At 45.4% G+C, this 57,399-nt stretch carries 60 protein-coding genes, 4 tRNA genes and 1 pseudogene (1 of these 65 cut by a window edge); 37 read left to right on the forward strand and 28 right to left on the reverse strand.

The features are described from left to right. The 4 genes from cpxA to yejK form a co-directional block, all read right to left on the reverse strand. Positions 1-599 carry the beginning of an envelope stress sensor histidine kinase CpxA gene (cpxA, locus tag DK423_RS06680; RefSeq protein WP_005559431.1) on the reverse strand. It extends 790 nt beyond the left edge of the window, so 599 of the gene's 1,389 nt are visible here — the first part of the coding sequence; it begins with the start codon at positions 597-599; its stop codon lies beyond the left edge, outside the window. 44 nt (positions 600-643) lie between these two features. Further along, positions 644-1,339 carry a response regulator gene (locus DK423_RS06685; protein WP_005559429.1) on the reverse strand — a complete coding sequence of 232 codons (696 nt, stop codon included), beginning with the start codon at positions 1,337-1,339 and terminating at the stop codon, positions 644-646. Between the two features lie 39 nt (positions 1,340-1,378). Then, the gene (gene bamE, locus DK423_RS06690) at positions 1,379-1,792 is read right to left on the reverse strand and encodes an outer membrane protein assembly factor BamE (protein WP_005559427.1); all 414 of its coding nucleotides are present in this window, start codon (positions 1,790-1,792) and stop codon (positions 1,379-1,381) included. Positions 1,793-1,857: 65 nt separating this feature from the next. Further along, complete coding sequence (yejK, locus tag DK423_RS06695; protein WP_005559425.1) at positions 1,858-2,883, reverse strand: nucleoid-associated protein YejK; 1,026 nt, start codon at positions 2,881-2,883, stop codon at positions 1,858-1,860. Positions 2,884-3,009: 126 nt separating this feature from the next. On the opposite strand from yejK, the gene DK423_RS06700 reads away from it, so the two are divergent. From DK423_RS06700 to DK423_RS06710, 3 genes are all read left to right on the forward strand, one after another. Beyond that, on the forward strand, positions 3,010-3,234 hold the full coding sequence (locus tag DK423_RS06700; RefSeq protein WP_005559423.1) for a YejL family protein: 225 nt from the start codon (positions 3,010-3,012) through the stop codon (positions 3,232-3,234). A gap of 4 nt (positions 3,235-3,238) precedes the next feature. Continuing rightward, positions 3,239-4,978, forward strand: a complete 1,740-nt coding sequence (locus tag DK423_RS06705) for a DUF3413 domain-containing protein (RefSeq protein WP_061886566.1) — start codon at positions 3,239-3,241, stop codon at positions 4,976-4,978. A 258-nt stretch (positions 4,979-5,236) separates the two neighbouring features. Beyond that, a complete protein-coding gene (locus tag DK423_RS06710; protein WP_005559420.1) occupies positions 5,237-6,226 on the forward strand; it encodes an amidohydrolase family protein in 990 nt (329 codons plus the stop codon). Positions 6,227-6,322: 96 nt separating this feature from the next. On the opposite strand, the gene mazG is transcribed toward DK423_RS06710, so the two are convergent. Beyond that, the gene (gene mazG, locus DK423_RS06715) at positions 6,323-7,117 is read right to left on the reverse strand and encodes a nucleoside triphosphate pyrophosphohydrolase (RefSeq protein WP_005559417.1); all 795 of its coding nucleotides are present in this window, start codon (positions 7,115-7,117) and stop codon (positions 6,323-6,325) included. A 181-nt stretch (positions 7,118-7,298) separates the two neighbouring features. On the opposite strand from mazG, the gene uspA reads away from it, so the two are divergent. The 9 genes from uspA to ruvX all read left to right on the forward strand — a co-directional run bounded on the left by uspA (position 7,299) and on the right by ruvX (position 15,485). Further along, the gene (gene uspA, locus DK423_RS06720; RefSeq protein WP_005559416.1) at positions 7,299-7,724 is read left to right on the forward strand and encodes a universal stress protein UspA; all 426 of its coding nucleotides are present in this window, start codon (positions 7,299-7,301) and stop codon (positions 7,722-7,724) included. 199 nt (positions 7,725-7,923) lie between these two features. Beyond that, entirely contained in the window at positions 7,924-10,548 is a 2,625-nt protein-coding gene (gene alaS, locus DK423_RS06725; protein ID WP_005559415.1) for an alanine--tRNA ligase, read from the forward strand. A gap of 122 nt (positions 10,549-10,670) precedes the next feature. Continuing rightward, the gene (gene csrA, locus DK423_RS06730; protein ID WP_005559414.1) at positions 10,671-10,853 is read left to right on the forward strand and encodes a carbon storage regulator CsrA; all 183 of its coding nucleotides are present in this window, start codon (positions 10,671-10,673) and stop codon (positions 10,851-10,853) included. Positions 10,854-10,884: 31 nt separating this feature from the next. After that, on the forward strand, positions 10,885-12,249 hold the full coding sequence (locus tag DK423_RS06735) for a phosphohexomutase domain-containing protein (protein ID WP_061886952.1): 1,365 nt from the start codon (positions 10,885-10,887) through the stop codon (positions 12,247-12,249). A 75-nt stretch (positions 12,250-12,324) separates the two neighbouring features. Then, positions 12,325-13,212 carry a UTP--glucose-1-phosphate uridylyltransferase GalU gene (galU, locus tag DK423_RS06740; RefSeq protein ID WP_005559412.1) on the forward strand — a complete coding sequence of 296 codons (888 nt, stop codon included), beginning with the start codon at positions 12,325-12,327 and terminating at the stop codon, positions 13,210-13,212. A 153-nt stretch (positions 13,213-13,365) separates the two neighbouring features. Further along, entirely contained in the window at positions 13,366-13,683 is a 318-nt protein-coding gene (gene metJ / locus DK423_RS06745) for a met regulon transcriptional regulator MetJ (protein ID WP_005559411.1), read from the forward strand. A gap of 73 nt (positions 13,684-13,756) precedes the next feature. Then, the gene (gene rsmE / locus DK423_RS06750) at positions 13,757-14,491 is read left to right on the forward strand and encodes a 16S rRNA (uracil(1498)-N(3))-methyltransferase (protein ID WP_005559410.1); all 735 of its coding nucleotides are present in this window, start codon (positions 13,757-13,759) and stop codon (positions 14,489-14,491) included. 17 nt (positions 14,492-14,508) lie between these two features. Next, positions 14,509-15,066, forward strand: coding sequence for a YqgE/AlgH family protein (locus DK423_RS06755; RefSeq protein WP_005578090.1), 558 nt, complete (start codon positions 14,509-14,511; stop codon positions 15,064-15,066). After that, entirely contained in the window at positions 15,066-15,485 is a 420-nt protein-coding gene (ruvX, locus tag DK423_RS06760; RefSeq protein WP_005559408.1) for a Holliday junction resolvase RuvX, read from the forward strand. The genes DK423_RS06755 and ruvX overlap by 1 nt, the downstream gene beginning before the upstream one ends. Positions 15,486-15,580: 95 nt before the next feature. Here ruvX and eno read toward each other — a convergent pair whose 3' ends face one another. Continuing rightward, a complete protein-coding gene (gene eno, locus DK423_RS06765; RefSeq protein ID WP_005559407.1) occupies positions 15,581-16,891 on the reverse strand; it encodes a phosphopyruvate hydratase in 1,311 nt (436 codons plus the stop codon). A 106-nt stretch (positions 16,892-16,997) separates the two neighbouring features. Between eno and DK423_RS11510 the strand changes: the two genes are divergently transcribed. After that, entirely contained in the window at positions 16,998-17,132 is a 135-nt protein-coding gene (locus DK423_RS11510) for a hypothetical protein (protein WP_262361230.1), read from the forward strand. 248 nt (positions 17,133-17,380) lie between these two features. Next, positions 17,381-17,560: a hypothetical protein gene (locus tag DK423_RS11660; RefSeq protein WP_411674863.1), complete on the forward strand. Its 180-nt coding sequence runs from the start codon at positions 17,381-17,383 to the stop codon at positions 17,558-17,560. Here DK423_RS11660 and mnmA read toward each other — a convergent pair. From mnmA to DK423_RS06820, 10 genes are all read right to left on the reverse strand, one after another. Further along, positions 17,538-18,689, reverse strand: a complete 1,152-nt coding sequence (gene mnmA, locus DK423_RS06775) for a tRNA 2-thiouridine(34) synthase MnmA (RefSeq protein WP_005559403.1) — start codon at positions 18,687-18,689, stop codon at positions 17,538-17,540. The two genes, DK423_RS11660 and mnmA, sit on opposite strands and share 23 nt — an antisense overlap. Positions 18,690-18,949: 260 nt before the next feature. Next, positions 18,950-19,207 carry a (Na+)-NQR maturation NqrM gene (gene nqrM, locus DK423_RS06780; RefSeq protein ID WP_005542966.1) on the reverse strand — a complete coding sequence of 86 codons (258 nt, stop codon included), beginning with the start codon at positions 19,205-19,207 and terminating at the stop codon, positions 18,950-18,952. Between the two features lie 78 nt (positions 19,208-19,285). Then, positions 19,286-20,374 (reverse strand): FAD:protein FMN transferase, encoded by a 1,089-nt coding sequence (locus tag DK423_RS06785; RefSeq protein WP_005546180.1) that lies wholly within the window; start codon positions 20,372-20,374, stop codon positions 19,286-19,288. A 150-nt stretch (positions 20,375-20,524) separates the two neighbouring features. Further along, positions 20,525-21,760: an NADH:ubiquinone reductase (Na(+)-transporting) subunit F gene (nqrF, locus tag DK423_RS06790; RefSeq protein WP_061886950.1), complete on the reverse strand. Its 1,236-nt coding sequence runs from the start codon at positions 21,758-21,760 to the stop codon at positions 20,525-20,527. An 11-nt stretch (positions 21,761-21,771) separates the two neighbouring features. After that, positions 21,772-22,368, reverse strand: a complete 597-nt coding sequence (nqrE, locus tag DK423_RS06795) for an NADH:ubiquinone reductase (Na(+)-transporting) subunit E (protein ID WP_005542957.1) — start codon at positions 22,366-22,368, stop codon at positions 21,772-21,774. Positions 22,369-22,371: 3 nt separating this feature from the next. Beyond that, the gene (locus DK423_RS06800) at positions 22,372-23,001 is read right to left on the reverse strand and encodes an NADH:ubiquinone reductase (Na(+)-transporting) subunit D (protein WP_005542950.1); all 630 of its coding nucleotides are present in this window, start codon (positions 22,999-23,001) and stop codon (positions 22,372-22,374) included. After that, positions 23,001-23,786: a Na(+)-translocating NADH-quinone reductase subunit C gene (locus DK423_RS06805; protein ID WP_005559399.1), complete on the reverse strand. Its 786-nt coding sequence runs from the start codon at positions 23,784-23,786 to the stop codon at positions 23,001-23,003. The genes DK423_RS06800 and DK423_RS06805 overlap by 1 nt, the downstream gene beginning before the upstream one ends. Next, positions 23,779-25,014 carry an NADH:ubiquinone reductase (Na(+)-transporting) subunit B gene (locus DK423_RS06810; protein WP_005546185.1) on the reverse strand — a complete coding sequence of 412 codons (1,236 nt, stop codon included), beginning with the start codon at positions 25,012-25,014 and terminating at the stop codon, positions 23,779-23,781. The genes DK423_RS06805 and DK423_RS06810 overlap by 8 nt, the downstream gene beginning before the upstream one ends. A gap of 2 nt (positions 25,015-25,016) precedes the next feature. Further along, positions 25,017-26,357: a Na(+)-translocating NADH-quinone reductase subunit A gene (locus DK423_RS06815; protein WP_005546187.1), complete on the reverse strand. Its 1,341-nt coding sequence runs from the start codon at positions 26,355-26,357 to the stop codon at positions 25,017-25,019. 355 nt (positions 26,358-26,712) lie between these two features. Continuing rightward, a complete protein-coding gene (locus DK423_RS06820) occupies positions 26,713-27,024 on the reverse strand; it encodes a BolA family protein (RefSeq protein ID WP_005546193.1) in 312 nt (103 codons plus the stop codon). Between the two features lie 103 nt (positions 27,025-27,127). Between DK423_RS06820 and DK423_RS06825 the strand changes: the two genes are divergently transcribed. Continuing rightward, the gene (locus DK423_RS06825) at positions 27,128-27,721 is read left to right on the forward strand and encodes a YajG family lipoprotein (protein WP_005559397.1); all 594 of its coding nucleotides are present in this window, start codon (positions 27,128-27,130) and stop codon (positions 27,719-27,721) included. Between the two features lie 139 nt (positions 27,722-27,860). On the opposite strand, the gene DK423_RS06830 is transcribed toward DK423_RS06825, so the two are convergent. The 5 genes from DK423_RS06830 to mutY form a co-directional block, all read right to left on the reverse strand. Continuing rightward, positions 27,861-27,936: transfer RNA gene (locus DK423_RS06830), tRNA-Asn, on the reverse strand. Positions 27,937-27,940: 4 nt separating this feature from the next. Then, positions 27,941-28,016: transfer RNA gene (locus DK423_RS06835), tRNA-Phe, on the reverse strand. A 205-nt stretch (positions 28,017-28,221) separates the two neighbouring features. Further along, positions 28,222-29,301 (reverse strand): membrane-bound lytic murein transglycosylase MltC, encoded by a 1,080-nt coding sequence (mltC, locus tag DK423_RS06840; RefSeq protein WP_005546197.1) that lies wholly within the window; start codon positions 29,299-29,301, stop codon positions 28,222-28,224. Positions 29,302-29,303: 2 nt separating this feature from the next. Beyond that, positions 29,304-29,582 (reverse strand): oxidative damage protection protein, encoded by a 279-nt coding sequence (locus tag DK423_RS06845; protein WP_005542927.1) that lies wholly within the window; start codon positions 29,580-29,582, stop codon positions 29,304-29,306. Continuing rightward, positions 29,560-30,699, reverse strand: a complete 1,140-nt coding sequence (gene mutY, locus DK423_RS06850; protein WP_061886948.1) for an A/G-specific adenine glycosylase — start codon at positions 30,697-30,699, stop codon at positions 29,560-29,562. The genes DK423_RS06845 and mutY overlap by 23 nt, the downstream gene beginning before the upstream one ends. Positions 30,700-30,914: 215 nt before the next feature. Here mutY and trmB point away from each other — a divergent pair, with 215 nt between their 5' ends. The 5 genes from trmB to DK423_RS06875 all read left to right on the forward strand — a co-directional run bounded on the left by trmB (position 30,915) and on the right by DK423_RS06875 (position 35,958). Beyond that, positions 30,915-31,682, forward strand: coding sequence for a tRNA (guanosine(46)-N7)-methyltransferase TrmB (gene trmB, locus DK423_RS06855; protein WP_005559390.1), 768 nt, complete (start codon positions 30,915-30,917; stop codon positions 31,680-31,682). 31 nt (positions 31,683-31,713) lie between these two features. Then, a complete protein-coding gene (locus tag DK423_RS06860) occupies positions 31,714-32,055 on the forward strand; it encodes a YggL family protein (RefSeq protein ID WP_005559388.1) in 342 nt (113 codons plus the stop codon). A gap of 219 nt (positions 32,056-32,274) precedes the next feature. Continuing rightward, on the forward strand, positions 32,275-33,273 hold the full coding sequence (locus DK423_RS06865) for an iron ABC transporter substrate-binding protein (protein ID WP_005559386.1): 999 nt from the start codon (positions 32,275-32,277) through the stop codon (positions 33,271-33,273). Positions 33,274-33,363: 90 nt separating this feature from the next. Continuing rightward, positions 33,364-34,884 carry an ABC transporter permease gene (locus DK423_RS06870; RefSeq protein WP_061886104.1) on the forward strand — a complete coding sequence of 507 codons (1,521 nt, stop codon included), beginning with the start codon at positions 33,364-33,366 and terminating at the stop codon, positions 34,882-34,884. Positions 34,885-34,899: 15 nt separating this feature from the next. Continuing rightward, positions 34,900-35,958, forward strand: a complete 1,059-nt coding sequence (locus tag DK423_RS06875) for an ABC transporter ATP-binding protein (protein WP_005559382.1) — start codon at positions 34,900-34,902, stop codon at positions 35,956-35,958. Here the strand turns inward: DK423_RS06875 and dusC are convergent. The 4 genes from dusC to rph all read right to left on the reverse strand — a co-directional run bounded on the left by dusC (position 35,944) and on the right by rph (position 39,279). Next, the gene (gene dusC, locus DK423_RS06880; protein ID WP_061886569.1) at positions 35,944-36,948 is read right to left on the reverse strand and encodes a tRNA dihydrouridine(16) synthase DusC; all 1,005 of its coding nucleotides are present in this window, start codon (positions 36,946-36,948) and stop codon (positions 35,944-35,946) included. The two genes, DK423_RS06875 and dusC, sit on opposite strands and share 15 nt — an antisense overlap. A gap of 3 nt (positions 36,949-36,951) precedes the next feature. Then, positions 36,952-37,827 carry a co-chaperone DjlA gene (gene djlA / locus DK423_RS06885; RefSeq protein WP_061886102.1) on the reverse strand — a complete coding sequence of 292 codons (876 nt, stop codon included), beginning with the start codon at positions 37,825-37,827 and terminating at the stop codon, positions 36,952-36,954. A gap of 81 nt (positions 37,828-37,908) precedes the next feature. Continuing rightward, positions 37,909-38,553: an orotate phosphoribosyltransferase gene (pyrE, locus tag DK423_RS06890; RefSeq protein WP_005559376.1), complete on the reverse strand. Its 645-nt coding sequence runs from the start codon at positions 38,551-38,553 to the stop codon at positions 37,909-37,911. Between the two features lie 9 nt (positions 38,554-38,562). Then, positions 38,563-39,279 carry a ribonuclease PH gene (gene rph / locus DK423_RS06895; RefSeq protein WP_005559374.1) on the reverse strand — a complete coding sequence of 239 codons (717 nt, stop codon included), beginning with the start codon at positions 39,277-39,279 and terminating at the stop codon, positions 38,563-38,565. 117 nt (positions 39,280-39,396) lie between these two features. Here rph and DK423_RS06900 point away from each other — a divergent pair, with 117 nt between their 5' ends. From DK423_RS06900 to DK423_RS11375, 12 genes and pseudogenes are all read left to right on the forward strand, one after another. Next, positions 39,397-40,260, forward strand: a complete 864-nt coding sequence (locus tag DK423_RS06900; RefSeq protein WP_005559369.1) for a YicC/YloC family endoribonuclease — start codon at positions 39,397-39,399, stop codon at positions 40,258-40,260. Positions 40,261-40,287: 27 nt separating this feature from the next. Beyond that, positions 40,288-41,172 (forward strand): CAF17-like 4Fe-4S cluster assembly/insertion protein YgfZ, encoded by an 885-nt coding sequence (ygfZ, locus tag DK423_RS06905; RefSeq protein ID WP_005559367.1) that lies wholly within the window; start codon positions 40,288-40,290, stop codon positions 41,170-41,172. Next, positions 41,169-41,318: pseudogene (locus DK423_RS11365) on the forward strand (RssA protein); the annotation flags it as partial. The gene ygfZ and the pseudogene DK423_RS11365, both read left to right, overlap by 4 nt. Positions 41,319-41,580: 262 nt before the next feature. Beyond that, a complete protein-coding gene (gene rpsB / locus DK423_RS06915) occupies positions 41,581-42,303 on the forward strand; it encodes a 30S ribosomal protein S2 (protein ID WP_005559363.1) in 723 nt (240 codons plus the stop codon). Between the two features lie 155 nt (positions 42,304-42,458). Next, entirely contained in the window at positions 42,459-43,307 is an 849-nt protein-coding gene (tsf, locus tag DK423_RS06920; protein ID WP_005559362.1) for a translation elongation factor Ts, read from the forward strand. Between the two features lie 616 nt (positions 43,308-43,923). Beyond that, a complete protein-coding gene (gene recO, locus DK423_RS06925) occupies positions 43,924-44,610 on the forward strand; it encodes a DNA repair protein RecO (RefSeq protein WP_005559360.1) in 687 nt (228 codons plus the stop codon). A 1-nt stretch (position 44,611) separates the two neighbouring features. Further along, positions 44,612-45,928 carry a 23S rRNA (uracil(1939)-C(5))-methyltransferase RlmD gene (gene rlmD, locus DK423_RS06930; protein WP_005559359.1) on the forward strand — a complete coding sequence of 439 codons (1,317 nt, stop codon included), beginning with the start codon at positions 44,612-44,614 and terminating at the stop codon, positions 45,926-45,928. A 9-nt stretch (positions 45,929-45,937) separates the two neighbouring features. Then, positions 45,938-48,169, forward strand: a complete 2,232-nt coding sequence (relA, locus tag DK423_RS06935; RefSeq protein WP_109043931.1) for a GTP diphosphokinase — start codon at positions 45,938-45,940, stop codon at positions 48,167-48,169. Between the two features lie 29 nt (positions 48,170-48,198). Continuing rightward, positions 48,199-48,555, forward strand: coding sequence for a diacylglycerol kinase (locus DK423_RS06940; protein WP_005559354.1), 357 nt, complete (start codon positions 48,199-48,201; stop codon positions 48,553-48,555). A gap of 52 nt (positions 48,556-48,607) precedes the next feature. After that, entirely contained in the window at positions 48,608-49,231 is a 624-nt protein-coding gene (locus tag DK423_RS06945; protein ID WP_005559352.1) for an HAD family hydrolase, read from the forward strand. A gap of 459 nt (positions 49,232-49,690) precedes the next feature. Next, positions 49,691-49,885, forward strand: a complete 195-nt coding sequence (locus DK423_RS11370) for a hypothetical protein (protein WP_155114489.1) — start codon at positions 49,691-49,693, stop codon at positions 49,883-49,885. Positions 49,886-49,905: 20 nt separating this feature from the next. Next, complete coding sequence (locus DK423_RS11375; RefSeq protein WP_081111568.1) at positions 49,906-50,163, forward strand: hypothetical protein; 258 nt, start codon at positions 49,906-49,908, stop codon at positions 50,161-50,163. Here DK423_RS11375 and DK423_RS06955 read toward each other — a convergent pair. Both DK423_RS06955 and aspA read right to left on the reverse strand, forming a co-directional pair. Next, positions 50,135-51,184, reverse strand: coding sequence for a glycosyltransferase family 9 protein (locus DK423_RS06955; protein ID WP_061886947.1), 1,050 nt, complete (start codon positions 51,182-51,184; stop codon positions 50,135-50,137). The two genes, DK423_RS11375 and DK423_RS06955, sit on opposite strands and share 29 nt — an antisense overlap. Positions 51,185-51,366: 182 nt before the next feature. Further along, positions 51,367-52,785 carry an aspartate ammonia-lyase gene (gene aspA, locus DK423_RS06960; protein ID WP_005559344.1) on the reverse strand — a complete coding sequence of 473 codons (1,419 nt, stop codon included), beginning with the start codon at positions 52,783-52,785 and terminating at the stop codon, positions 51,367-51,369. Positions 52,786-53,015: 230 nt separating this feature from the next. On the opposite strand from aspA, the gene DK423_RS06965 reads away from it, so the two are divergent. The 3 genes from DK423_RS06965 (at position 53,016) to groL (ending at position 55,638) form a co-directional block, all read left to right on the forward strand. Next, positions 53,016-53,498, forward strand: a complete 483-nt coding sequence (locus DK423_RS06965; RefSeq protein ID WP_005559342.1) for an FxsA family protein — start codon at positions 53,016-53,018, stop codon at positions 53,496-53,498. 85 nt (positions 53,499-53,583) lie between these two features. Next, positions 53,584-53,874 (forward strand): co-chaperone GroES, encoded by a 291-nt coding sequence (locus tag DK423_RS06970; protein WP_005559340.1) that lies wholly within the window; start codon positions 53,584-53,586, stop codon positions 53,872-53,874. A 120-nt stretch (positions 53,875-53,994) separates the two neighbouring features. After that, positions 53,995-55,638, forward strand: a complete 1,644-nt coding sequence (groL, locus tag DK423_RS06975) for a chaperonin GroEL (RefSeq protein ID WP_005559338.1) — start codon at positions 53,995-53,997, stop codon at positions 55,636-55,638. 89 nt (positions 55,639-55,727) lie between these two features. Here the strand turns inward: groL and folD are convergent, their stop codons facing one another. Next, entirely contained in the window at positions 55,728-56,585 is an 858-nt protein-coding gene (gene folD / locus DK423_RS06980) for a bifunctional methylenetetrahydrofolate dehydrogenase/methenyltetrahydrofolate cyclohydrolase FolD (protein ID WP_005559336.1), read from the reverse strand. A gap of 152 nt (positions 56,586-56,737) precedes the next feature. On the opposite strand from folD, the gene DK423_RS06985 reads away from it, so the two are divergent. Together DK423_RS06985 and DK423_RS06990 are read left to right on the forward strand one after the other, a co-directional pair. Next, a tRNA-Pro gene (locus DK423_RS06985) sits at positions 56,738-56,814 on the forward strand. Between the two features lie 33 nt (positions 56,815-56,847). Beyond that, positions 56,848-56,924 (forward strand) — tRNA-Arg (locus DK423_RS06990). The last annotated feature ends 475 nt before the right edge of the window (positions 56,925-57,399 follow it).

A 57,399-nucleotide genomic window follows, 5' to 3' on the forward strand; every position in this document is an offset into this window, starting at 1 on the left:
GCATTTGCTGCAAGTTGTAAGTTACGAATAGGCTGACCTATACTGCGTGATAGCCACCACAATAATGGTGTGGAAATTAAAATGACTAAGATGATCAGGAAAAACGGGCGATCAAAAATGTAGTTTAGAATCTCTTTCTGCGCATTGATCTGATTGACAAAATATAAGCTATAAGATTGATTATGCTCAGGATTTAAGTACAGAGAAAACGGGCCGACAATTTGAATATTGGAATAGATTTTTTTTAACGGTTGATCCAGTGAAGCGTTATTAAAAATAAATTGACGTACTGATTTTTCTTCCTCAGGGAGGGCACCGAGAATTTGCCCACTCGGCGAGATTAGTACAGGATGAGGGGTAAATCGATCATTAGGGAAACTTGGAATCCCTGCTAAAATACGGGAAATTTGATTGTTACGCATCGAAGTTGTAATTTCTTTTTGATACTTTACCATTTCATGCTCTTTTAAATCCGAGTAAATATGCGCATCAAAATAAGGTAATAAAAAAATAAAGATTAGTAAAATGGAAAATGTGAGCCAGAAGAAAGTGAAAATTCGTATGGTGAGTGAGTTAAAAATAAATTCTTTTCTGAACATGATAATTAGGTGTGAAAAAGGCTATATAAAAATAGCCTTTATTGTTATTTTTCCGCTATTAATAAATAACCGCGACCACGAAGTGTTTTAAACCATGGGAGATCATCGGAGCGAGCCGGTAATTTTTTTCGTAAATTCGACATATGCATATCAATGGCACGATCGAAAGGTGTAAGTGGCTTGCCCAAAACTTCAAGGCTTAACTCTTCACGAGTCAGAATTAACCCGGGATGAGTAATAAGTTTTAGTAATAAAGCAAATTCGGTGCCGGTGAGTTCAAGATCTTTTGAACCCAACATTGCCTGTTGGCGTCCCGGATAAAACACGATGCCGCCGAACTCGATTTTATCCACATCTGTCGGATCTTTTGCGCTATTTGCCTGTGCAGTACGTCTTAAAATCGCTTTAATTCGCGCAACCAATTCACGATCGTTAAACGGCTTCGGCAGGTAGTCGTCCGCCCCTAATTCAAGCCCTAAAATACGATCAATATCATCACCGCGGGCAGTCAGCATCATGACCGGCGTGGAATAGGTTTTTCTGATTTGTTTTAATGTTTCAATACCGTTTAAGACCGGCATCATAATGTCTAATAGGATGAGATCATAGCTATGGTCAAGTAATTCCAATGCTTCTTTACCATTGTTTGCGACATTCACCTGAAAGCCTTCTAAATCTAATAATTGTGCTAACAGTTCGGTGAGTTCCGCATCATCATCAACAAGTAAAATTTTAGCCATAGGTTAAGCCTTTTGGGTTACAAATAAAAATAATGAAGATTATTTCCAGAATTGCCACCAACGCTTAGCTTGCGCGTCAGGTGCCGTGATAATGGTATTATTCACTTCTACTTTACCGTCATTCGGTAACGGTTTGTCCAAGTCAAAGTTGCTTACGGTGTCATTTTGGTCAAAATGTACGACCAGCGTGTGTTGTTCCGGCGTTTCATAGGCTTTTTGTTGTAAGTAAACGTAATACCAAGTGTGGTTGCTGTAAGGATCGATGAGAACCGGCGTACCGAGTAAATACTGAACCTGTTGGGCTGTCATGCCGGTTTTTAATTGCGTAACTTTTGAGGCTTCCAAATAGTTGCCTTGCGGCACATCAATACGATAAACAACTTTATTGACGGTGGAGCAGGCGGTAACACTGAGCGCGAAAATAAGTGCGGTTACAACAGATCTGAATTGCATTTCTTTGCCTTTTTATTCTCTGGATAATGTGGACGATGATACCGAAAGTTTAATTAATTGCCAAACTAATTCTGTTCTTTTAACTGGCGCTGCAACTGATCGCGCAAATTTGGTGGGAGCCCTTTAATTGTAAGCGTATCGGCGGCTTCATCCCAAATGATACGTTGATTAATTAACTCGGCATCAAAACTAATGGTCACCCCCTCGCCGGAGCCGGAGAATTTCGTGAGCGACTTAAGTGCGGTGCGAACCGGCGGTATATTTTCTTCCAAGCCGTAATTTTGCGCTTGAGTAAACTCGGCAAAAGGTTGTTGGTTTAGAGTCGGCAGCTCACCGGAAAGTTCCGTAAGTTCAATGTCTTCGCCGCTATTTATCTGCCCTTTGCAGTATTCAAATACCTGTTTTTTTACCGCCTGGGTTTGTTCACGATTTAACTCACCTTGCGCGCAGTAATCACTCACAGCCTGTAACAAACATTGATTTTGTACTTGCGGATTAAGTCCTTCTTCCGCGCCGAGGAAGTCCATAAAGAAGTCCGCGATTTTGCGTCCTACGCGCCCTTTGATGAAGGTTAAGTAACGATTGGAATTGGCATTAAGTTGCAGGTCGGTCAAGTTAATGCGTGCCGCCACATCAAATTGGGTGATGTCTAAATATTCGGTGCGCTGAATTTCCAGTTTGTCATCCACCAACATACTGACACGACTATCCAATAACGCGATAAACAGGTAATCAGTGGCGAGAAAATTATATTGGCATAAAACCAAGGTGCCGTTATCGGCAAAATTATATTTACCCAGTTCGTTAATCAATAAATTCGTCGCTTCATAGCTGAACGGCAGAAATTCCAGTTCATTTTCCAGCAAGCGATTCAGACTTTGGGCAAACACCGAGGAGTCCAGAAAAACACCGTAACCTTTTGCTTTGTTTTGATAGCTTTGGTGTAATTGCAACATCATCTGTTCCACTTCCGGCGTGATCGTCAGCACTTGTTCACGTAATACGCTATGCAGTTGCGACGCGCTTTCCGCTTCGGTTTGATTGGACTTAATAATTTGGTGGAGAATAATTTGTTTAACTGTAATGCTCATGAAATTGTCCTTAAAAAACTCCGCCTATTATAACCGCACTTTTTACCAGAACTAACAAAATATGTTAGGATTAGCGCAATTATCGGTTAATATATGCGGCATTTTAAATCGGCAGACCAACCAAACATGGCAATTCAATCAAAATATCAAGATAAACAAATAGATGAAATTCTCAACGACATGATTGCAGTGCTTGAAAAACATCAAGCGCCGCTGGATTTATCCTTAATCGTGTTGGGCAATATGACTACCAATTTACTGCTCGGCAGTGTCGGAAAGCAGCAACGACAAGTGCTGGCGAAAGCCTTCTCCGACGCTTTGCTGAATTCCGTTAACACGGCGAACCAATAGCATTATGTGGAAATTTAACAGCAAACAATATCGTGAAGAAACCTCGCAAAAAATCTCGTGGGGCCACTGGTTTGCTTTTTTTAATATTCTATGGGCGATTTTTATCGGCGCCCGTTATGCTTTTATTATCGACTGGCCCGACACCCTATTCGGCAAAGTGTATTTTTTCATCAGTTTATTGGGGCATTTCAGCTTTATTGTTTTCGCCTTTTATTTACTGGTGATTTTCCCCCTCAGTTTTATCGTCAAAAACCACCGCACTTTTCGCGGGCTGACCGTTATTCTTGCAACCATTAGCAACACATTATTATTAGTGGATACAGAAGTTTTTGTTCGCTTTAATCTTCACCTTTCCTCCTTGGTCTGGAATTTACTGGTGAATCCGGAAAACGGTGAACTCTCCCGCAACTGGCAGCTTTTTTTCGTACCTATGCCGTTGATTTTATTAATGCAAATGTTGTTTTCCCGTTGGTCTTGGCAAAAATTACGCAGTTTGGAACGGCAAAAATGGTTGAAGGGCGTAGGCATCTTTTTTGTTTGTACGTTTAGCGCCACCCACCTGATTTATGCGTGGGCGGACGCGTATTTGTATCGTCCGATTACGATGCAGCGTTCCAATTTTCCGTTGTCCTATCCGATGACTGCCCGCTCACTATTAGAAAAGCGTGGTTTTATCAACAAGCGGGAATACGCCGAACGGTTGGCACAGGAGGGCCGCTTGGATGCGTTGGCGATTGAATATCCGAAAAACCCACTGATTTTTGATGAACCGGCGGATAAACAAAATATCGTTCTGATTACGGTTTCCGGCTTGCGTTATGATGCCATCACTGAAGAGAGCATGCCGAATTTAGCGCAGTTCGCCGCCGATTCCACGCAATTTACCAATCATTATAGTAGCGGCAATAACAATAACGCCGGTTTAACAGGCTTATTTTATGGTTTGAATGCAAATTATACCGACAGTTTATTGAGCAGCAAAATTCCTTCCGCACTGGTTGAACACATGGCGCAACAGAAATACGCGCAAGGGCTGTTTTCCGGCAGAAAGTTTAATTCCAGCATTTTACGGCGTGCGATTTATCAGCAGACCAAACTGATCGGTGACACTTCCAATCAAGGGGCGATAAATGCTTTCCAACGTTGGCTGGAGACGGCAAAAACGCAGGGCAAACCGTTCTGGGGCTATTTGAGCTTGGATATTAAACCAAATTTATCACCGGAGAATTATGCGCAGGAACGTACCAAAATTGATGCATTATTAGGGCAGATTTTGCCGCAATTGGATTTGCCTAATACGCTGGTGATTATTACTGCCGAACATGGCTATACTTTCCGGCAGCTCACGGAGAAAGAAGAAAATCACTATTTTGCCCAAGATAAAGTGCGGGTGCCGATGATCGTGCATTGGCAAGGTTTGGCGAAAGGCAAAGTAACAAAATTAACCTCTCATGTGGATGTGTTGCCGGCGTTAATGAAACACGTTTTCAAGGTGAAAAACCCCATTGGCGATTACGCGCAGGGACGTGATTTGTTTGACTTGAACCAGACCCCAGATTGGGTATTGGTGTCCAATTATCGCTGGAATGTGATTATTCAGCCGGATGGCACGCAATATCATATTGATACCCGCGGAAACTATCAAAAATATGACCGCACTTATCAGAAAATTTCCTCCGCGAGACCGCCGTTAGGGCTGTTTTTGGAAGTGTTTAATCAAGAGCGTTCATTTTTGGAAAAATGATTACAAATCCGCCTGACCAATAGCCAAAACCGATTATATTTTTAAGGTTGCTCGCTTTATACTAGCAGTCAATTTATATCTGGACAAATACGATGTTATTAATTAAAAATCTGCGAATTTTTTATAACATTATCCGTTATTACAATGAATCTGCTTCATTGTGCACCCTTCTTTTTTCAATTAATAACCTGTCCTCTTTTGAGGATTTTTTCTATTTGCGCCCATCACATTTTCCAATTTGCCTACCATGGAGTAATCATGACGAAGAATCATGTTCGGAGTTTCAAAACCTATATTCGAGATGAAATTATTAAAAAAGGTGGCTGGGTTAATGCACACGCGCATGCTGACCGCGCTTTTACCATGACTCCGGAAAAAATCGGGATTTATCACAGCAGTAATTTGCAGCAAAAGTGGGACTTGGTGGATGAGGTAAAACGTACCTCATCCGTGGATGATTATTACGCCCGTTTTTGTCAATCCATCGAATTGATGATTTCCCAAGGGGTCACCGCGTTCGGTACCTTTGTGGATATTGACCCGGTGTGCGAAGATCGCGCCATTATCGCCGCCCACAAAGCGCGCGAAGTGTATAAAAATGACATTATTCTGAAATTCGCCAACCAAACGTTGAAAGGCGTCATTGAACCGACGGCGCGCAAGTGGTTCGACATCGGTTCGGAAATGGTGGATATGATCGGCGGCTTGCCTTATCGTGACGAATTGGATTACGCGCGCGGTTTGGACGCCATGGATATTTTGTTGGATAAAGCCAAGTCCCTAGGCATTATGTGCCATGTGCACGTGGATCAATTCAATTCGCCACAGGAAAAAGAAACGGAACAATTGTGCGATAAAGCCATTGAGCATGGTATGCAAGGCCGGGTGGTGGCGATTCACGGTATTTCTATCGGCTCGCATTCCAAAGAATATCGCTATCGTTTATATGAAAAAATGCGTCAGGCGCAAATGATGATGATTGCCTGCCCGATGGCATGGATTGACAGTAACCGAAAAGAAGAACTGATGCCATTCCATAATGCGCTCACGCCGGCGGATGAAATGATCCCGGAAGGCATTACGGTTGCTATCGGCACCGACAATATCTGTGATTACATGGTGCCTTTATGCGAAGGCGATATGTGGCAGGAGTTGAGTCTGCTGGCGGCCGGTTGCCGCTTCCTGGATTTGGATGCCATGGTGAATATTGCCAGCATCAACGGGCGTAAAGTGTTGGGCATTGATTAGAAGGGAAAATACCGAGTTTAGTACTCGGTATTTTCGATTAATGCAGCAAAAGTGCAGTATTTTTTCCATGTTTTTAAAGGAAAAGTGCGGTGGGTTTTAGCGGTGTTTTTCTTCCCGCTTCACTTCATCCCACAATACATCCATTTCGACCAGTGAAGCCTCTTCCAAACGGCGGTTTTGTTGTTTTAACTTTTCTTCTACCCGACGGAAGCGTTGTTCAAATTTTTGGTTCGCTTTGCGCAGGCTTTCTTCCGCCTGACATTTCAAATGACGGCTTAAGTTGACGGTGGCAAACAGCAAATCGCCCATTTCTTCTTCAATTTTCTGTTGATCCTGCGGGGAACGTGTAATTTCCTGTTTCACTTCCTGCAATTCTTCCTCCACTTTGGCAAAAACCGGTGCGATAGATTTCCAATCAAACCCGACTTTAGCACAGCGTTTTTGCAATTTTTCTGCACGCATTAAGGCGGGAAAGGCATGCGGAATGTTATCCAAAATGGAGGTGTGACCTTGATTTTGATGTTCCTGCGCTTTCATGGCATTCCAATTCTGCAAGGCTTCCTGCTCGTTATTGGCGTGTTTGTCGCCAAACACATGGGGATGACGGCGCACGATTTTTTCCGCGACGTCTTGTACCACTTGATCAAAAGTAAACTTTTTTTCTTCTGCTGCCAATTGGCTGAGGAAAACCACTTGTAAAAGCAAATCGCCCAATTCTTCCTTAAGATTTTCCACATTATTTTGCTCAATGGCTTCAATGACTTCGTAGGCTTCTTCTTTCAGGCACGGAATCATGGATTGGTAGGTTTGTTTAACGTCCCATGGGCAACCGTGTTCGGGATCACGCAGTTGGGCGATGAGTTGGGTAAAATCATGAATGGAATAGGTCATTTTATGCTCAAAATCCGTTAAAAAAGGGATCTTGATCCTAACACAAAAGGCATTTGGGATCATTTTCTTCATTGTAAATGAAAGTTTTTCTCAAAATGTGATCCAGCACATATTTTTTTTTGTATCCCGGTGCTACTATACAACTAAAGTAAATTAATCCTGATCGGGTAAGGAGTTGATTATGTACAAACATGTGTTAGTTGCGGTTGATCTTTCAGAAGAAAGTGCGTTCTTGTTGAAAAAAGCGGTCGGCGTGGCAAAACGTTATGATGCGAAGTTATCCATTATTCATGTGGATGTTAACTTCTCGGATCTTTACACGGGGCTGATTGACGTGAATATGGTATCAATGCAGGATCGCATTTCCAGCGAAACCCAACAGGCGCTGATCCAACTCGCCGAAAAAGCGGGCTACCCGATCACCGAAAAACTCAGTGGTAGTGGGGATTTAGGGCAAGTGTTAGCCGATGCCATCGACAAATATGATGTGGATTTACTTGTCACCGGCCACCACCAAGACTTTTGGAGTAAATTGATGTCATCCACCCGTCAGGTGATGAATTCAATTACTGTTGATATGCTTGTTGTTCCTCTTCGTGATGAATAAAACAAGTAGTAAATAAGCTGTCCAAAAACTAACCGCACTTTCATGATTTCTGAATGTGAGTGCGGTTTTTTCATCTTGTCGGAAAAATAAAGCATTATAGCTAAAAAGGTTTTTTATAAATGGGAAAAGTGTGTAACAATACACGGCTACCCGATTACCTTTTAATTCTAAAGATATTTTAAGAAAGCAAGGCTTGTAAATGAAGACAACAGCACAAATCCGACAATCGTATCTTGATTTTTTCCATAGCAAGGGGCATCAAGTTGTAGCAAGTAGTTCTTTGGTTCCGGAAAATGACCCGACATTACTGTTTACCAATGCGGGAATGAACCAATTTAAAAATGTTTTTTTAGGTTTGGAAAAACGCCCTTATAGCCGTGCCACTACCGCCCAACGTTGTGTGCGTGCCGGGGGAAAACATAATGATTTAGAAAATGTCGGTTACACAGCCCGACATCATACGTTCTTTGAAATGCTCGGAAACTTCAGTTTTGGGGATTATTTTAAACACGACGCGATCCACTTCGGTTGGGAATTCTTAACTTCCCCGCAATGGTTGGGATTACCGAAAGAAAGATTATGGGTTACCGTATACGAAACCGATGAAGAAGCCTATAAAATTTGGCATGATGAAATCGGCATTGCGGCAGAACGCATTATTCGCATTGGCGATAACAAAGGCGCACCTTATGCTTCCGATAACTTCTGGCAAATGGGCGATACCGGTCCTTGCGGTCCTTGTACCGAAATTTTCTATGATCATGGCGACCATATTTGGGGCGGACCGCCGGGATCGCCGGAAGAAGACGGAGATCGTTACATTGAAATCTGGAATATCGTGTTTATGCAATTTAATCGCCACGCTGACGGCACGATGGAAAAATTGCCGAAACCGTCTGTGGATACAGGCATGGGTTTGGAGCGAATCAGTGCAGTGTTGCAACATGTGAATTCCAACTACGATATTGATATTTTCCAAAAATTAATTGCTAAAACGGCAGAATTAACCGGTGAAAAAGATTTAACCAATAAGTCGTTACGTGTGATTGCCGACCACATTCGTTCTTGCGCCTATTTAATCGTAGACGGTGTGATGCCTTCCAACGAAGGACGTGGCTATGTGTTACGTCGTATTATTCGCCGCGCAGTGCGTCACGGGCATTTATTGGGCGCCACCGAAGCGTTTTTCTATAAGCTCGTGCCGACCTTAATTGAAGTGATGGCGCAGGCGGGCGAGGAAGTGAAAAAACACCAAGCCACCGTGGAAAAATTGCTGCGTTTGGAAGAAGAACAATTTGCGCGCACGCTGGAACGTGGTTTGACCTTATTGGATGAGGCTTTAGCCGAAGTGAAAGACAAGGTATTATCCGGCGAAGTGGCGTTCAAGTTATATGATACTTACGGTTTCCCGCTGGATTTAACCGCCGATGTTTGTCGTGAACGCGGTATTACCATTGACGAAGCGGGATTTGAGCGCGAAATGGAAAATCAACGTTTGCGCGCACAATCCGCCAGCCAATTCGGTATGGATTATAACAATGTTATTCGTGTTGACGGCACAACCCGTTTTGAAGGCTATACCGAATCGGAAACGCTGGCAAAAGTGACCGCACTTTTCCATGACGGTAAGCCGGTGGATGCCATTCACGCCGGTCAAAGTGCGGTGGTGATTTTAGATAATACGCCGTTTTATGCGGAATCCGGTGGTCAAATCGGAGACATCGGGCGCTTAGAAGGCAATGGTTTTAATTTTGACGTAAAAGACACCCAAAAATATGGTCAGGTATTCGGTCATATCGGTGAACTTACCCAAGGTAGTTTATCCGTCGGGCAATCGGTGAATGCAGTGGTTGATGATGTTCGCCGTCAACGCATTTCATTAAATCACTCTGCAACCCATTTGTTGCACGCCGCGTTACGTCAGGTCTTAGGCGAACACGTCGCTCAGAAAGGATCGCTTGTTTCTGATGCGTTATTGCGTTTTGACTTTGCTCAACATGAACCTATCAGTAAAGCGCAATTAGCCGAAGTAGAACGCATAGTTAATCAGCAAGTTCGAGCGAATAACCCGATTCAAACGGATATTATGGAGCTGGAAGCTGCCAAAGCGAAAGGTGCGATGGCGTTGTTCGGCGAGAAATATTCCGATCAGGTGCGCGTACTGACCATGGGGGATTTCTCCATTGAATTATGTGGTGGTATCCATGCGAAGCGTACCGGTGACATCGGGCTATTTAAAATAATAACGGAAACGGCAGTGGCGGCAGGTATTCGTCGTATTGAAGCGATTACCGGCGAAACTGCAATCGAATGGTTACAAAACCAACAATCTTTATTAAATCAAAGCGCCGAATTACTGAAATCGGATGTCAATTCCATTACGGATAAGATTTCTCTGTTGCAAGATAAATTTAAGAAAGTGGAAAAAGAGCTACAAACATTAAAAGAAAAAGCTGCGCTGCAAGCCGGTAACGACCTGGCACAAAGTGCGGTGAAAATTAATGGTGTTTCTGTCATTGCGCAGCAACTTGATAGTATTGAAGCGAAGTCTTTACGTTCAATGGTTGATAGCTTGAAAAATCAATTAGGTTCGGCGGTGATTGTATTTGCTTCCGTAGTAGATGAAAAGGTTAATCTTATTGTAGGGGTAACTCAGGATCTGACAGGAAAAGTAAAAGCCGGCGAATTAGTGAATTTGATGGCTCAACAAGTTGGTGGTAAAGGCGGTGGTCGTCCTGATATGGCCATGGCTGGCGGTGCTCAGCCGGAAAATGTAAACAAAGCGTTATCGGTTTGCTCCGATTGGTTGAAAGCGAATTTATAGGCTTTCTTAATCTTAGCGTTCGGTTTTTGTGTTGGTTGTAAATAAAATACCGAATCGAATAAAAGTAATGTTTAACGCTTTGTGGGGAAATTATAAACAAACTATAAAGGTGAGGAGTTTATATGCTGATCTTAACCCGTAAAGTTGGTGAAAGCTTGCTCATCGGCGATGATGTTTCTATCACGATCCTGAATATACGAGGTAACCAAGTCAAAATCGGTGTGCAGGCGCCGAAGGATGTTTCTATTCATAGAGAAGAAATTTACCAACGTATTCATCAAGCAAGGGATGAACAGAAAGTGTAGCAAATTTTATGATCAATGAAGATGGTGAATTATGACTAAACTGACTTGCTTTAAGGCTTATGATATCCGTGGTCGCTTAGGTGATGAATTAAACACAGATATTGTTTATCGCATAGGTCGTGCATTCGGGCAATTTTTAAAGCCCAAAACAATTGTCGTTGGTGGCGATGTTCGTTTAACGAGCAAAGAACTAAAAAGTGCGGTAACAAATGGATTATTGGATTCCGGTGTTAATGTAATTGATTTAGGTGAAACGGGGACAGAGGAAGTCTATTTTGCTACATCATTTTTGAAAACTGATGGTGGTATTGAAGTGACCGCAAGTCACAACCCGATGGACTACAACGGCTTAAAATTAGTGCGTGAGGGGTCACGTCCGATTAGCGCAGATACCGGGTTGGCGGATATTCAACGTCTGGCGGAGGAAAATAATTTCTCGCCGGTGACCAAACGTGGCGAGTATAAACAACTTTCCGTACTTGGTGATTACGTTGAACACCTCTTATCTTATATTAATCTCGATTCGCTAAAACCGTTGAAGTTAGTGATTAACTCAGGTAATGGCGCCGCAGGGCACGTAATTGATGCGATTGAAGCACAATTTAAAGCAAAACGCGTACCTGTCGAGTTCATCAAAGTACATAATAATCCGGACGGCACCTTCCCGCACGGTATTCCTAATCCGTTGTTGCACGAAAACCGTCAGGACACCATTGATGCGGTGTTAAAACACAAGGCGGATATGGGCATTGCGTTTGATGGCGATTTCGACCGTTGCTTCCTGTTTGATGAACACGCAAACTTCATTGAAGGTTATTACATTGTCGGCTTGCTAGGTCAGGCATTCCTGCAAAAAAATAAAGGCGCGAAAATTATTTATGACCCGCGCTTAATCCGGAATACGGTGAAATTAGTGGAAGAAAACGGCGGTGAAGCCGTGATGTCGAAATCCGGACATTCTTTCATTAAAGAAAAAATGCGCGCCGTCGATGCCATTTACGGTGGTGAAATGAGTGCGCACCACTATTTCCGTGATTTCTTCTATTGCGACAGCGGCATGATTCCATGGTTGTTGGTGATGGAATTGGTTTCCGTGACCGGTAAATCCCTGGGTGAACTGGTGAATAATAGTGTGAATACATTCCCGTCTCCAGGGGAAATTAACAGCAAATTAGTCGATGCGAAAAGCGCCATTGCCCGCGTGCGCGCCGCTTATGAAAAAGACGCGATTCGTGTAGATGAAATTGACGGTATTAGCATTGAATATCCGAACTGGCGTTTCAACCTGCGTTCATCAAATACCGAGCCGGTCGTTCGTTTGAACCTGGAAACCCGTGGCGATAAGCAATTAATGGCAGAAAAAACAGAAGAAATTCTGGCGTTATTACGTCAATAAAACGCATTGAAAACTAACCGCACTTTTCTTTGCCAGAAAAGTGCGGTCATTTTTATCTAACAGAAGGAAAACTAAATGAAAGCGATTATTCCTGTTGCAGGCTTAGGTACACGTATGTTACCTGCTACTAAAGCCATTCCGAAAGAAATGTTAACTTTAGTGGATAAACCGCTAATTCAATATGTGGTAAACGAATGTGTGGCCGCCGGTATTAAAGAAATCGTCCTGGTGACCCATTCTTCAAAAAATGCCATCGAAAACCACTTTGATACGTCCTTCGAATTGGAAACGATGCTGGAAAAACGTGTAAAACGCCAATTATTGGAAGAAGTGCGTTCCATCGTGCCGAAAAATGTCACCATCATGCACGTTCGCCAAGGCAATGCGAAAGGGCTTGGGCACGCCGTATTGTGTGGTCGTCCGCTGGTGGGTAACGAACCTTTTGCCGTGGTATTGCCAGATGTGTTGCTGGCAGAATTTTCTGCTAATCAGAAAAAAGAAAATCTGGCGTTAATGTTAAAACGCTTTAAACAAACTCAAGCCAGTCAAATTATGGTGAGCCCTGTTAGACCTGAAGAAGTCAGTAGTTACGGTATCGCAGACTGTGGCGGTGTGGAAATTCCTCCGGGAGAAAGTGCTAAAATTGATAGTATCGTTGAGAAACCAAGTGTGGATGAAGCGCCGTCTAATTTGGCGGTTGTGGGGCGTTATGTATTCTCGGCAGCCATTTGGGATATATTAGAAAAAACCCCGGTTGGCGTAGGTGATGAAATCCAGTTAACTGACGCCATTGATATGCTGATTGATAAAGAAACCGTCGAAGCCTTCCACATGACCGGCATTTCTTACGACTGCGGCGATAAAATCGGTTATATGAAAGCCTTTGTGGAGTACGGACTGCACCATAATAAACTTGCCGGTGAATTTAAAGCGTACCTCAAAGATTTGGTGAAAACCTTTTAATTTTGGTTTCATACAGGAAAGGCATCAAACGGTGCCTTTCTTTTTGTCTGTTTGCGAGATGGAAATCTAGCAGTCTTCACGGCTAGATTGTTATTATCCTTATTTTTTATTAGAATATTGCATCAAACAATAAGGTTATTTCAGGAATCAACTATGGCGGATTGGAACGGACAATATATTAGTCCTTATGCGGAGCATGGAAAAAAAAGCGAACAAGTTAAAAAAATCACGGTATCCATTCCGATTAAAGTGCTTGAAATTCTGACTAACGAGCGCACCCGCCGCCAAATTCGTAATCTACGCCATGCCACCAACAGCGAACTGCTGTGTGAAGCGTTTTTACACGCTTTTACCGGGCAACCTTTGCCGACGGACGAAGATTTGCTGAAAGAACGCAGTGACGAAATCCCGGAAGAAGCAAAAGTCATCATGCGCGAACTGGGAATTGACCCGGATAATTGGGAATATTAATTTCGCATTTTTCATTTTGTCATCTGCTTTTCTGTTATGATAGAGCAAATTATTTTTACCCAATTGCTCTATCATGCGAATACCTCGAATTTACCACCCAACCCCGCTTAATCAGCACACCTCCTGCGCGCTTTCGGAAGATGGTGCCAATCATGTCGGCCGTGTTTTGCGTATGCACGCAGGCGATCAGCTTGAACTTTTCGATGGGAGCAACCATATATATCAAGCCGTCATTACAGCCGTCACGAAAAAATCCGTTGAAGTGGATATTCTAAACCGCCAATTTGACGATCGCGAAAGTCCCTTAGCCATCCATTTAGGGCAAGTAATTTCCCGTGGCGAACGCATGGAATTTACCATTCAGAAGTCCGTTGAGTTGGGTGTTAATGTGATTACGCCTTTATGGTCGGAACGCTGCGGTGTGAAATTAGACGGTGAACGAATGGAGAAAAAAATTCAGCAATGGCAGAAAATCGCCATTGCCGCCTGTGAACAATGCGGACGCAATAAAATTCCGGAAATTCGTCCGTTAATGAAATTACAACAATGGTGCGCGGAGCCTGATGACGCGCTCAAATTGAATTTACACCCGAGAGCAAACTATTCCATTCGTACCTTGCCTGCAATCCCGGAGGCAGGTGTGCGTTTATTAATCGGTTCGGAAGGCGGTTTATCGCCACAGGAAATTGCACAGACCGAGCAACAGGGGTTTGTGGACGTGTTATTGGGAAAACGTGTATTACGCACCGAAACCGCCGCCATGGCAGCAATTACCGCCTTACAGGTGTGTTTCGGTGATTTAGGATAGAGAAGAACGAAAATATGATGGATTTACAAGATCATCTGCTCATTGCTATGCCGAATTTAGATGACAGCTATTTTTATCGAACTGTTATTTATATTTGTGAGCATAACGAAAAAGGTTCCATGGGATTGGTGTTAAACCAGCCAACGGATTTAAGTATTGCGGAGCTGGGCGCCAAAATGAATTTCATGATGGTCACCCACCGCACTTATAACGATAAACTGGTGCTTGCCGGCGGTCCGGTGAATATCGATCGCGGTTTTATTTTGCATACCAATACGAAAGTGTCTTTTGATCACAGTTATCGTGTTAATGACAACCTCATGCTCACCACCTCCGCAGATGTGGTGGATACTTTCGGTACGATGTTAGAACCGGAAAAATACCTGGTGACGCTGGGTTGCGCCAGCTGGGAAGCGAATCAACTCGAACAGGAAATTATGAATAATTCCTGGTTAGTCGTGCCGGCGACGGAACAAATTTTGTTTGATCTGCCCTATGAACAACGTTGGTGGGCGGCGAATCAATTATTAGGCATTGATTCCCATAATTTTGCCGGTCAGGTGGGACACAGTTAATGGGCATCACGGTGCTTGCCTTCGATTTCGGGACGAAAAGTATCGGTTGTGCCGTCGGGCAAAGCATTACCGGCACCGCGCAATCCTTGCCGGCGTTTAAAGCACAGGACGGCATTCCCAATTGGGACGCCATTGAGAAATGTATTCGGGAATGGCAACCGGCGCGCATCGTGGTCGGTTTGCCGCTGAATATGGATGGTACGGAACAGCCCTTAACCTTGCGCGCCAAAAAGTTTGCCAAACGTCTGCACGGGCGCTTCAATTTGCCGGTGGATTTACAGGATGAACGCCTTACCACCACCGAAGCCCGCAGTGAAATTTTTGGTCGTGGCGGCTATCGCGCCCTGAATAAAAGCAAAGTGGACGGCATTTCAGCCTGTTTGATTTTAGAAAGCTGGTTTGAGAATTACGCAGGCTGAACTGCGTTAAAAAACACATAGAAAACCCACCGCACTTTTTATCTTCTAACAAAAAGTGCGGTGGGTTTTTACGACGTTTTAATCCGCGCTTATGATTAAGCCTGACCTTTAACCGCTTTTAAGCCCGGGAACGGTGCCGGTGTACCAGCGCGTTCTAAGGCCTCTTCAATACGGATTAACTGGTTGTATTTCGCAATACGGTCGGAACGGCTCATAGAACCGGTTTTGATTTGACCTGCTGCGGTACCTACTGCCAAATCTGCAATGGTCGCATCTTCGGTTTCACCGGAACGGTGAGAGATAACGGCGGTGTAGCCTGCATCTTTCGCCATTTTGATTGCTGCCAAAGTTTCGGTTAAAGAACCGATTTGGTTGAATTTGATTAAGATAGAGTTTGCGATACCTTTTTCAATACCTTCTTTCAGGATTTTGGTGTTAGTGACGAATAAGTCGTCGCCCACTAATTGAACGCGATCGCCTAACACTTTAGTTTGATAGGCAAAGCCATCCCAGTCGGATTCGTCTTGACCGTCTTCAATAGACACGATTGGATATTGTTTGGTTAATTCTTCAAGATAGTGTGTGAATTCTTGAGAAGTGAATGAACGACCTTCGCCTTTCATTTCATATTTGCCGGTTTCTTTGTTGTAGAACTCCGAAGAGGCACAGTCCATCGCTAATGTCACGTCTTTACCTAGCACATAACCCGCTTTTTCAACGGCTTCTTTAATGCAAGCTAATGCTTCTGCGTTAGAAGCAAGATTTGGTGCGAAACCACCTTCGTCACCCACCGCAGTATTTAAGCCTTTGCCTTTTAATACTTTCGCTAAATTGTGGAACACTTCAGCACCGATACGAAGCGCTTCGCGTAAGGTTTTCGCGCCCACCGGCTGAATCATAAATTCTTGAATGTCCACGTTGTTGTCTGCGTGTTCACCGCCGTTGATGATGTTCATCATCGGTAATGGCATAGAGTACACGCCCGGAGTGCCGTTAAGTTCTGCGATGTAAGCGTAAAGTGGAAGACCTTTAGATGCCGCTGCCGCTTTGGCGTTAGCAAGAGAAACAGCAAGAATGGCGTTTGCACCGAATTTGGATTTGTTGTCTGTGCCGTCTAAATCGATCATGATTTGGTCGATTTCAGCTTGGTTTGAACCATCTTTGCCGATGATTGCTTCTGCAATCGGACCGTTGACTGCCGCAACTGCTTTTAATACACCTTTACCTAAGAAACGGGATTTGTCTCCGTCGCGTAATTCCAACGCTTCACGTGAACCGGTAGAAGCACCTGACGGCGCCGCTGCAAGCCCGACGAAACCGCCTTCTAAATGCACTTCCGCTTCAACAGTTGGATTACCACGAGAGTCGATAATTTCACGACCAATGACTTTAACGATTTTTGCCATTTTATTTTCCTCATATAAGTTAATTAAAACCAGTTAGAGCAAGCCCTAAAATGCTTGGTATGATAAAGCTATTTTGCCATTTTGTCTTGTAAAAAATGCACCGAACTTGATTTGGATCCAATTTCCGGAACGAAAGTGCGGTCAATATATTTGGCGTTTTTCAGCCGCCCGTAACGGATTGGCAAACGTTATCGGACCAATGGCCAAACACTTGGCATTATTGCCGAGCAATTTCACCTAACAGGGAAAATTCTCAATATCTTGCGGCCGAAACGGCATATCTCCGGCTTGCGTTGGAAAAATATGCCCGTAGGCAATGGAGGAAGGGCGTAACGACAGCACGCGGACAATTTCTTCTGCGTTGTGGTTAGAAACACTGAAATGCAACTCCGCATGTTGAATTGCAATCAAATCCATCTGTGCGAAGGAATGTTTTTTTAATACGACTTTACAAGGCTTTCACACCGATATGAATCAGCTATTTAATCACTGAACTGCAAAGCATACTTAGTGTATTACAACCCAAAACGGTTTAAACCGAATTTAAAAAGATTGAGTTCTACACAATATAGGATAGGACTCAGTATTTATAGTTTACCAGCCTATCCAACTTTTGGGAGCAAGCCACTTTTAGTTCAAATTTTACTTATTTTAATTGCTTTTCAATGATACCGCCGCCCAGGCAAACTTCATCTAAATAAAATACCGCTGATTGTCCCGGGGTGACCGCAATTTGCGGTTCGTCAAATATGACTTTGATGGTTTCGTCGTTTATCGGCTCAATGGTACAAGGCACGTCGGTTTGGCGATAACGGGTTTTCACCGTGCAACGTAATGGCGCACGAATCGGCAGGCGATCAACCCAATGTAATTGCTGCGCGATTAAGCCCGTGGAAAGTAAAGCGGAATGGTCATGTCCCTGCGCCACAATCAGTTCATTATTAACAAGATCTTTTTCCACCACATACCAAGCGTCTTCACCGGCGCCTTTCACGCCGCCGATGCCTAAGCCCTTACGTTGCCCTAACGTGTGATACATCAAACCGTCGTGGCGGCCGATAATTTCGCCGTCCACCGTACGAATATTACCCGGTTGCGCCGGCAAATAACGCGCCAGGAAATCCTTAAATTTTCGCTCCCCGATAAAACAAATACCGGTAGAATCTTTTTTCTTCGCCGTCACCAAACCTAACTCTTCCGCAATTGCACGCACGATAGGCTTTTCAATATTGCCCACCGGAAACAGACTCTGTCCCACTTGGGTTTTGCTTAGGGTGTATAAGAAATAGCTTTGGTCTTTATTGTTGTCCAAGCCACGTAATAACTGCGCGTTGTCATCAGCACCGCGACGACGCACATAATGCCCGGTGGCAATATAATTGGCGCCTAAATCTTCCGCCGCGTATTCCAAAAAAGCTTTGAACTTAATTTCTTTATTACACAGAATATCCGGATTCGGCGTGCGCCCTGCTTTGTATTCGCTAAGGAAATGTTCAAACACATTGTCCCAATATTCCGCCGCAAAATTGATTTTATGTAGTTTAATACCGAGCTTGTCACACACTGCCTGCGCATCCGCCAAATCTGCCGCCGCCGTGCAGTAATCGGTGTCATCATCCTCCTCCCAATTTTTCATGAACAAGCCTTCCACTTGGTAGCCTTGCTGTTGCAGAATAAACGCAGACACGGAAGAATCCACCCCGCCGGACATCCCGCAAATGATTTTTTTCGTCGCATTTTCGGCAAGTTGTTGCGCCGTGAGTTTCGGGAAATGATTTTCGTAAGTTTGTGATTTCATAGTTTGATAATAAGAACTTGGCTAAAATAGGTACTCGGGCATTTGTAAGATTATATTCATGATTATTGCATCGTCTATCGGGCAGTCACCATTTTTCCATTGAGCCCTAATTATCTATATAATAGCAATCGTTTCAGGATCTTTATGCAACAGTTTTTATAATAAGTGTATCACGTATTGAACTAATTCTGCCTTTACTACTCCGTCGATACTTTTTCCACCGATCACTTTAATCTCAACATAAAGCATATTAATTTAGCTTATTTCACTTCATAAAACTGCGTTTGCACGTTATTGGTGAATTTTTGTTCATATTCTACTTTGGCTTGCTCATCTCCCGCGTCTAATTTAGATTGCAGCGTGTCGCACGGTTTGTCGCAGTCGCAGGCTTTAGCAATACCTAAGGAAGATAAGCCGCCGCAGCTACCTTTGAGAGCTTGGCGTTTCACGATGTAACCCAATGCCATGGCAAGAATAATAAGCAGGAAAATGCCTAAGGTGAGCAAAAATAGTTTCATAATTGATCCATAAATTAACTTATCTGAATTTTAACCGCACGTTACAGCTTTAAAGTGCGGTTGTATTTTTCGGTGTTTTTACTGTGCTAAAAATTGTTTGAATGTGGTAGACATTTCTGTGCGGTAGCCCTTGCTGTCTTTAATAATCATAAAAATCGGTAATTTTTCCTGTTCCGCCACGTCCAACGCTTTCTGTTCCCCTAACACAAATAACCCGGTGGAAAGCCCGTCAGCAGTCATGGAAGTCGGCGCTAACACCGTGATCGATGCCAATGCATGCTGAATCGGGTAACCGGTGTGCGGATCGATTTCATGGGAAAAACGCACGCCGTCTTGTTCAAAATAATTACGATAATCGCCTGATGTCGCCATCGCCATATTATTCAAACCGATGACTTGTTGTGCCACCTGCTTGCCATCCAGGGTTGGACGTTCGATAGCAATTTGCCACGCTTTTCCTTCGGCATTCTTCCCTTTGGCGCGAATTTCACCGCCGATTTCCACCATGTAATTTTGTACGCGAATGCTTTCCAGATAATCCGCCACTTGATCCACCCCAAAACCTTTGGCGATAGAAGAAAGATCCACATAAAGTTGCGGTACGGCTTTTGCCAGGAAAAACTTACCGCCCTCTTCAGTGAGTGACAACTTATCAATGCCCACCCATGCCTGACGTTCGGCAATTTGTGCTGATGTCGGCCGTTTATCCACCCGCTTTTCCGGACCGAACCCCCAAAGATTCACTACCGGCCCGACTGTAATATCCAAGGCACCCTGCGTCACCTGATTTAACCGAATGGCTTCTTTAACCACTTTGGCAAGATCCGCCGAGATTTCAATGGGCGTGTTAATTTGCGTATTTTGATTAAAACGGCTGAGCTCGGAATCTTTGATGTAAGTGGACATTTTCGCATTCACATCCTTCAAAATTAGTTCGATTTGTTCATGTGCCTGTTGCGACGCCGTTGAGACTTCGCCGTTGTTTGAATATTTGATGTGGTAGGTTGTCCCCATGGTTTTACCGGTGAGGGAAACAATTTCATTTTTTGCTGCCATGGCTTGTTGTGTGTCCGCTTGTTGTGACGGATTCGGTTTATCGCAGGCCATCAGTGCCAATGCCATGGCAGCAAGTGCGAATCCGCGAACGAGAGGTTGTTTTATGTTCATAATACTTTCCTGATATTAGATGGATCACACGCAAACCAACGGTTTAAATTGGTTTGCGTGTGATGAATCAATATGAAAAACGCTGTAAATTTCGACCGCACTTCATGCAAAGTGCGGTCATTTTTTACGGTGTTTTTAAACTGCAAGGCGTTAGCCGCCGAAATCATCTAACAAGATATTTTCATCTTCAACACCAAGGTCTTTCAACATTTTGATTACCGCAGCGTTCATCACCGGAGGTCCGCACATGTAGTATTCACAATCTTCCGGCGCTTCGTGATTTTTCAGATAGTTTTCATAAAGCACATTGTGAATAAAGCCGGTGTAGCCTGTCCAGTTGTCTTCCGGCAATGGATCGGATAATGCCACATGCCATTGGAAATTCGGATTTTCCGCTTGCAATGTATCAAAATCTTCTACATAGAACATTTCACGTTTAGAACGGGCACCGTACCAGAAGGACATTTTACGTTTAGAGTGTAAACGTTTTAATTGGTCGAAGATGTGTGAACGCATTGGTGCCATACCTGCACCACCACCGATAAAGACCATTTCAGCATCGGTTTCTTTCGCGAAGAATTCACCGAACGGACCGGAAATAATCACTTTATCACCCGGTTTTAAAGACCAAATATAAGAAGACATTTGTCCCGGAGGCGCATCAGGTTGACGTGGAGGAGGCATTGCAATACGCACATTCAGCATGATAATGCCTTTTTCTTCCGGATAGGATGCCATGGAATAAGCGCGGATAATATGCTTATCCACTTTTGATACATAGCGCCACAGATCATATTTATTCCAGTCTTCGTGATACTCTTGCGGAATATCGAAGTCTTTATAGTAAACCGTGTGTGGTTCTGCTTCAATTTGGATATAACCACCGGCACGGAACGGCACTTCTTCTCCTTCCGGAATCGCCAATTTAAGCTCTTTAATGAAAGTCGCTTTGTTATCATTGGAAATGACGGTGCACTCCCATTTTTTCACACCAAAGATCTCTTCCGGCAATTCAATATCCATATTACCTTTCACGTTCACTTGGCAAGAAAGACGATAGCCTTCTTTGGCTTCACGTTTGGTGATGTGGGAAAGCTCGGTCGGTAAAATTTCGCCGCCACCGCTTTTTACCCGTACTACACATTGACCGCAGGAACCACCGCCGCCACAAGCGGAAGATACGAAGATGCCCTTGCCGGCAAGTGCGCTGAGTAACTTACCGCCGGCCGGCAAAGTGATGGCTTTGCTCGGGTCATCATTAATCTTAATGGTAATGTCGCCGGAGTCCACCAATTTGGATTTCGCAAACAAGATGATTGCAACAAGCACTAAAACAATGGCTGTAAAGGCTGCAACACCAAGTAAAAGAATTGTAGTTTCGCTCATTTATGCACTCCTTATAGCTGAATACCGGAGAATGACATAAAGCCGAGCGCCATTAAGCCTGCGGAGATGAATGTAATCCCTAAACCGCGTAAACCTGCCGGTACATCAGAATATTTCATTTTCTCAGTTAAGCCCGCTAATGCAACAATCGCCAACATCCAACCTAATCCTGCACCGATACCATATACGGCAGATTCGGCGAAAGTATATTCACGCTGGATGGCAAAGGATACGCCACCGAAGATCGCACAGTTTACGGCGATAAGCGGTAAGAAGATCCCCAGTGCGTTATATAATGCCGGAAAGAATTTATCTAAAGTCATTTCAAGTAATTGAACCAGACCGGCGATAATCCCGATAAACGTGATGAAGTTTAAGAAGGATAAATCCACCCCTTCAACTAAAGCACTTTCTTTTAGGACATGCTCGTATACGAATTGGTTTGCAGGAACCGCAATGCCAAGCACAACAACGACAGCAATGCCCAAGCCAAACGCTGTTGACACCTTCTTAGATACAGCAAGGAAAGTGCACATTCCCAAAAAGAAGGAAAGTGCCATGTTTTCAATGAAGATCGCCTTCACAAATAGGCTAATATAATGTTCCACTGATTATTTCTCCTGTTGCTCAGGTTTCCACGTTCTTACGCCCCAGATCACGAAGCCAATGATAAAGAACGCACTCGGTGCAAGAAGGAATAAACCGTTCGGTTGATACCAACCACCATCCTGAATCGTTTGTAATATCGGGAAACCGAACAAACGACCTGAGCCGATTAACTCACGCAAAGTCGCCACAATTAAGAGAATAGCGCCGTAACCTAAACCGTTACCGATACCGTCAACAAAACTCTCTAATGGACGGGATTTCATAGCGAAAGCTTCTGCACGCCCCATGACGATACAGTTGGTGATAATCAAACCGACGAATACCGATAATTGTTTGGATAAACCGTAAGCAAAGGCTTTTAACACTTGGTCAACCAAAATTACCAACGACGCGATAATCGCCAATTGCACAATGATACGAATACTATTCGGAATATAGTTACGAATCATTGCAATGAACATGCTGGAAAAACCGGTTACCAAACATACCGCAATTGCCATGACTAACGCCGTTTGTAATTGGGTGGTCACCGCTAATGCGGAACAAATTCCTAAGATTTGTAGTGCAATCGGGTTGTTTTTCGCGATTGGATCAAGCAAAAGTGCTCTTAAATTGCTTTTTGCATCAGCCATTATCTTGCCCCCGCTTTAAATTTTGCTAAGAATGGACCAAAACCGTTTTGACTAAACCAATAATCAAATGAGCCTTGTACGCCGTTTGAAGTCAAGGTTGCACCGGATAACGCGTCAATGCCGTGTTCTTTGTCGGAAGAGGCGTTTTTGGCAATACGAATCGCCACATTTTGGTTATCATCAAACAGTTTTTTATCAACGAAAAATGCCTGCCAGCGCGGATTGGCAATTTCACCGCCAAGACCGGCGGTTTCACCTTGGTCATAATAGGTAATACCTTTAATGGTATTGGCATCCGGCGCGACGGAAACAAAACCATACATAGTGGACCATAAGCCGCGACCATACATCGGCAATACTACTTGGTTTACAGTACCTTGCTCATCTTTTACCAAATAAACCACGGCCTGTTTCGCCCGCACTTTCAAGCCTGCTTTATCTTGGCCGGCAGGAATCGGCTGACTAAGTGCGGTGTCTTTTATCGCCGCTTTCGGATCAAACTTTTCGGCTTCTTCTTTTGTTGCCTGAACGAAATCACCGCTTTGTAAATCCACCAAACGAGGCTCGATAAATTTGTTGTAAGTCTCTTTGATAACGGAAGCGTTATCTTCTTTCATTAAACCGGCAACAGTTAAAATATTGCGTTGAACGTCAAGGGCTTTTTGTTCATCCTGTTTTGATTTAAGGGCAACGGCGGCACCTGAAACCACAATAGAACAAACCAGACTCAATAACACAACAACGGTTACGGTGCCACTTACGCTATCTTTATTAAATTTAGCCATTTGTTCTTGCTCTCCGACGTTTGATATTTGCCTGAACCACGATGTAATCGAAAATCGGTGCAAATAAGTTTGCAAATAAAATCGCTAACATCATCCCTTCAGGATAAGCCGGGTTGATGGTACGAATTAACACCGCCATGACACCGATCAATGCACCATACCACCATTTACCGGTGTTAGTGAATGAGGCTGAAACAGGGTCCGTCGCCATAAACACCATACCTAATGCAAAACCACCTAATACAAGGTGCCAATACCAAGGCATTGAAAACATATGGTTAGTTTCTGAACCGATTAAATTAAACAATGTTGAAGTTGCAATCATACCGATCATCACACCCGCGATAATGCGCCATGCCGCAATACGGGTGAACACAATAATCGCACCACCAATTAAAATTGCTAAGGTTGACACTTCCCCCATTGAACCCGGAATATTACCAATGAAGGCATCCATCCAAGAAATTGATTGACCGGTTACAGTATGCTGCAATGCGTCTTGACCGCCTTGTGACCATTGTGAAAGTGCAGTCGCACCGGAGAAACCATCTGCCGCAGCCCATACTAAGTCACCGGAAATTTGTGCCGGATAAGCAAAGAATAAAAAAGCACGACCTGCCAATGCCGGATTCATAAAGTTACGACCGACACCACCAAAAATTTCTTTTGCCACCACGATACCAAAGCTGATACCAAGTGCAGCCTGCCATAATGGCAATGTTGGCGGAACAATTAAGGCAAACAGAATGGTTGAAACAAACATCCCTTCATTCACTTCATGACCGCGCACCACAGAGAATAATAATTCCCAAATCGTACAAACAGTGAAGACGACTAAATAAATTGGTAGGAAAAAAATTGCACCAAGTGCCATTTTACTACCCCAGCCTGCATTTAAAGTTAAATCTAACCCTAAACCATTTGCCAACGCATAATGCCAATTGCTTGAAATCAGCTGCTCTAAATTACCTAATTGATTTAACGCAGGAATTGCTTGGTTACCCACATTGTACATGCCATAAAAAATTGCAGGGAACAATGCAAGGAAAACAGTGATCATCATACGTTTTGAGTCTAACGCATCACGAACATGCGTGTTTTTGTGGGTTACCGTACCCGGTGTATAAAGCAAGGTATAAATCGATTCAAAGATCGGATAAAGCTTGCTGTATTTACCGCCCGGTAAAAACGCGGGTTCCATTTTTTCTAAAAGACTTTTCAAACCCATTTTTAACCTTCCTTCTCAATCTTATCTAACGCTTGACGCAAGATTGAACCATATTCATATTTGCCCGGGCAAACAAATGAACAAAGCGCTAAATCTTCTTCATCCAACTCCAAACAACCTAATGCTTGTGCACCATCAGTGTCGCCTGCAATCAAATCACGTAACAATAAAGTTGGTAAAATATCCAGCGGCATCACGCGCTCATAACTACCGATCGGCACCATTGCGCGTTCACCACCATTTTCGGCAGTTGTAAAGTTAAATAACTTTTTACTAAAATGACCCAATACGGTCCGGGTAATGGAATATTTATTTGGTTGAGGTGTAATCCAGCCAAACAACTCTTTTTCATTACCTTCTGCAATTACAGACACCTGCAAGGCATAACGACCTAAATAATCATGTGCACCTTTCGCGGTATTACCACAAAGTACAGAGCCTGAAATCACACGATTTTCACCCGCACTTATCTCATCTTTGGTTAATTGAGAAAGATTTGCACCGATCACGGTACGGACCAAACGTGGTTTTTTCACTTGCGGGCCGGCAAGAGAAATCACACGTTCAGTGTAAAGTTCACCGGTGGTGAATAATCTACCGATAGCAATTACATCTTGATAGTTGATATACCAAACGGTTTTCTGAATGCCGACAGGATCGATAAAGTGAATATGGGTACCGCTCAAACCGGCAGGGTGAGGGCCTGAAAATTCGTTCACAATCACATTACTTGCATGTGATCCTGGAATTTTATTGTCAGGCGCTTTACATAAATGAATGTTACCTTCATGTAAACGGCTTAACACCGTTAAACCATTTACAAAATCATTTTCCGCTTCGGCAATCACCACTGAAGGATCCGCCGCTAACGGATTCGTATCCATGGCATTGACGAAAATAGATGAAGGTATGCTATCTACTGCAGGCACTTTACTGAACGGACGGGTACGAAACGCTGTCCACAAACCCGATTCCTGTAAGTTTTTACGTACTTGCTCAGCGGTTAACGCGCTTAGCTCAGCCGCCGGGTATTTATCGAAAGAAAGCGCAGCATCGCCTTCAATTTTAATCACTACAGACTGTAACACGCGCTTCTCGCCGCGGTGAATCGCAGTGATCATGCCGCCGGCAGGTGCGGTAAAAACAACGCCCGGATTCTTTTTGTCTTCAAAAATCACCTGACCTTTTTTCACCACATCACCTTCGCGAACCTTCATAGAAGGGCGCATTCCCACATATTCTTCACCAAGCAAAGCAACTTCGCTGACCGCATTACCGTCACGGATTACCTGCTCCGGTTTTCCTGCAATAGGAAGATCCAAGCCTTTTTTAATCGTAATCATATTGTTTGCACTATTTTTGCCAGATTAAAATACAGCAATAACCGAAAGGTTATTACCTCGTCTTGAGTGATGGTTGTTGAAATGATTAAAGAAGAAAGCGACGAAATACCACATTACGCCCGAATAACCACTCTCCAACCGATAAAAATAAAACTCAAATTCTGTATTGATTTTACGGACTTCCGCGCCCATAAAAACGTTAAATTTTTGCTAAAATAAACGCTTTATTTTAACTAAATAATAACGTCCACGCCACTTTGAAAGCCGTCTGTTTGCGCATTTTTCGTGAAAATATGCACTTTTCTTGCACAAAATCAATTTTTGCATTTTTCGCGCATAATACCAAAGAGGTAGATTATTGCCCCACGCCGGTACAATTTGGTGATTTCGGGAATTGTTGCCCTAAGGCCTTCCACTCGGATAACGTATAAAGATGGAGCGCCAAGGCATGAATGCCTTGCTGCAAATCCTGTACTAAGAATTGGTAAATTTTGCGATGACGGGCGACTTTACCGATCCCCTCAAATACATCGCTCACTAACACCACTTTGAAATGCGAATCGGCACCCCGCCCCGAACTGTGCATATAACTTTCGTTTTCAACCGCAATAAAGTGCGGTCGAAATTCCTGCCGTAAGCGCTGTTCCAATTCTTGTTGTTTTGTCATAATCATCTGTCCTCAAAAAACAATAATTAAGCCCCCGGTACTATACTTTACGCCGTAAGTTTGTAAGAATAGCCTCGTTTTATTTAATATTATAGAGGATATTATGAAATTTAAGATGAAGTCTCTTACCCTGGGTGCGGTTTTACTTTCCGGCGTATTATTAACCGGCTGCCAAAGCGAACCGAACACACTCACCTTCACCCCGGCGCCACCGAAAGCCTCAATGAATGTCAACCAATCCGCCGTGGTTTATGTCACCACCCGCGATTTGCGTAACACCCCGGAAATCAGCAGTTATGTAAAAGACGGACAATTACTCAAATTATCCGCCTCACCGGAACTGACCCAATTGTTCCAACAAATTGAACAACAGGATTTGGTCAGCAAAGGCTTCCGTATCGGCATGGCGAACAATTCCAATGCTGCCGTCACCGTAGATATTCAGCAATTTTATGCCAAAGTGAATCAAGGCAATTTACGCTACGACATTGACAGCAAAATTCAGCTTGCCATTCATGTTCAAGGTCGCAGAGGTCAATTCACGAAAAATATAAATGCCGGGCGCACGCACTCCGGTGCATTTTTCGCGCGAAATTCGGAAATTCAAAAAGTGTTAGGCGAAACCTTTAATGAAGTGGTGGAATCAATTTATAAAGACCGGGAAGTTGCTAACGCCATTAATCAATACGCCAACTAAAAAACTTTTCTAAAATCCACCGCACTTTACGCTTAAAAGTGCGGTAGATTTTTCCGGTGTTTTTTAATTTGCCCCCACACAAAAGCGTAAAACCGGAAAAAAACAAAAGCCGCTAATTTCTTAGCGGCTTTCTCGAATTTGGCTCCTCCTGCTGGACTTGAACCAGCGACATATGGATTAACAGTCCACCGTTCTACCGACTGAACTAAGGAGGAATAGTGGTGCCTCGAGGCGGAATCGAACCACCGACACGGGGATTTTCAATCCCCTGCTCTACCGACTGAGCTATCGAGGCAACTCGTCAGTGGTGCGTATTAAACGTTTTTTTCTATTTCAAGTCAATATCTATTTTTGAAAATAGTGAAAATTATTAACTTAGTTGCGCATTTAACAAGCGAAACGTATATAAACGCTACATTTTCAACAAATTTATTGACTTCTCATATAAAATCATGCTCATTTAAAAAGACCTAAGGTGGGCATAATAAAATGGCGATCAATTAACGACGCACACGATAACTCTTCTGTGCTTTATCCACTTTAACCAGGTAATTTCTCGCCTGTGCAGACGGATGGTTGGTAGTTAAAATTCGATATATCTGTTCCGGATAAAGCCGGTTGATTTGCATTATCGCCACATCTTTATCATCATTGAACACACGCAACACCGCACCGGCACCGCTGTTATAGGCGGAGATCATCGCAAAGCGTTTCGAGGTCGGATTGGTAATGCCGTCCAAATATTTATTTTGCAGCAACCATAAATAAGAGGCGCCAGTATCAATATTTTTCTCCGGATCGAACAAGTAAGCCTTGCTTGGCTGACCGCTCATGCCTTTCATTTGGAACACATCACGCCCTGCGGTATGCGGCACTACCTGCATCAGTCCCATCGCGTTCGCATAACTGATGGCATACGGGTTGAAACTGGATTCCGTTTGCATAATACCGAGAATCAGGCTTTCATCCAGCCCGTAATGACGCGCCACTTTACGCACGATCGGCAGGTATTTTTGCGCCCGCACTTCAACGTGGTTGGCAATCATCGGAATCACCACGAACTGTACCTGATGGCCATTCGCCAAACGGCGGGTTTGCAATTTATTCCGAATTAAATAAGTAGCGAAATTGCCTGCAGTAAATTGATCTATAATTGACTCGCCTTGATTATCAATCACCTGCCCCACTAAAAACGGGCGGGAACTAATCGGCACATCGCCGGAAGTAAATAAATCAATACCGTTGGCATCGGAACCCATCAACAACGTATGCACAATGGCATTATGCAAACGGTTTAAATCCGCTTGCGTTTCAATGGTAATCAACCCTTCGTCGAAACTGACGTGGCTACGGGTGTAGTAACGATCCGTATATTTCACATAGTCTTTGCGGCTCGCCACCAATAACTCATTAACCCCCCAAATGCGGTCGATATTATTGGCGAATTGTCCGGTTAAAATATCCAATCCGCGCGTATCTTTCGCAAAGGCCTCATCATAATCCAATCCCTTTTTATATGACATACCGCCACCACACGCATACAAAAAAGGAATCAAGGCTAAAATCAAATATTTCTTCATCTTTATTCTTTCGCTTCCGGCGGTGTATAACCTTCAATATGCACATCTTTGCCTTCAAACAAAAAATTCACCATTTCCTGCTCCAGCAGTTTGCGGTGCTCCGCATTCATCATATTTAACTTTTTCTCATTCACCAGCATGGTTTGTTTTTTCATCCACTCGCCCCACGCCTGTTTACTAATAGAATCAAAAATGCGTTTGCCCAATTCGCCCGGATACAATTGAAAATCCAGCCCTTCGGCTTCCTGTTTTAAACGCTCACAAAACACCATTCTTGCCATAATGATTCCTTACATATTGAGTTAATAAATTCTTCACGGGCGCTGCCAACCCGATAGGTTCGGGATTTTGCGGATCATACCAATATTTAACCGCACTTAATAGGTCTGATTGATATTCCCCCGCCGTTTCCGCCACTTTTTGCCGGCAGGAACGATTATCTTCCTCCAATGCTTGCGGCGCGTCCACTTGTGCATAAATAGGATAAATATCCAGATGGAAATGGCTGAACGTATGGCGAAATGCCGTCCATTCCTGATATTGCCGAATTCCGTTTGCCGCTAAATATGCCAGCAATTCCTGCTTCTCGGCAAATTGCGGGAAACAGTACAACCCGCCCCATAAACCGGCATTTTCCCGTTGTTCCAACGCAATTTTGCCGTCTTTTTCCAACAGCAAAAAATAACTTTCCCGCTCCGGCAAAGCTTTCTTCGGTTTTTTGCCTGGATACGCCTGCCAGTTTTGTTCAGCGTTCGCTTTGCAATCGCTTTGCAGCGGGCAAAGTTCGCATTTCGGCTTGGAACGAGTACACACCATGGCGCCGATGTCCATCATCGCCTGATTAAAATCCGCCACCTGTTCCGTCGGCGTCACCTGCGCCGTTAAGTGCCACAAATAATCTTCCGTTTTCTTCTCACCCGCCCAGCCGCTAACCGCAAAATAACGGGACAACACCCGCTTCACATTGCCGTCCAAAATCGGATAAGGCGCGTTTAAACAGGAAGACAACACCGCTCCCGCCGTACTGCGCCCCACGCCGGGCAATGCCCAGACTTGTTCAAACTCCGTCGGAAATTCACCGCCGTATTGATCACGCATGATCTGCGCCGCTTTATGCAAATTACGCGCCCGCGCGTAATAGCCCAACCCAGTCCACAAATGCAGCACCTCGTCCAAAGGCGCATCGGCAAGTGCGGTCAAATTCGGGAACGTTTTTACAAAGCGTTCGAAATAAGGTATCACCGTCGTCACTTGAGTCTGCTGCAACATGACTTCCGACAACCAAACGCCGTATAAAGTTTTATTTTGTTGCCACGGCAAATTTTTCCGCCCGAATTTGGCGTACCACGTCAGTACGGCGCGGGCAAAAGGTGCGTTGGGAGATGATTGAGCCGGCATAAATCCTGATAATTCAATAAAAGTGCGGTTATTTTTAAACGTGTTTTTCACCCTGAGGGCGACATCAAACCGGCAGAGTTTAACACAAAGCGCAAACCTTCTTCACTAAAGATCAATAAATGCGTTTTTGTTTCATCGGCTAAATTGCTAATCATAAGGAAACCGCCTATAATCAGCCGCTAAAATTTTCCGCACACAACAATTTCAAAGAACGCATGTTAGAAACGCAATCACCGGATTCCATACAACCGACCTTTGCCGAGCAAAAACGCAAAACCGTTGAATCCGCCGAATTTACCGCCGATGGACGCTACAAACGTAAAGTCCGCAGCTTCGTGTTACGCACCGGACGTTTAAGCGATTACCAAAAAAACGCCATGAACCAAAACTGGGCGGCATTCGGTTTGGATTACCAGCCGCAGCCGTTTGATTTCCAAGCCATTTACGGCAACAACAGTCCCGTGATTTTAGAAATCGGCTTCGGCATGGGCAGCTCGTTGGTGGAAATGGCGGTGCAAAATCCCGATAAAAACTATTTGGGCATTGAAGTACACACCCCGGGCGTGGGCGCTTGTATCGCATACGCCGTGGAAAAGGGCGTGACCAATTTACGCGTCATTTGTCACGATGCCACCGAAATCCTGCGCGACAGCATTGCCGATCACAGCCTTGGCGGTTTACAACTGTTTTTCCCGGATCCCTGGCACAAAGCCAGACATCACAAACGCCGTATAGTGCAACCGCACTTTATCGACGGCTTACTGCACAAATTACACGAAGGCGCCTTTATTCACATGGCGACCGATTGGCAAGACTATGCCGAACACATGCTGGAGGTGCTAAGTCAATATCCGCAACTGCGTAATACCTCCGTCGCCAACGACTATATCCCGCGTCCCGATTTTCGCCCGCTGACCAAATTTGAACAACGCGGTCACCGCCTCGGGCATGGCGTGTGGGATTTGTATTTCGTCAAATCGTAATTTCCCCCAACCTCAACAGAAGGACATCATCATGGCTATTAAACGTAATCAAAGACAACGCAAAAAAATGCACCTCGCCGAATTCCAAGAATTAGGCTTTTTAGTACAGTGGCAATTCGCCGAAGGCACCGCCGTAGAACAAATCGACAGCACCGTTGATCGTTTCATCAGCGAAGTTATCCAGCCAAACGGCTTGGCATACGAAGGCAGCGGTTATTTACACTGGGAAGGTTTGGTTTGCCTGGAAAAAATCGGCAAATGCGACGCATCTCACCAAGAATTAGTGAAAAACTGGTTAACCCAAAACGGCTTACAACAAGTGGAAGTGAGCGAGTTGTTTGATATTTGGTGGGATTATCCTGCGAAAGGCTGATTTGCTTCATTAAAGTGCGGTGATTTTTTCAAGTGTTTTTACTAAACAAATTTAAAACACATTAAAAATTCACCGCACTTTTATTCACTCCTACGACCAATTTAAACTGATAATTATTTGCATTTCTGAAATTAGACTTTTAGAATAAAAATATTCATGCAATTTTAATATGTTGCAGAATAAACCATTGTATAAAGAACATTTAAAAGGAGTTTTCAAATGAAGATTAATCAATTCAAACTTGCAGCTCTTGCTACTACGTTAGCTTTCTCTACTGCCGCTTTCGCCGACATCACTGTATATAGTGGTCAGCATAAAGAAGGAGCAAAAGCTGTCGCCGATGCTTTTACCAAAGAAACCGGGATTAAAGTAACACTTAACAGTGCGAAAAGCGAACAACTTGCCGGTCAGTTAAAAGAAGAAGGCGATAAAACCCCTGCTGATGTCTTCTATTCGGAGCAAACTGCACCATTTGCTGCGTTATCCGAAGCGGGATTGTTAGAACCGCTTTCCGCCGAAACCATTAAACAAACGGAGTACAAAGGCGTGCCTGTAGCGCCAAAAAAAGACTGGATTGCGTTAAGTGGCCGCTCTCGCGTAGTGGTTTATGATAAAAATAAACTTTCTGAGAAAGACATGGAAAAATCTGTATTGGATTACGCCACGCCGAAATGGAAAGATAAAATCGGTTATGTGCCGACTTCCGGCGCGTTTTTGGAACAAGTTATCGCTATCACCAAATTAAAAGGTGAAAAAGCTGCGTTAGACTGGCTGAAGGGTTTAAAGGAAAACGGCAAACTTTATGCAAAAAACAGCGTAGCACTCCAAGCTGTAGAAAACGGCGAAGTTCCGGCAGCGCTAATTAATAATTATTATTGGTATGCTTTAGCAAAAGAAAAAGGCGAAGATAAACTAAACTCCCGTTTATATTTCATTCGCCATCAAGACCCGGGCGCATTAGTGACCTATTCCGGCGCCGCAGTGTTGAAAGGATCGAAAAATAAAGAAGAAGCGAAAAAATTTGTGGATTTCTTAGCCGGTAAAAAAGGTCAGGAAGCCTTTACTTCTGTGCGTGCAGAATACCCGCTACGTCCTGACGTACATTCTCCATTCAACATGGAACCTTACGCAAAATTAGAAGCTCCTGAGGTCAGCGCAACCACTGCACAAGATAGAGAAAATGCCAATAAATTGATTGAACAGGCAGGATTGAAATAACATATTCAAAGAACAACAAGAAAGGTACGCTTTCCTTAATGCGTGCCTTTCTTTTCTGCTAAACACACAATATAAAACAAAGGACTTTCCTTGAACCGCCGCCTCCCATTCTGGCTCACCATTTTGATCCTACTTATCAGCCTGCCGTTACTGTTGCCGTTTTTGTATGTTGTCGTACGGGCAATTGAGGTAGGTTGGGATCGTAGTATTGAACTGTTATGGCGTCCCCGCATGTGGGAATTATTAAGCAATACCCTGCTTCTGATGGTTTGCGTGACTTCCGGTGCCATCACCCTTGGCACTTTTTGTGCATTCTTGCTGGAGCGCTATCGTTTTTGGGGAAAATCCTTTTTTCAGGTGTCAATGACATTACCCTTGTGCATCCCTGCCTTTGTCAGTTGTTTTACTTGGATTAGCCTTACTTTCCGCGTTGAAGGCTTTTGGGGCACTATCGGTATTATGACCTTAAGCTCGTTTCCTCTTGCTTATTTACCTGTCGCTGCCACCTTAAAACGATTGGATCGTTCACTGGAAGAAGTCAGTCTATCCCTTGGCAAGAGCTTAAGCTACACCTTTTGGCACGCCATTTTCCCTCAGCTAAAACCGGCTATCGGCAGCAGTTTTTTACTCATTGCGTTACATATGCTGGTGGAATTCGGTGCGGTATCCATTCTCAATTATCAAACCTTCACTACGGCTATTTTTCAAGAATATGAAATGTCTTTTAACAACAGCACGGCGGCATTACTTTCAGCAGTATTGATGGTGATTTGTGCTTTTATTGTCTTTGGTGAAATTTTCTTTCGCGGGCAACAAACCCTTTATAACAGTGGCAAAGGTGTCATCCGTCCTTATCCTGTAAAAAACTTAAGCAGTGGCAAACAAGCGCTGATTATCGTCTTTTTCATGATGATCTTTATCCTCAGTATAGGCATACCTTTTACCATACTGATTTACTGGCTGATAGTGGGGCACTCTATTAAAAGTGCGGTCGATTTCCATGCTTTTTTTGAAGCCTTCAGTAACTCATTGGTCATTTCGGCTTTAGGTACAATACTGACCGTCGTCTGCGCTCTGCCTTTGGTGTGGAGTGCCGTGCGCTATCGTAGCCGCCTCACCATCTGGATTGATCGCCTGCCTTATTTGTTGCATGCCGTACCGGGCTTGGTTATCGCATTGGCATTAGTATATTTCACTATTAACTACGCCTATTCCTTCTACCAAACCTTTCTCATGGTGGTCATCGCCTATTTAATGCTCTATTTGCCTATGGCACAAACCACCTTGCGTAGCTCTTTGGAACAAATCTCCGATAAGATGGAAAAAGTGGGACAAAGTCTCGGCAGAAGTCATTTTTATATTTTCCGTACACTCACCTTTCCCGCAATTTTACCGGGCATCGCCGCAGCCTTTGCATTGGTGTTTCTAAATCTGATGAAAGAACTTACTGCCACTTTATTGCTCACCCCAAATGACATCAAAACCCTTTCCATTGCTGTCTGGGAATACACCAGTGATGCCCAATATGCCGCCGCTACGCCTTATGCCGTAATGCTTGTACTCTTTTCCGGTATTCCGGTGTTTTTGTTGAAGAAATATGCGTTTAAATAGGGACGACTCACACTTATGCAAATGAACTTACCATTGCTTCAAATCGACCATCTCAATAAATATTTCGGGCAAACCCATGTTTTGCACGATATTTCGTTGCAACTTAACAGTGGGGAAATCTTGTTTTTATTAGGTCCCTCCGGCTGTGGCAAAACCACATTATTACGCGCTATTGCCGGCTTTGAACAGCCTGATAACGGCGAAATTCGCCTAAAAGAGCGGTTGATTTTCGGTGCAAATTGTAATGTGCCGACCCAACAGCGCCATTTAGGTTATGTCGTGCAGGAAGGCGTACTATTTCCTCATTTGAACGTATATCGCAATATTGCTTATGGCTTGGGTAGCGGCAAAGGTAACAGCCCGAAAGAACGCGCACGGATTGAACAGGTAATGTTGCTTACCGGCATTGTTGAACTTGCCGAACGTTTTCCCCACCAGCTTTCCGGTGGGCAACAACAACGCGTAGCGCTCGCTCGGGCCATCGCCCCCAATCCTGAATTAATTTTGCTGGATGAACCCTTTAGTGCCCTGGATGAACACTTGCGCCAGAAAATTCGTCACGATATGCTGCAAGCCCTGCGCCAAAGCAGCACCTCGGCGATTTTCGTCACCCATGATCGCGATGAGGCTCTACGTTATGCCGATAAAATCGCGGTGATCCAAGACGGGCGAATTCTCCAAATCGCTGATCCGCGCACCCTTTACCACGCTCCGCAACACCTCGCTGCCGCTACCTTCATCGGCGATGCCATCACATTACCCGCAACCTTAAATAACGCTTCAAATGCACATTGCCAACTAGGTGATATTCCCATTATCGACAAAAGTGACGGACGCGCCACCGGTACACTACTCCTGCGCCCGGAACAATTCAGCCTGCTAAAAACACCGAAAAAACCCACCGCACTTTTTAACGCGATTGTTAAACAGATAGAGTTTAGAGGCAAAACAACCATTGCTCAGATTAAGGTAAATGGAGTGGAAGTGAATTTAGAAGAACGTTACAGAGAGGAACTACGTGTTGGTGAAGAAGTTGAGATTTATTTATATGGCGAAGGGTTATTTTATGGATAATCGGCGGATTCCCGACTTACTTGAATCCGGATTGTTATTGAGATGCTTTTTATCCACATAATAGGAATCCAAAATCCCTTTTAACTTACACCCATCATCACAGCGCTTCACCATCTCAAACAGATCAGCGGCTTCTGCGTATTCATATTTTAAATACTGCAACCATTGCTTAATGCGCGCCACATGGTAAAACCCGCTGTCATGGCAGTTTTCCAGTGCGGCATATTTACGCAGAATCGGCATGATTTCAGCCCAACTTAAGGGCGCGGCATGATGTTTCAGCACCCGACTTAAATTCGGTGTGTTTAACGCGCCACGCCCCACCATCAGATCCCCGCAGCCGGTGACGTCGCGACATTGTTGTCCGTCCGCCCAGCACCAAATTTCGCCATTGGCGATAACGGGAATCTTCAATTTTTGACGGATTTCGCCGATTTTTTGCCAATTGATGCGATCGACGCGGTAGCCGTCGGTTTTGGTGCGCCCGTGAATGGCGATTTCTGTGGCGCCGCCTTGTTGCACCGCGTCGGCAATGTCGTAAGCGAATTCCGTAGAATCCCAACCTAAGCGCACTTTCACGCTAACGGCGTGATGTGGCGGAACCGCCTGGCGAATGGCTTTGGTGGCTTGATAGATGAGTTCGGGTTGTTTTAATAAAGAAGCGCCGCCATTGCTGCCATTCACGGTTTTCGACGGGCAGCCGCAGTTTAAATCGACACCGTGGGAACCTAATTGAATGGCAAGTTCGGCATTTTCCGCCAGCCATTGGGGGTGTTGTCCGAGCAGTTGCACGCGTACCGGCGTGCCGCTTGGGGTAAAGCCCCGTTGGTATAATTCGGGGCAAAGGCGATAAAACACTTTCGGCGGAAGCCGTTGATCCACCACGCGTACGAATTCGGAAATGCACAAATCGTAATCGTTCACTTCCGTTAATAATTGGCGTACGAGGGGATCAAGCACACCCTGCATAGGGGCTAAAATGACGCGCAAAGGTTATTTCCAACCTTTGGCTTTGCAGATCAAATCGTATGCCGCTTGAATTTGTTGCGCTTTTTCTTTCGCCATTTCCATCATTTCCGGCGGCAACCCTTTTGCCACCAGTTTGTCCGGGTGATGTTCGTTCATTAAACGGCGATACGCCCGTTTCACCGTATTTTGATCGTCATTGGCGCTCACGCCCAACACTTTGTAAGCGTCGTCTAACGTCGGGCCGGAAGACTGACTATAAGAATTTTGTTGGTAATCGTTGTATTGATAACCACTTTGTTGGTAGGAACCTTGCTGATAGCCGCCTTGTTGATAATAACCGCCGCGGCTGAATTGACGCGCCGCCATTTCCATCGCCAGCATTTGTTCAAACTGAAAACGCGACAAGCCCAGTTCTTCCGCCACCACGAACAACAGTTCTTTTTCATTTTCATGCAAATGATCATCGGCAAATGCCGCCTGAACCTGCACATGCAGGAACATGCGCAACAAATCGGCGCGCTGTCCGCAGCCGATACGAAATTCGCGAATCACCTGACGAATAGGGAAATCCGCCTGTTTACCACGATTAAACGCGTCTTGTGCCAAACGGCGACCGGCATCGTCCAGCTGCAATTGATTCATCAAATGATTGGCAAGCTGAATGTCGTTTTCCGTCACGCGCCCCTTGGCTTTGCTAATATGCCCGAGCACCGCAAAGGTGGTTTGCATGAACAGCAGTTGGCGGGTGGTTTTATTTTTGAAGAAAGAAGAATTTACCGTGCCCAGTTCATACAGTTTTTTGTCGGCGAGATGTCCGAGGAAAATCCCTGTTAACATGCCGAAAAAACCGCCCAATCGAAAACCGATCAGGGCACCTAAAAATTTTCCGATAAAATTCATTGTTGCTCCGTTGGGTTAAAAAGTGCGGTGGATTTTCAGCGTAAATTTAAAAACGCCGCCAAAAACGACCGCACTTTCGCGTTATTTTATGCCGTATTGTGCGCGGTAGGCACGCATTGCCGGCAAATATTGTTGATATTCCGGTTGGATTTCAATAAACGCCATCAAATCGGCAAAATCAATAATGGATAACACGTTGCATTGGTAGTCGCGCTCCACTTCCTGAATGGCGGATAACTCGCCGTTGCCGCGTTCCTGACGATTTAACGCAATCAGCACGGCGCTTAATTGTGCGCCATTTGCCTGAATAATTTGCATGGATTCGCGAATTGCCGTGCCGGCGGTAATCACGTCGTCCACCAACAACACCTTGCCTTGTAGCGGGCTGCCGATTAAATTGCCGCCTTCGCCGTGATCTTTGGCTTCTTTGCGGTTAAAACACACCGGTTTATTGAGGTTAAAACGGTTAAATAAGGCAATCGACACCGTGGTGGCGATGGGAATGCCTTTGTATGCCGGACCGAAAATCACATCATATTGCAAACCGCTGGCTTGCAGGGCGGCGGCATAAAATTCGCCCAAGCGGGCAAGATCCGCGCCTTGATTAAACAACCCGGCGTTAAAGAAATAAGGGCTGACACGTCCGGATTTCAAGGTGAACTCGCCGAATTTTAACACCTGACGTGCCAACGCGAATTCAATAAACTGTTGTTTGTAATTTTCCATTTTGCGTCCTTATTCCGCCAATGCGGCGCGTTGGGTTTGGAAAATCTTATCGCAGCCTTGTTTGGCAAGATCGAGCAAAGTTAAGAGTTCTTCGTGGCTGAAAGGTTCGCCTTCTGCCGTGCCCTGCACTTCAATCATGCGACCGTCTTCCATCATCACTACGTTCATGTCCGTTTCGGCGGCGGAATCTTCCACATATTCCAAATCGCACACCGCCTCGCCGTCCACAATGCCCACGGAAATGGCGGCAACCAAACCTTTCAGCGGATTTTTCGCCAATGTGCCGTTTGCCACCAAACCGTTCAGCGCGTCACATAACGCCACGCAAGCGCCGGTAATGGATGCCGTGCGCGTGCCGCCATCTGCCTGGAGCACATCACAATCCAACGTAATACAACGCTCGCCGAGGGCTTCCAAGTCCACCATAGCGCGTAAAGAACGGGCGATTAAACGCTGAATTTCCAAGGTGCGCCCGCCTTGTTTGCCTTTCGCCGCTTCACGTTGCATACGGCTGTGGGTGGAACGCGGCAACATGCCGTATTCCGCCGTCACCCAACCTTGTCCCTGTCCTTTTAGAAAGCGCGGTACGCTCTCTTCCACGGTAGCGGTACACAACACTTTAGTATCGCCAAATTCCACCAACACGGAACCTTCCGCGTGTTTGGTGTAATGACGGGTGATATGAATCGGGCGGGGTTGGTTATTGGCACGTTGATTCGGGCGCATGAAAAATTCCTCGTTAAGCAATAAAAAATCGCGCCATTTTAGCACGCAAACTGACAGAAACGAAATTTGGCAGTACAATAGAGCGCAATTTTACGGGATAAAAATGAAGGAATTATTATGATTTATAGCATGACGGCATTTGCCGCGTTAGAGATAAAAAAAGACTGGGGCAATGCGGTGTGGGAAATTCGCTCGGTGAATCAACGTTATCTGGAAACCTTTTTCCGCCTGCCGGAACAATTCCGCAGCTTAGAAAACACCCTGCGTGAAAGCCTGCGTCAAAAGCTCACCCGTGGCAAAATCGAATGTACATTGCGCATTGATAACAAAAAACAAACCGCCGCCGAATTACATATTAATCAAGAATTTGCAAATCAAGTGCTGCAATCGCTGCAATGGTTGAAACAACAAGCGGGCGAGGGCGAGTTTAATTTAACCGATGTGCTGCGTTACCCGGGCGTGGTGGAAGTACCGGAGCAGGACGTAGATTTAATCAGTCAGGATTTATTGGCGGCGTTTGAACAGGTAGTCGGCGAATTTATCGCCATGCGTCAGCGCGAAGGGGAAAAAATCCATACCTTACTGGAACAGCGCCTTGACGCTATCAACGCCGAGCAGCAAAAAGTGCGGTCAAAAATGCCGGAGATTTTACAATGGCAGCGCGAGCGTATGCTGCAACGCTTTGAAGAAATTCAACTGCAACCCGATCCGCAACGTTTGGAGCAGGAGCTGATTATGCTGGCACAACGCATTGATGTGGCGGAAGAGCTGGATCGGTTACAGTTACACGTGAAAGAAACCCAAAATATTTTGCGCAAAGGCGGCGCGGTGGGGCGCAAGCTGGATTTCATGATGCAGGAACTGAACCGCGAATCCAACACGCTGGCGTCCAAATCCATTAATGTGGAAGTCACCAATTCCGCCATTGAACTTAAAGTGTTAATTGAACAAATGCGCGAACAAATTCAAAATCTTGAGTAATTTATTGATATTTTTAAGGAAAGTACGATGGCATATACACTTTTAACGGCACAACAGGACGACATCATCTGCCCGCTCGAACATTACACCCTCATTGAAATGAGGGGTGTGGATGCAGAAAAATATTTGCAGGGACAACTTACCTGCGATGTGACAAAACTGGCGGTAGGCGAATCCACCCTCGCTGCCCATTGCGATCCGAAAGGCAAAATGAGCGCGCTGTTCCGCCTGATTCGGCAAGACGAACAAACGTTTTATATGTTGCTGAAAAGCGAATTATTGCCGTCGGCATTGGATCAACTGAAAAAATATGCGGTGTTTTCCAAAGTCACTTTCACTCCGTTAGATTGGCAGATTATCGGCGTGGCAGGTGCGAAGGGCATCGAAAAGTGCGGTCGGATTTCCGCGCAAATTCGCGTCGAAGTGAACGACCGACAACCGCGTGTCATTTTGTTAAATCCGACCCGCTTATCCATCGAACCGACCGCCGAAACGAAAGCGTGGGATTTGTTGGATATACAGGACGGCGTACCCGGTTTGGCGGCGGCAACCCAACTACAATTCATTCCGCAGGCGTTAAATCTGCAAAGCATTGAACAGGCGATTTCCTTCCACAAAGGCTGTTACATCGGGCAGGAAACGGTGGCGCGCGCCAAATATCGCGGCGCCAACAAACGCGCCTTGTTTATCTTTGCGGCGCAAACGGAAAGCCTGCCGGACATCGGTTCCCCGTTGGAAATGGCGCTCGGCGACAACTGGCGCAGCACCGGCACCATCACAAGTGCGGTCAATTTTCACGGCGTTTTATGGTTGCAGGCGGTACTCAATACGCCGTTGGAAGACGGTCAGGCATTCCGTTTGCCGGGTAGCCAAATGCCACTGGCATTACAACCTTTACCTTACGCTAAATGAAAGTCGGATTGGTATTAGAAGGCGGCGCCATGCGCGGTATGTTCACCACGGGCAACATCGTCAACAAAGACTGCGCCTTTTATCAACCGCCTTTTGAATTGGATATATTCGATCAGGACGAATTCGCCCGCGCCGGCATCGACTTTAGTTGCTTTAGGGATGTTGGTATTTATCGTCGGCGGGGCGCTTCGGACAAATCGTTATCGGTTTCCCATCACAAAAAATCCACTGGAAACCGACCGCACTTTATGGTATAAAGCACGCCGTTATTTTGTTGTTTAAAAATAACGTTTAATTTTTAATCAAATTTACTAAAACACACACATATCAGTAAGGCTAAATCGGGGTGCCAAACGGTCGATTGGCTGGGTATGTGGAGGCTAAACCCCAAACAAAAGGAAAATTATTATGGCACAAGTTTCTATGCGCGATATGCTTCAGGCAGGCGTTCACTTCGGTCACCAAACCCGTTACTGGAACCCAAAAATGAAACCGTTTATTTTCGGACCACGCAACGGCGTTCACATCATCAACCTTGAAAAAACCGTTCCAATGCTCAATGCAGCATTAGCCGAGTTAACCCGCATTGCAAGCAACAACGGCAAAGTGTTATTCGTTGGTACCAAACGCGCAGCGACCGATGCAGTTCAAGCAGCGGCATTAGAATGTCAACAATACTATGTAAATCACCGTTGGTTAGGCGGTATGTTGACCAACTGGAAAACAGTTCGTCAATCCATCAAACGCTTAAAAGATTTAGAAACCCAATCTCAAGACGGCACTTTTGACAAATTAACCAAAAAAGAGGCGTTAATGCGTAGCCGTGAGATGGAAAAACTTGAATTAAGTCTTGGCGGTATCAAAGATATGGGCGGTTTGCCGGATGCGTTATTCGTTATCGGTGCGGATCACGAACATATCGCGGTTAAAGAAGCAAACAACTTGGGCATTCCTGTATTTGCTATCGTTGATACCAACTCCGATCCGGACGGCGTAGATTTCGTTATTCCTGGTAACGACGACGCAGCGCGCGCCATTCAACTTTACTTGGCTTCTGCGGTTGCAGCGATCAAAGAAGGTCGTGGTAACGAAGAAGCGGTTGCTGAAGAATTAGCGCAAGCCGCAGAATAATTCAAGCGATTGCAATAAGGCGTAAGCCCTTATTAATCAGACAATTAATTGGTTAGCAGGGGGCTGAAACAGCTCCCTGTATTTTTTGAGCTAAAAGTGCGGTCACAAAAAACAACGTTTTTTCCACCACACTTTAACCGACAGAGGATTTTAAAATGGCTGAAATCACAGCATCATTAGTAAAAGAACTGCGTGAACGTACCGGCGCAGGCATGATGGAATGTAAAAAAGCATTAGTTGAAGCAAACGGCGACATCGAATTAGCCATCGACAACATGCGTAAATCCGGTCAAGCCAAAGCGGCGAAAAAAGCCGGTCGTGTTGCCGCTGAAGGTGTCATCATCGCACGCGTACAAAACGGTTTCGGTGTCGTGGTTGAATTAAACTGCGAAACCGACTTTGTGGCAAAAGATGCCGGCTTCTTAGGTTTAGCCAACGAAGTGGCAGACTACGCCGCAGCGCACAAAGGCGCATCTATCGAACAATTACAAGCGGAATTTGAAGAAAAACGTGCGGCATTAGTAGCAAAAATCGGCGAAAACATGACTATTCGCCGTGTGGCTTACATCGAAGGCGACGTAGTAGGTTCTTACTTACACGGCGCGAAAATCGGTGTATTGGTTGCCGGTAAAGGCGCAGACGATGAGTTATTAAAACACATCGCTATGCACATCGCGGCAAGTCGTCCTGACTACGTTAACCCAAGCGACGTTCCTGCCGGCGTGGTTGAACACGAACGCAACATCCAAGTGGATATTGCGATGCAATCCGGCAAACCACGTGAAATCGCAGAAAAAATGGTTGAAGGCCGCATGAAGAAATTCACCGGTGAAGTGTCCTTAACCGGTCAACCGTTCGTGATGGATCCGTCTAAATCCGTTGGCGATTTATTAAAAGAAAAAGGTGCCGAAGTGTCTAACTTCATCCGTTTAGAAGTGGGCGAAGGTATCGAGAAAGTGGAAACCGACTTTGCGGCAGAAGTGGCGGCAATGTCTAAAGCTTAATTGATGATTTAAGCAAAAAAGCAGGTGTCAAAACCTGCTTTTTTACTATCCGGCGTTTATCGAGTCTCACGCTCGCCCTATGGTTCAAGCATCCACGCCTGGACCGATAAAACAGTGCAGGTATGAACACCATAGTTGTTCGAAACATTGTAAATATTTACATAAAAAGAAAAAACTTGGCTCCCCTCGTTTACGGGGGGAGCCGGGCGAAGCTCTGAGGGGGGCAAAATCTCAATTTTTAAGCATGATCTTGTAAAACATCGAAATAAATTCCCCGCCCTTCAGGCACGTTATTCGCAAGCTCGGAAACTCACTTGCTCACCCCTTTGGGGTCGTTGGCAGAGCCAACGCTCAAAACGCATTGTGTTTTGTCCCCCGTAAACGGAGAAAGGCGAGATACTTTGAAATATCAATGTATTACAATGTTTCGAACATCTGTGGCATGAACATTCGCACTATCATAAACCGGTGCCGACAATTCCGTTATAGTTCATTTCCTTTTGTTCTAAAATCCCACGCAAAAATCCCACAAAGTGCGGTGTGAAATCTGCTAGAATAAGCGCAATTTTTTATCGGCGAAAAGGGCGGCATCATCGAAAATTGGCAACGCGGTTTCGTGCTACATCGCAAATCTTACAGCGAAACCAGCTTACTGATCGATTTATTAACGGAAGATTTCGGGCGGATCAGCGTCTTGGCAAAAGGCGCACGGGCGAAACGTTCCATGTTAAAAGGTGTGTTGCAGCCTTTTACGCCGTTGTTGTTACGCTGGAGCGGACGCGGTGAGCTGAAAATCCTGACCAAAGCGGAACCCGCCGCCATTGCGCTTCCGTTGCAAAATATCGCCTTATACAGCGGGTTTTATTTAAACGAGCTCATCTGTCGCGTGCTGGAGCCGGAAACCGCCTACCCGCAGCTGTTCCAACAATATTTGCAATGTTTAACCCAACTGGCGATGAACCAACAGCAAGTGGAACCCGCCCTGCGTACCTTTGAATTTCAGCTATTGCGCACCCTTGGTTACGGCATTAATTTCACCCATTGCGCCGGTTCGGGCAACGCGGTAGAAGCGGACATGACCTATCGTTACCGCGAAGAAAAAGGCTTTATCGCCTCCTTAATCAAAGATAATTTAACCTTTTACGGGCGCGAATTATTAGCGTTTGAACAAACCCGATTTGACGACCCGAGCATATTACTGGCGGCAAAACGTTTCACGCGCATCGCCTTAAAACCTTATTTAGGCGACAAACCATTGAAAAGCCGGGAATTATTTACACAATACAGTCTATATTCAAAATAACATGGCATTACTTTACAGCGGAACCAAACCGAACAAAACCACCGCCAATTTCACCGCACACATCCTTGATTTGGATTATCAAGGGCTGGGGGTGGCGAAAATGAACGGCAAAACCTGGTTTATTGAAAACGCGCTACCGCAGGAAAGCGTGGAAGTGCGTGTACTGGAAGAAAAACGCCAATACGGGCACGGCACGGCTCAACGCATTTTGCGCCCAAGCCTGCAACGCCAAACGCCGCCATGTACCTATTTCACACAATGCGGCGGCTGCCAAAATCAACATATTCCCATCGAATTACAACGTTCCGCCAAACAAAAGGCACTGATTCAGCGTCTTAGTCGTTTGCAATCCGAACCGATTCAGTTTATGCCGTTATTGCAGGGCGAACCCTGGCATTATCGCCGTCGGGTGCGGTTAAGTATCGGATTTGATAGCAAAACGCGCAAACTGCATATCGGTTTACGGCGCAAAAATGCCCAACAAATTATCCCGCTTGAACATTGCCCGGTGCTGGAACAACCGCTCAACGATTTACTGCCGAAACTGACTGCACTTTTTGCCCAATGGTCCGCCCCGCAACAACTTGGGCACATTGAACTGGTGGCAGCGGATAACGGCATCGCCATGCTGTTACGGCACATCAAAAACGTCGCCGAAAACGACCGCACTTTATTGCTGAAATTCGCCGAACGGCACCGTCTTATGCTGTTCGTGCAAGCACAGGATGCCATTGAACATTGGCATGGCGGGCAACCTTTTTATCGTTTAGACGACGATTTGACATTGCAATTTGATATTCGTGATTTCATTCAAATTAACGCGGCGTTGAATCGTCAAATGATCAATACCGCGTTGGATTGGTTGGCGCTAAACGAACGGGATCATGTGCTGGATTTGTTCTGCGGCATGGGCAATTTCACCCTGCCGATCGCCCGTCGGGTAAAAAGTGCGGTGGGAATTGAAGGCGTTTCCGCGATGGTAGAAAAAGCCCGCAGAAATGCCGAACGAAACTGCTGTCACAATGTCCAATTCGATCAAGCAGATTTGGATAAATCTTTTGTCAATCAAGGCTGGGCGCAGCAACCTTTCAATAAGATTCTGCTCGACCCGCCACGCACGGGAGCGGCATTTGCGTTAAATGCGCTCTGTCAATTACAGGCTGAAAATATCCTGTATGTTTCTTGCAATCCTGCAACGCTCGTGCGAGATACGGAAATCTTACGCAATGCAGGCTACCAACTGGATAAAGTCGCCATGATCGATATGTTCCCGCATACCGGTCATTTGGAATCGATAAGTTTATTTCGGAAAAAATAAGGATTCGCTATGGTCGCTGTGAGAGGATCTCATTTATTAAATCCTAAAGATTTTGAGATTGAACAATGGTGCGCTAATTTAAATGCGGCGGACAGTATCAAAACCGGTCTCACCGCCTGCTGGCACTATTCGCAGCAAAAAATCGCACTGCGTGCCGAGCATCATGCGGAAGAGGCGCATTTGTTGTCCTTCGGTGTGGAAATGGTGGAAATTCTGCACAGTTTAAACATGGACGGCGACAGCCTGCTCACGGCGATGTTATTCCCGATTGTAAATGATCAGCTGGTGGATCCGGCGCAAATTGAAGAAGATTTCGGCGCCAATATCAGCAAATTGGTGAAAGGTGTCATTGAGATGGACAACATTCGCCAGTTAAACGTCACCCACTCCGCCAGCAGTCTGCAAGTGGATAATGTGCGCCGTATGTTGCTTGCCATGGTGGATGATTTCCGTTGCGTCATTATCAAACTCGCCGAACGAATCGCCTTCCTGCGTGACGCGGTGGATAACGATTACACTGAAGAACAACGGGTGCTCGCCGCCAAAGAATGCGCCAATATTTACGCCCCGCTCGCCAATCGCCTCGGTATCGGACAACTCAAATGGGAGCTGGAAGACTACTGCTTCCGCTATCTGCACCCGGAACAATATCGCGCCATCGCCAAACTGCTGCAAGAACGCCGCATTGACCGCGAACAATATATCGCCGATTTTGTCGCCGAACTTACCGGCTATTTGCAGGAAAACATCAAGCAGGTGGAAGTGTACGGTCGCCCGAAACACATTTACAGCATTTGGTGCAAAATGCAGAAAAAACATCTGGAATTCAGTGAGTTATACGACGTTCGCGCAGTGCGCATTATCGTCCAGAAATTGCAGGATTGTTACACCGCACTGGGCGTCGTACATACCCATTTCAAACACTTACCGAAAGAATTTGACGATTATGTCGCCAACCCGAAACCGAACGGTTATCAATCCATTCATACCGTGGTGCTGGGCAAAGGCGGCAAGCCCATTGAGGTGCAAATCCGCACCCAGCAAATGCACGATGATGCGGAACTTGGCGTAGCGGCGCACTGGAAATATAAAGAAGGCGCCACCGCAGGGCGTTCCGGCTATGAAGAAAAAATCGCCTGGCTACGCAAACTGTTGGCGTGGCAGGACGATATTACCGATTCCGGCGAAGTCATAGCGGAATTGCGCAGCCAAGTGTTTGATGACCGCGTGTATGTGTTTACGCCGAAAGGCGAAGTGGTGGATCTGCCCACCGGCTCCACGCCATTAGATTTCGCTTACGCCATTCACAGCGAAATCGGGCATCGTTGTATAGGCGCCAAAGTGGGCGGGCGCATTGTGCCTTTCACGTATCAACTGCAAATGGGCGATCAGGTGGACATCATCACCCAGAAAAATCTGAACCCGAGTCGCGACTGGTTGAACCCGAATCTCGGCTTTACCCACACGGCGAAATCCCGCGCGAAAATTCACGCGTGGTTCAAAAAACAGGATCGCGATAAAAACATTCCGGCAGGCAAAGAGCTGCTGGAAAGCGAGATCAACCGCTTAGGCATCAGCTTAAAACAGGTGGAGCAACAGGCGCTGCCCCGTTACAACCTGAAAAACCTGGACGATTTATATGCCGGCATCGGCGGCGGTGATATTCGTATCAGCCCGCTGATTAACTTCCTGCAAAGCAAATTTATCAAAATCTCCGCACAGGAAGTGGACGAAGAAATTTTGCGCCATGTGAGCAACAAAAGTGCGGTCAATTCCCAGCAAAAATCCGAGCGCAAAGACTGCGTGATCGTGGAAGGCGTGGGCAACCTCATGCACCACATCGCCCGCTGCTGCCAACCGATTCCGGGCGACAGCATTGTGGGCTACATCACCATGGGACGCGGTATTTCCATTCACCGCTGCGACTGCGACCAATTCCTCGAATTGCAAGCCGCCCATCCGGAACGTGTGGTGGAATCCCGCTGGGGCGATAATTATTCCAGCGGCTTCCATCTCAATATTCGCATCGTGGCATCGGATCGTAACGGCTTGTTGCGCGACATCACCACCGTGCTGGCAAATGAAAAAATCAGCGTACTTGGCGTTTCTACCCACACGGACAGCAAGCGCCAAGTGGCAAATATCGATATGCAAATTGAACTGAATAACGTAGAAATGTTAAGTAAGATCCTGTCCCGGTTGGAAAAACTGGATGATGTCATCGAAGCCAAACGTCTCTAATAAAAACAACGAAAAACAAGGAAAATCAAATGGATAAAACCACGGGACTAACCCACTTAATTAAATCCACCCAATATTCCATGAAAGGCTTAAAAAGTGCGGTCAAATATGAAACCGCTTTTCGTCACGAGCTTTTTTGCTGCATTTTCATGATCCCGCTGGCGTTATGGCTCGGCGAAGATGCCATTGAACACGCCCTGATGCTGGGTTCCGTGTTGCTGGTGCTGGTGGTGGAACTGCTTAACAGCGCCATTGAAGCGGTGGTCGATCGCATCGGCACCGAACGCCACGAACTCGCCGGCCGCGCCAAAGATCAAGGCTCCGCCGCCGTATTTGTCGCTTTGGTTATCGTCGTCGTCACCTGGGGATTGATGTTGTTTAATTAAAAAAACGTCGGCAAAAACGACCGCACTTTTCGTCATCCATCGGGAGGAAAGCATGAACAAAACACAACATATCGACACCGTCGTTTTTGACTTGGGTGGCGTGCTGGTGGATTGGAACCCACGCCATTTATACCGCAAGATTTTCAGCGACGACGCGGAGATGGAACGCTTTTTAGCGGAGGTGTGCAACAGTGAGTGGAATGAGCGGCAAGATGCCGGACGATCCTGGGTGGAAGGCGTTGCCGAAGCGGTCAAACAACATCCGCATTATGAAGCGGAAATCCGCGCCTATCACGAACGCTGGACGGAAACCCTAAACGGCGCCATTGACGACACCGTCGCCCTGCTGGAATCCCTCAAACGCAACGGCATCCGCCTGCTGGCACTGACCAACTGGTCCAACGAAACCTTCCATTTCGCCGAAGAACGCTTCCCTTTCTTAACCGAATTCGAGGGCATTCTGGTCTCCGGCTACGAACGCCTGGCAAAACCCAACCCACGTATTTTCAATCTGTTAATCGAACGCTACCACCTAAACCCTCAACGCACCGCCTTCATCGATGACAGCCTGCGTAATGTGGAAGGCGCCCGCAACGTCGGCTTACACGCCTTACAATTCACCCATGCCCAAAAGCTAAAACAGGATTTAATCGCCTTGGGCATGAAATTTGATTAGAAAAATGACCGCACTTTTTCGCACTACACTGTTGATGGTGCGCATGTGTTTGAATCACAGTTGGTCGAAATATTGTATTACATTGATATTTTAAAATTATCCTACCCACCTGAGCTTACAGGAGAAGGTACACGAAGGATAGAAAGGAGGTAGTACGTCCCCTAGTCATTTTATTTTACCACTACCCTTTATCTTCCGAAGCTCCATATTCCCATAATCATACTACTCTATTCTGCCCGTATAAATGTGGCTCAATAAGTGCGCAGGAACGAACCGTTTCATTACCATTCGCGGGCAATATGTTAATCAACAATTACGCCGATTTTTCCGTGATGGATAACAGGTTACCTTATGAGGTGGTTTATATGTTGAATTAGCCCTTGGCGGAGATTTGTTTAGGCAGAACCGGTAAAGATTGGGATAGTGCGTCCACCTTATTAACAAATCACGGATTATGTATTGATGAAAAAGCCACAGGTTCTGCCGCATACGAATTGGGCTGCCAAATCCCTTTGGTCGTTTGAGCCCGTCTCGTTGTGCGTGTTGGTGCTTTCTTTAATCGTTATCGGCTTCGACGAAGGCTTGCTGTTGCTTTCCGATTTGGGTTCTGCGCCTTGGACGGTATTATCCCAAGGCGTTGCGCTACGATGGTAATTCAGCGTTAGCCGGGTATCGTGCATTATCAGCCTGATCGTGATGCCGGCGTGGTTTCCGCTCAAACTCAGGCCGGGGCTCGCCACGGTAATGAACATTTTCGTTATCGCCCTTGTCCTCGGCTTAACCACTTATTTACCGGAAAACCCACCGCACTTTATGTGCGTTTTGCCTACGCCGTCATCGGCATTTTGCTGTTCGGCATCGGCATTCGCCCTCGGTATCGGCCGGGTAGTGCAATACACGCTCTTATTTATCAGCCGCGTGCCATACTTTAGTGATAAACCGAATCATCTCCGCTAACTTTTCCTCAATTGAGATTTTGCTTAAATCCGTCTGACTGGCTTTGTCATTAGGCGGGCAAAATGCCAGATGTTTCGCCTCATCATTAATCGGTTGCCAACGTAACGGTGTGGCGGAACGTCGGCTCGGGTAAAATCCGATGGTCGGCACGTTTAACGCCCCGCTCAAATGAAGCGGTCCGGTAGAACCGGCGATGAACAAATCGGCGCACGCCAAGGATTGCGCGAAATCCACCAGCCCGTTATTTTTATCGTAAACCACCACACCGGCACCTTGGCGGGCATCTTGCACCAGCCCCGCCAATTCATGGGCTTTTTCGCTTTCATTGGGCCCGGCGGTGAGAATCACATCAGCGTCAAGCGCTGCCAGCAAGCCCCGAATCAACGCCGCATATTGCGCCAAAGATAAGTTATTGGCGGAACCGCCCGAACCGCTGTGCACGAAAATCCATTTCTTCGACGAATCAATCTTTAACCGATGGCACAAAGATTCACGCTGAAAATCCACCGCACTTTTCGGGAAGCTGAGATACGGCGGACGCGGTTCGACAACGCTAATGTTGTGATCCTGTAAAAACCGACGGGCTAAATCCAGATTATAGGCAAACTCCGGCTTGGCAGATTGAGAACGGCGCTGCACCAAGCGATGATTATAAAAAAACTGTACCCATTTGGTTGCCGGCGCCAAGCGATAAGGAATACGACATTTCCACGCCAGTTTGGCATTGTGCGTATTGGAAAAGAAACTGATCATGGCGTCAAACCGTTGCGTTTTAATGTCATTTACGAGACGTTGAAACGCCGCTTTATCGCCTTTCGGCACGTCAATGATGACCTCATCTAAATAAGGGCAGGCACGGGCGATTTCCGCCGTATAAGGCGGCACAAGTGCGGTCAGTTTTAGTGACGGATCCGATGCTTTCAACATGGCAAACGCCGGCCACGCCAACATAAAATCACCCAGTTTATCGTTACGAATAACCAATATTTTTTTCATCGTTTATTGTTCCTATCCAAATTCCGACTTAAAGCACCCGGAAAAAAATTTTGCTTATTCTAGCCCGACCATCGTCCATTAAAAAGCGACAAATAAAAAATCAGCGCCCTAATTCGTTCGTTAAGACGCTGATTTTGACTAAATAAACAAGTTAACCTTTGACACTTTATTGGTCGCTTTGTTCACTTATTTAATTTCGCTTTGTAAGTCGGGTTCATCAAGTTTTCCACAGACAGAATGTCATCCAATTCTTCTTTGGTTAACAAGCCTTTTTCCAATACCACTTCACGTACGCCTTTGCCGGTTTGGGCGCAGATTTTACCTACCAAGTCGCCGTTGTGGTGACCGATGAACGGATTCAAATAGGTAACGATACCGATGGAATTGAACACATAATTTTCGCAAATTTCTTTATTCACGGTGATGCCGTCGATACATTTATCGCGCAAGTTCACGCAGGCGTTGGTTAAGATGTCGATAGATTCGAACATGGCTTGACCGATTACCGGTTCCATTACGTTTAGTTGCAATTGACCGGCCTCCGCGGCGAAGGTCACGGTGGTGTCATTACCAATCACCTTGAAGCACACTTGGTTCACTACTTCCGGCACAACCGGGTTGACTTTCGCCGGCATGATGGAAGAACCCGCTTGCAATTCAGGCAGGTTGATTTCTTTCAAGCCCGCACGCGGACCGGAAGACAATAAACGCAAGTCGTTACATACTTTGGAGAGTTTCACTGCAGTACGTTTTAACGCGCCGTGTACCATCACATAAGCGCCGCAGTCGGAGGTAGCTTCAATCAGGTTTTCGGCAGCCACGCAAGGCAAACCGCTGACTTCCGACAAATGTTTCACCACCAATGGCACATAGCCTTTCGGCGTGTTCAAACCGGTACCGATGGCGGTCGCACCTAAGTTCACTTCAAGCAATAATTCCGCGGTGCGTTTTAAGTTACGCACTTCTTCATCCAGCAACACGGAGAAGGCTTTGAATTCTTGTCCCACTGTCATCGGTACCGCATCTTGCAATTGGGTGCGTCCCATTTTTAACACTTTGGCGAATTCTTTTGATTTATTCTCAAAGCTTTGTTGTAAATACAACACTTTGCTGACCAATTTCATAATGCTGTTATACACCGCAATACGGAAACCGGTCGGGTAAGCATCGTTGGTGGATTGGCTGGCATTCACATGATCCATCGGATCCAAATAATTATATTCGCCTTTTTTGTGTCCTAAAATTTCCAATGCCAGATTCGCAATCACTTCGTTGGTATTCATGTTAACGGAGGTCCCCGCCCCGCCTTGATAAATATCGGACGGGAATTGATCCAAACATTTGCCGTTGACCAACACTTCATCACAGGCTTTCACAATAGCATCGGCAATTTTTTTCGGAATCGTGCCTAATTCGCCGTTGGTGAGCGCGGTGGCTTTTTTCACCATCACCATGCCGCGTACGAATTCCGGCACGTCAGAAATGGTGGTGTTGGAAATGTTGAAATTTTCTATTGCTCTTAATGTATGAATCCCCCAATACGCGTCCGCAGGAACGTCGCGTTCGCCTAATAAATCCACTTCTTTTCTGAATTGTGTCATTGTTAGCTCTCCTCATTTACCTTATTACGAGTTGTTTTATTGAGGGCATTATAGAAACTTCAAAGAAAATTAAATTGATCTAAGTCACAGATTTTTATACGCATTTAGGATTTATTTTTATTTTTCACATTAGTTTTTTTAACCTGAATGCGAGATTTACAGCACCGGCATATTGCACTGCAAAATAAACAGGGTAATATTCATAGCCGATTTATTATTAAGGAGCATTCATGCCTTTTATCGCCTTTCTTTTCGCCGTTTTCCTGTTTATTTATACCGAACTTAGCCTGCTGGTTTGGATGGGTAGCCATTTCGGTATTTTTATGTTGATTCTCTTGCTGATTGGCTCATCGTTGTTGGGTATGTTGGTTATTCGCGCCCGCAGTTGGTACGCCTTAACACGTGCCGGACAACAACTCAAACAGGGCGAATTGCCGACCGACACGATTTTCAGCTCCGCCCGTTGGCTTATCGCCGGCGTGCTTTTCGTGATTCCGGGCTTTGTCACCGATATACTTGCCTGCATTCTGCTCAGTCCGCTCGGTAGCCAAATCGCGAAAATGCTGTTGGACAGCCGCTTCATGTTCTTCCGTCAAAACACCTTTAAAAACAACCGCACTTTTTATTCATCACGCCACCATAGGGCGGAAGATGGCGAGATTTTTGAGGCAGAATTTGAAAAGGAAGTGGATGAACATAAACGGCTAAAATAATTTTATCCTCCCCCTTGAAAGCAGAAAAATAACTCCCATATACAAAGGGCTTTTTTATTAACTTAAGAAATAGAGGAAATTTCAAATGAATATTCGTCCATTACACGACAAAGTCATTCTAAAACGTGAAGATGTGGAAACCAAATCCGCCGGTGGCATCGTTTTAACCGGTTCCGCCGCCACCAAATCCACCCGCGCCAAAGTATTGGCAGTAGGTCCGGGACGCTTGCTGGAAAATGGTAGCATACACCCGATGCACGTTAAAGTTGGTGACACCGTGATCTTCAGCGACGGTTATGGCGTGAAAGCGGAGAAAATCGACGGTGAGGAAGTGCTCATCATCTCTGAAAGTGATATTTTGGCGATCGTTGAGTAACTAAAACGCTCGAAAAAACGACCGCACTTTTTGCAATCGCAGGGTGGGTCTCAACCCACTAAAAAAGTGTTGAATGAAATGGTAGGCTAAAACCCACCACAAAATAAAAGGAAATTAAAAATGGCAGCAAAAGATGTAAAATTCGGTAACGACGCACGCGTAAAAATGTTAAACGGCGTAAATATTTTAGCCGATGCAGTAAAAGTTACCCTCGGCCCGAAAGGTCGTAACGTGGTGTTAGACAAATCTTTCGGCGCACCGACCATCACTAAAGACGGCGTTTCCGTGGCACGTGAAATAGAATTAGAAGATAAATTTGAAAACATGGGCGCCCAAATGGTGAAAGAAGTGGCGTCTAAAGCGAATGACGCGGCAGGAGACGGTACCACAACCGCCACCGTATTGGCTCAAGCCATCGTGAACGAAGGCTTAAAAGCCGTTGCTGCCGGTATGAACCCGATGGATTTAAAACGCGGTATTGATAAAGCTGTCAACTCAGTGGTTGCCGAGCTCAAAAATCTCTCCAAACCATGCGAAACCTCAAAAGAAATCGAACAAGTTGGCACGATCTCCGCAAATTCTGACAGCATTGTGGGTCAATTAATCGCTCAAGCCATGGAAAAAGTGGGTAAAGAAGGCGTAATTACCGTGGAAGACGGCACCGGTTTGGAAGACGAATTGGATGTGGTTGAAGGTATGCAATTCGACCGCGGTTACCTTTCCCCATACTTCATCAACAAACCTGAAACCGCCACAGTGGAACTGGACAATCCGTTTATCCTGTTGGTGGATAAAAAAATCTCCAACATCCGCGAATTATTGCCGGTATTAGAAGGCGTGGCGAAAGCCGGTAAACCGTTGTTAATCATCGCCGAAGATGTGGAAGGCGAAGCCTTGGCAACCCTGGTTGTAAACACCATGCGCGGTATTGTGAAAGTGGCGGCAGTGAAGGCGCCAGGCTTTGGCGATCGTCGTAAAGCCATGTTGCAAGACATTGCGATTTTAACCGCCGGTACGGTGATTTCCGAAGAAATTGGTATGGAATTGGAAAAAGCCACACTTGAAGATTTAGGTCAAGCAAAACGTATTGTTATCAACAAAGATAACACCACCATTATCGACGGTATCGGCGATGAAGCACAAATCCAAGGTCGTGTGGCGCAAATTCGTCAACAAATTGAAGAAGCCACTTCCGACTACGACAAAGAAAAATTGCAAGAACGCGTGGCGAAATTAGCGGGTGGTGTTGCTGTGATTAAAGTGGGCGCGGCAACCGAAGTGGAAATGAAAGAGAAAAAAGCACGCGTTGAAGACGCCTTACACGCGACCCGTGCGGCGGTAGAAGAAGGTATCGTTGCCGGTGGTGGCGTGGCGTTAATTCGCGCAGCCGGCAAAGTAGTCGGCTTACAAGGCGATAACGAAGAACAAAATGTGGGTATCAAACTTGCCCTTCGTGCTATGGAAGCACCGTTGCGTCAAATCGTGGCGAATGCCGGTGAAGAAGCGTCCGTGATCGCCAGCGCAGTGAAAAACGGCGAAGGCAACTTCGGTTATAACGCAGGCACCGAACAATACGGCGATATGATCGCTATGGGTATTTTGGATCCGACGAAAGTCACCCGTTCCGCATTACAATTTGCAGCGTCTGTTGCCGGTTTAATGATCACTACCGAATGTATGGTCACCGAATTACCGAAAGACGACAAAGCCGACCTCGGCGCCTCCGGAATGGGCGGTATGGGAGGCATGGGCGGAATGATGTAATTCCTCCCTGTTCAGAAAGGCAAAAGCCCTTGAGTCAAATCAAGGGCTTTTTTCTAGGGACGAAAAACGTTTTAAAAAATAACCGCACTTTATCCTAAATTTTCATGTTTTTTATAAGCGGAGAGCGTATTTTCCATCAACATTGCGACCGTCATCGGACCAACACCGCCCGGCACCGGCGTAATATACGCTGCACATTCCGCTGCTACGTCAAATTCCACATCGCCCACCAGTTTGCCGTCAATGCGATTAATCCCCACGTCAACCACAACAGCGCCTTCTTTAATCCATTCCCCTTTAATAAACCTCGGTTTGCCAACGGCAACTACAATAATATCCGCTTGACGCACATGATGTGCCAAATCTTCGGTAAAACGATGGGTAACCGTGACAGTACAACCTGCAAGTAACAACTCTAATGCCATCGGACGACCGACGATATTGGACGCGCCCACAATTACCGCATGTTTGCCATGAAACGCAATACCGGTGGTTTCCAACAGTTTCATCACACCATAAGGCGTACAGGCGCGTAACGTTGGAATGCGCTGACACAAACGTCCGACATTATAAGGGTGGAAGCCGTCCACATCTTTTTCGGACGATATTTTTTCAATGACTTTAGTGCTATCAATATGTTTTGGCAACGGTAGCTGCACCAGAATACCGTCAACATCCTTATCCTGATTGAGCTGTTCAATGATTCCTAACAATTCCTGTTCCGGCGTATTTTCCGGTAAATCGTAGGATTTGGAAATAATTCCCACTTCGGCACAGCTTCTGCGCTTACTACCTACATAAACCTGTGAAGCGGGATCGGCACCGACCAAAATCACTGCAAGCCCGGGAGAACGTTTACCCCGTTCCACATAATGTGCAATTTGGCGGGCAATATGGGTTTTAATTTGGCTTGATAATTCGGTGCCGGAAATAATTTGAGCAGTCATTATATTCTCCAGTGAATAAACGGAAATATTTACTATTTTGGCAGAAAACTATGGCAGATGTAAGGCATTGCCATAAATTTAAACGATTAATAATAAAACAGTAAAAACTTATTGACTGAAAATGAAAGAAAACTATAATGCTACACATCTTTCGGCGAGTAGCGCAGCTTGGTAGCGCAACTGGTTTGGGACCAGTGGGTCGTAGGTTCAAATCCTATCTCGCCGACCACCTTTCTCTATTATTCATTATTCCATTTACTACGCGCCCTTAGCTCAGCTGGATAGAGCAACGCCCTTCTAAGGCGTGGGTCAAAGGTTCGAATCCTTTAGGGCGTGCCATTTAGTGATAATAATTACCTAAGACTGAATGAAGCCGTTTGGGATTATAAAAATCTTCAATATATTTCCGCAATCCAAAGCACTGCCTCTGCTCGGGTGGCATGGTTTTCACGATAAATATTTTCCGTCTCTAAACTGTGAAAAAACGTTCCATTCCTACATTATCCGTACATTTCCCCGTCCGGATTTAATCTTGTTTAATACCAGAATCCACCAGACACTTTCTAAATGACCAACGGCTATACTGTTCGCTCCTGTACGAACGAAACAGTAAACTCTGTTTTCCGGAAACAGGTGGATAATTCCGCTTGAATGCCTTGATACGCTCCAATTCGATTTAGCTTTCTTACAACTAAAGAGGGTTGAGCGATGCATTTCAAAACAGCGTCCGATTTTTTTGACGTTATGCCTTGCTGCTTTATTCTTCAGCGTTACAATGCCAGCGTACTGACTAATTCATTTTGCTGTCCTGGGA

Origin of the sequence: Aggregatibacter actinomycetemcomitans, from assembly GCF_003130205.1 — a bacterium.
Lineage (GTDB): Bacteria > Pseudomonadota > Gammaproteobacteria > Enterobacterales > Pasteurellaceae > Aggregatibacter > Aggregatibacter actinomycetemcomitans_A.

What these genes read in the sequence shown, in the direction of transcription:
- DK423_RS06685 (WP_005559429.1), bottom strand. Translation starts at nt 1,339, where the DNA reads ATGGCTAAAATTTTACTTGTTGATGATGATGCGGAACTCACCGAACTG.
- bamE (WP_005559427.1), bottom strand. Translation starts at nt 1,792, where the DNA reads ATGCAATTCAGATCTGTTGTAACCGCACTTATTTTCGCGCTCAGTGTT.
- yejK (WP_005559425.1), bottom strand. Translation starts at nt 2,883, where the DNA reads ATGAGCATTACAGTTAAACAAATTATTCTCCACCAAATTATTAAGTCC.
- DK423_RS06700 (WP_005559423.1), top strand. Translation starts at nt 3,010, where the DNA reads ATGGCAATTCAATCAAAATATCAAGATAAACAAATAGATGAAATTCTC.
- DK423_RS06705 (WP_061886566.1), top strand. Translation starts at nt 3,239, where the DNA reads ATGTGGAAATTTAACAGCAAACAATATCGTGAAGAAACCTCGCAAAAA.
- DK423_RS06710 (WP_005559420.1), top strand. Translation starts at nt 5,237, where the DNA reads ATGACGAAGAATCATGTTCGGAGTTTCAAAACCTATATTCGAGATGAA.
- mazG (WP_005559417.1), bottom strand. Translation starts at nt 7,117, where the DNA reads ATGACCTATTCCATTCATGATTTTACCCAACTCATCGCCCAACTGCGT.
- uspA (WP_005559416.1), top strand. Translation starts at nt 7,299, where the DNA reads ATGTACAAACATGTGTTAGTTGCGGTTGATCTTTCAGAAGAAAGTGCG.
- alaS (WP_005559415.1), top strand. Translation starts at nt 7,924, where the DNA reads ATGAAGACAACAGCACAAATCCGACAATCGTATCTTGATTTTTTCCAT.
- csrA (WP_005559414.1), top strand. Translation starts at nt 10,671, where the DNA reads ATGCTGATCTTAACCCGTAAAGTTGGTGAAAGCTTGCTCATCGGCGAT.
- DK423_RS06735 (WP_061886952.1), top strand. Translation starts at nt 10,885, where the DNA reads ATGACTAAACTGACTTGCTTTAAGGCTTATGATATCCGTGGTCGCTTA.
- galU (WP_005559412.1), top strand. Translation starts at nt 12,325, where the DNA reads ATGAAAGCGATTATTCCTGTTGCAGGCTTAGGTACACGTATGTTACCT.
- metJ (WP_005559411.1), top strand. Translation starts at nt 13,366, where the DNA reads ATGGCGGATTGGAACGGACAATATATTAGTCCTTATGCGGAGCATGGA.
- rsmE (WP_005559410.1), top strand. Translation starts at nt 13,757, where the DNA reads ATGCGAATACCTCGAATTTACCACCCAACCCCGCTTAATCAGCACACC.
- DK423_RS06755 (WP_005578090.1), top strand. Translation starts at nt 14,509, where the DNA reads ATGGATTTACAAGATCATCTGCTCATTGCTATGCCGAATTTAGATGAC.
- ruvX (WP_005559408.1), top strand. Translation starts at nt 15,066, where the DNA reads ATGGGCATCACGGTGCTTGCCTTCGATTTCGGGACGAAAAGTATCGGT.
- eno (WP_005559407.1), bottom strand. Translation starts at nt 16,891, where the DNA reads ATGGCAAAAATCGTTAAAGTCATTGGTCGTGAAATTATCGACTCTCGT.
- mnmA (WP_005559403.1), bottom strand. Translation starts at nt 18,689, where the DNA reads ATGAAATCACAAACTTACGAAAATCATTTCCCGAAACTCACGGCGCAA.
- nqrM (WP_005542966.1), bottom strand. Translation starts at nt 19,207, where the DNA reads ATGAAACTATTTTTGCTCACCTTAGGCATTTTCCTGCTTATTATTCTT.
- DK423_RS06785 (WP_005546180.1), bottom strand. Translation starts at nt 20,374, where the DNA reads ATGAACATAAAACAACCTCTCGTTCGCGGATTCGCACTTGCTGCCATG.
- nqrF (WP_061886950.1), bottom strand. Translation starts at nt 21,760, where the DNA reads ATGAGCGAAACTACAATTCTTTTACTTGGTGTTGCAGCCTTTACAGCC.
- DK423_RS06800 (WP_005542950.1), bottom strand. Translation starts at nt 23,001, where the DNA reads ATGGCTGATGCAAAAAGCAATTTAAGAGCACTTTTGCTTGATCCAATC.
- DK423_RS06805 (WP_005559399.1), bottom strand. Translation starts at nt 23,786, where the DNA reads ATGGCTAAATTTAATAAAGATAGCGTAAGTGGCACCGTAACCGTTGTT.
- DK423_RS06810 (WP_005546185.1), bottom strand. Translation starts at nt 25,014, where the DNA reads ATGGGTTTGAAAAGTCTTTTAGAAAAAATGGAACCCGCGTTTTTACCG.
- DK423_RS06815 (WP_005546187.1), bottom strand. Translation starts at nt 26,357, where the DNA reads ATGATTACGATTAAAAAAGGCTTGGATCTTCCTATTGCAGGAAAACCG.
- DK423_RS06820 (WP_005546193.1), bottom strand. Translation starts at nt 27,024, where the DNA reads ATGACAAAACAACAAGAATTGGAACAGCGCTTACGGCAGGAATTTCGA.
- DK423_RS06825 (WP_005559397.1), top strand. Translation starts at nt 27,128, where the DNA reads ATGAAATTTAAGATGAAGTCTCTTACCCTGGGTGCGGTTTTACTTTCC.
- mltC (WP_005546197.1), bottom strand. Translation starts at nt 29,301, where the DNA reads ATGAAGAAATATTTGATTTTAGCCTTGATTCCTTTTTTGTATGCGTGT.
- DK423_RS06845 (WP_005542927.1), bottom strand. Translation starts at nt 29,582, where the DNA reads ATGGCAAGAATGGTGTTTTGTGAGCGTTTAAAACAGGAAGCCGAAGGG.
- mutY (WP_061886948.1), bottom strand. Translation starts at nt 30,699, where the DNA reads ATGCCGGCTCAATCATCTCCCAACGCACCTTTTGCCCGCGCCGTACTG.
- trmB (WP_005559390.1), top strand. Translation starts at nt 30,915, where the DNA reads ATGTTAGAAACGCAATCACCGGATTCCATACAACCGACCTTTGCCGAG.
- DK423_RS06860 (WP_005559388.1), top strand. Translation starts at nt 31,714, where the DNA reads ATGGCTATTAAACGTAATCAAAGACAACGCAAAAAAATGCACCTCGCC.
- DK423_RS06865 (WP_005559386.1), top strand. Translation starts at nt 32,275, where the DNA reads ATGAAGATTAATCAATTCAAACTTGCAGCTCTTGCTACTACGTTAGCT.
- DK423_RS06875 (WP_005559382.1), top strand. Translation starts at nt 34,900, where the DNA reads ATGCAAATGAACTTACCATTGCTTCAAATCGACCATCTCAATAAATAT.
- djlA (WP_061886102.1), bottom strand. Translation starts at nt 37,827, where the DNA reads ATGAATTTTATCGGAAAATTTTTAGGTGCCCTGATCGGTTTTCGATTG.
- pyrE (WP_005559376.1), bottom strand. Translation starts at nt 38,553, where the DNA reads ATGGAAAATTACAAACAACAGTTTATTGAATTCGCGTTGGCACGTCAG.
- rph (WP_005559374.1), bottom strand. Translation starts at nt 39,279, where the DNA reads ATGCGCCCGAATCAACGTGCCAATAACCAACCCCGCCCGATTCATATC.
- DK423_RS06900 (WP_005559369.1), top strand. Translation starts at nt 39,397, where the DNA reads ATGATTTATAGCATGACGGCATTTGCCGCGTTAGAGATAAAAAAAGAC.
- ygfZ (WP_005559367.1), top strand. Translation starts at nt 40,288, where the DNA reads ATGGCATATACACTTTTAACGGCACAACAGGACGACATCATCTGCCCG.
- rpsB (WP_005559363.1), top strand. Translation starts at nt 41,581, where the DNA reads ATGGCACAAGTTTCTATGCGCGATATGCTTCAGGCAGGCGTTCACTTC.
- tsf (WP_005559362.1), top strand. Translation starts at nt 42,459, where the DNA reads ATGGCTGAAATCACAGCATCATTAGTAAAAGAACTGCGTGAACGTACC.
- rlmD (WP_005559359.1), top strand. Translation starts at nt 44,612, where the DNA reads ATGGCATTACTTTACAGCGGAACCAAACCGAACAAAACCACCGCCAAT.
- relA (WP_109043931.1), top strand. Translation starts at nt 45,938, where the DNA reads ATGGTCGCTGTGAGAGGATCTCATTTATTAAATCCTAAAGATTTTGAG.
- DK423_RS06940 (WP_005559354.1), top strand. Translation starts at nt 48,199, where the DNA reads ATGGATAAAACCACGGGACTAACCCACTTAATTAAATCCACCCAATAT.
- DK423_RS06945 (WP_005559352.1), top strand. Translation starts at nt 48,608, where the DNA reads ATGAACAAAACACAACATATCGACACCGTCGTTTTTGACTTGGGTGGC.
- DK423_RS06955 (WP_061886947.1), bottom strand. Translation starts at nt 51,184, where the DNA reads ATGAAAAAAATATTGGTTATTCGTAACGATAAACTGGGTGATTTTATG.
- aspA (WP_005559344.1), bottom strand. Translation starts at nt 52,785, where the DNA reads ATGACACAATTCAGAAAAGAAGTGGATTTATTAGGCGAACGCGACGTT.
- DK423_RS06965 (WP_005559342.1), top strand. Translation starts at nt 53,016, where the DNA reads ATGCCTTTTATCGCCTTTCTTTTCGCCGTTTTCCTGTTTATTTATACC.
- DK423_RS06970 (WP_005559340.1), top strand. Translation starts at nt 53,584, where the DNA reads ATGAATATTCGTCCATTACACGACAAAGTCATTCTAAAACGTGAAGAT.
- groL (WP_005559338.1), top strand. Translation starts at nt 53,995, where the DNA reads ATGGCAGCAAAAGATGTAAAATTCGGTAACGACGCACGCGTAAAAATG.
- folD (WP_005559336.1), bottom strand. Translation starts at nt 56,585, where the DNA reads ATGACTGCTCAAATTATTTCCGGCACCGAATTATCAAGCCAAATTAAA.